This is a genomic window from Flavobacterium pectinovorum (genome assembly GCF_022802975.1).
Taxonomy (GTDB): domain Bacteria; phylum Bacteroidota; class Bacteroidia; order Flavobacteriales; family Flavobacteriaceae; genus Flavobacterium; species Flavobacterium pectinovorum_B.
Window position 1 is genome coordinate 1 of record NZ_JAFEVZ010000014.1, and the last position, 57,671, is coordinate 57,671.

At 33.2% G+C, this 57,671-nt stretch carries 60 protein-coding genes and 1 rRNA gene (1 of these 61 running past the window's edge); 45 read left to right on the plus strand and 16 right to left on the minus strand.

From position 1 onward, the window contains the following. The first annotated feature begins 11 nt into the window (after positions 1 to 11). Both rrf and FLV_RS16985 read left to right on the plus strand, forming a co-directional pair. Positions 12 to 121 (plus strand): 5S ribosomal RNA (gene rrf / locus FLV_RS16980). A 127-nt stretch (positions 122 to 248) separates the two neighbouring features. After that, positions 249 to 1,901, plus strand: coding sequence for a M1 family metallopeptidase (locus FLV_RS16985; protein WP_243235576.1), 1,653 nt, complete (start codon positions 249 to 251; stop codon positions 1,899 to 1,901). Between the two features lie 73 nt (positions 1,902 to 1,974). Here FLV_RS16985 and tpiA read toward each other — a convergent pair whose 3' ends face one another. Next, positions 1,975 to 2,727, minus strand: a complete 753-nt coding sequence (tpiA, locus tag FLV_RS16990; RefSeq protein WP_243235577.1) for a triose-phosphate isomerase — start codon at positions 2,725 to 2,727, stop codon at positions 1,975 to 1,977. 53 nt (positions 2,728 to 2,780) lie between these two features. Further along, entirely contained in the window at positions 2,781 to 3,275 is a 495-nt protein-coding gene (locus tag FLV_RS16995; protein WP_243235578.1) for a TlpA family protein disulfide reductase, read from the minus strand. Positions 3,276 to 3,659: 384 nt separating this feature from the next. Between FLV_RS16995 and FLV_RS17000 the strand changes: the two genes are divergently transcribed. From FLV_RS17000 to FLV_RS17030, 7 genes are all read left to right on the plus strand, one after another. Further along, positions 3,660 to 5,078 carry an adenosine deaminase gene (locus FLV_RS17000; protein WP_243235580.1) on the plus strand — a complete coding sequence of 473 codons (1,419 nt, stop codon included), beginning with the start codon at positions 3,660 to 3,662 and terminating at the stop codon, positions 5,076 to 5,078. 6 nt (positions 5,079 to 5,084) lie between these two features. Beyond that, entirely contained in the window at positions 5,085 to 5,954 is an 870-nt protein-coding gene (locus FLV_RS17005) for a chromate resistance protein ChrB domain-containing protein (protein WP_243235588.1), read from the plus strand. A gap of 60 nt (positions 5,955 to 6,014) precedes the next feature. After that, positions 6,015 to 6,512: a hypothetical protein gene (locus FLV_RS17010; RefSeq protein ID WP_243235594.1), complete on the plus strand. Its 498-nt coding sequence runs from the start codon at positions 6,015 to 6,017 to the stop codon at positions 6,510 to 6,512. An 11-nt stretch (positions 6,513 to 6,523) separates the two neighbouring features. Then, entirely contained in the window at positions 6,524 to 7,690 is a 1,167-nt protein-coding gene (locus FLV_RS17015) for a chromate transporter (protein WP_243235596.1), read from the plus strand. A 44-nt stretch (positions 7,691 to 7,734) separates the two neighbouring features. Continuing rightward, positions 7,735 to 8,208 carry a 23S rRNA (pseudouridine(1915)-N(3))-methyltransferase RlmH gene (rlmH, locus tag FLV_RS17020; RefSeq protein WP_243235598.1) on the plus strand — a complete coding sequence of 158 codons (474 nt, stop codon included), beginning with the start codon at positions 7,735 to 7,737 and terminating at the stop codon, positions 8,206 to 8,208. 97 nt (positions 8,209 to 8,305) lie between these two features. After that, the gene (locus FLV_RS17025) at positions 8,306 to 9,619 is read left to right on the plus strand and encodes an MFS transporter (RefSeq protein WP_243235600.1); all 1,314 of its coding nucleotides are present in this window, start codon (positions 8,306 to 8,308) and stop codon (positions 9,617 to 9,619) included. A gap of 85 nt (positions 9,620 to 9,704) precedes the next feature. Beyond that, a complete protein-coding gene (locus FLV_RS17030; RefSeq protein WP_243235602.1) occupies positions 9,705 to 10,277 on the plus strand; it encodes a pentapeptide repeat-containing protein in 573 nt (190 codons plus the stop codon). Here FLV_RS17030 and FLV_RS17035 read toward each other — a convergent pair whose 3' ends face one another. Both FLV_RS17035 and FLV_RS17040 read right to left on the minus strand, forming a co-directional pair. Next, a complete protein-coding gene (locus FLV_RS17035; protein WP_243235604.1) occupies positions 10,278 to 10,775 on the minus strand; it encodes a GNAT family N-acetyltransferase in 498 nt (165 codons plus the stop codon). Positions 10,776 to 10,809: 34 nt separating this feature from the next. Next, the gene (locus FLV_RS17040) at positions 10,810 to 11,850 is read right to left on the minus strand and encodes a GMP reductase (RefSeq protein ID WP_243235606.1); all 1,041 of its coding nucleotides are present in this window, start codon (positions 11,848 to 11,850) and stop codon (positions 10,810 to 10,812) included. A 287-nt stretch (positions 11,851 to 12,137) separates the two neighbouring features. Between FLV_RS17040 and FLV_RS17045 the strand changes: the two genes are divergently transcribed. The 15 genes from FLV_RS17045 (at position 12,138) to FLV_RS17115 (ending at position 27,033) form a co-directional block, all read left to right on the plus strand. Then, a complete protein-coding gene (locus FLV_RS17045) occupies positions 12,138 to 13,367 on the plus strand; it encodes an HD domain-containing protein (protein WP_243235608.1) in 1,230 nt (409 codons plus the stop codon). A gap of 39 nt (positions 13,368 to 13,406) precedes the next feature. Beyond that, positions 13,407 to 14,450 carry a UDP-3-O-(3-hydroxymyristoyl)glucosamine N-acyltransferase gene (lpxD, locus tag FLV_RS17050; RefSeq protein ID WP_243235624.1) on the plus strand — a complete coding sequence of 348 codons (1,044 nt, stop codon included), beginning with the start codon at positions 13,407 to 13,409 and terminating at the stop codon, positions 14,448 to 14,450. After that, entirely contained in the window at positions 14,443 to 15,831 is a 1,389-nt protein-coding gene (locus tag FLV_RS17055; protein WP_243235626.1) for a bifunctional UDP-3-O-[3-hydroxymyristoyl] N-acetylglucosamine deacetylase/3-hydroxyacyl-ACP dehydratase, read from the plus strand. Before lpxD ends, FLV_RS17055 begins: the two co-directional genes overlap by 8 nt. 70 nt (positions 15,832 to 15,901) lie before the next feature. Next, positions 15,902 to 16,687, plus strand: a complete 786-nt coding sequence (gene lpxA, locus FLV_RS17060; protein WP_110308051.1) for an acyl-ACP--UDP-N-acetylglucosamine O-acyltransferase — start codon at positions 15,902 to 15,904, stop codon at positions 16,685 to 16,687. A 94-nt stretch (positions 16,688 to 16,781) separates the two neighbouring features. Then, positions 16,782 to 17,348, plus strand: coding sequence for an elongation factor P (gene efp / locus FLV_RS17065; protein ID WP_243235628.1), 567 nt, complete (start codon positions 16,782 to 16,784; stop codon positions 17,346 to 17,348). A 116-nt stretch (positions 17,349 to 17,464) separates the two neighbouring features. Continuing rightward, the gene (locus tag FLV_RS17070) at positions 17,465 to 18,394 is read left to right on the plus strand and encodes a UDP-3-O-(3-hydroxymyristoyl)glucosamine N-acyltransferase (protein WP_243235631.1); all 930 of its coding nucleotides are present in this window, start codon (positions 17,465 to 17,467) and stop codon (positions 18,392 to 18,394) included. 4 nt (positions 18,395 to 18,398) lie between these two features. Then, positions 18,399 to 18,761: a nuclear transport factor 2 family protein gene (locus FLV_RS17075; protein WP_243235634.1), complete on the plus strand. Its 363-nt coding sequence runs from the start codon at positions 18,399 to 18,401 to the stop codon at positions 18,759 to 18,761. 86 nt (positions 18,762 to 18,847) lie between these two features. Then, positions 18,848 to 19,720: a succinate--CoA ligase subunit alpha gene (gene sucD, locus FLV_RS17080; RefSeq protein ID WP_031455321.1), complete on the plus strand. Its 873-nt coding sequence runs from the start codon at positions 18,848 to 18,850 to the stop codon at positions 19,718 to 19,720. A 142-nt stretch (positions 19,721 to 19,862) separates the two neighbouring features. Then, a complete protein-coding gene (locus tag FLV_RS17085) occupies positions 19,863 to 20,291 on the plus strand; it encodes a hypothetical protein (RefSeq protein WP_243235636.1) in 429 nt (142 codons plus the stop codon). A 124-nt stretch (positions 20,292 to 20,415) separates the two neighbouring features. Further along, positions 20,416 to 21,162: a 3-oxoacyl-[acyl-carrier-protein] reductase gene (fabG, locus tag FLV_RS17090; protein WP_243235638.1), complete on the plus strand. Its 747-nt coding sequence runs from the start codon at positions 20,416 to 20,418 to the stop codon at positions 21,160 to 21,162. Positions 21,163 to 21,240: 78 nt separating this feature from the next. Next, positions 21,241 to 23,268, plus strand: a complete 2,028-nt coding sequence (locus FLV_RS17095) for a hypothetical protein (protein WP_243235647.1) — start codon at positions 21,241 to 21,243, stop codon at positions 23,266 to 23,268. Positions 23,269 to 23,296: 28 nt separating this feature from the next. Continuing rightward, positions 23,297 to 23,854 (plus strand): TPM domain-containing protein, encoded by a 558-nt coding sequence (locus FLV_RS17100; RefSeq protein ID WP_243235649.1) that lies wholly within the window; start codon positions 23,297 to 23,299, stop codon positions 23,852 to 23,854. A 62-nt stretch (positions 23,855 to 23,916) separates the two neighbouring features. Then, positions 23,917 to 24,813, plus strand: coding sequence for a LysR family transcriptional regulator (locus FLV_RS17105; RefSeq protein WP_243235652.1), 897 nt, complete (start codon positions 23,917 to 23,919; stop codon positions 24,811 to 24,813). A 75-nt stretch (positions 24,814 to 24,888) separates the two neighbouring features. Continuing rightward, on the plus strand, positions 24,889 to 25,854 hold the full coding sequence (locus tag FLV_RS17110; protein ID WP_243235654.1) for a YeiH family protein: 966 nt from the start codon (positions 24,889 to 24,891) through the stop codon (positions 25,852 to 25,854). A 177-nt stretch (positions 25,855 to 26,031) separates the two neighbouring features. Then, entirely contained in the window at positions 26,032 to 27,033 is a 1,002-nt protein-coding gene (locus tag FLV_RS17115) for a zinc dependent phospholipase C family protein (RefSeq protein ID WP_243235655.1), read from the plus strand. A 62-nt stretch (positions 27,034 to 27,095) separates the two neighbouring features. Here the strand turns inward: FLV_RS17115 and FLV_RS17120 are convergent, their stop codons facing one another. Then, the gene (locus FLV_RS17120; RefSeq protein WP_243235656.1) at positions 27,096 to 27,728 is read right to left on the minus strand and encodes an MCP four helix bundle domain-containing protein; all 633 of its coding nucleotides are present in this window, start codon (positions 27,726 to 27,728) and stop codon (positions 27,096 to 27,098) included. Positions 27,729 to 27,993: 265 nt separating this feature from the next. On the opposite strand from FLV_RS17120, the gene FLV_RS17125 reads away from it, so the two are divergent. The 12 genes from FLV_RS17125 to FLV_RS17180 all read left to right on the plus strand — a co-directional run bounded on the left by FLV_RS17125 (position 27,994) and on the right by FLV_RS17180 (position 39,502). Further along, positions 27,994 to 28,656 carry a response regulator transcription factor gene (locus FLV_RS17125; protein WP_243235657.1) on the plus strand — a complete coding sequence of 221 codons (663 nt, stop codon included), beginning with the start codon at positions 27,994 to 27,996 and terminating at the stop codon, positions 28,654 to 28,656. A gap of 3 nt (positions 28,657 to 28,659) precedes the next feature. Then, a complete protein-coding gene (locus FLV_RS17130) occupies positions 28,660 to 30,063 on the plus strand; it encodes a sensor histidine kinase (protein ID WP_243235666.1) in 1,404 nt (467 codons plus the stop codon). Between the two features lie 384 nt (positions 30,064 to 30,447). Further along, entirely contained in the window at positions 30,448 to 31,305 is an 858-nt protein-coding gene (hisG, locus tag FLV_RS17135; protein ID WP_031455339.1) for an ATP phosphoribosyltransferase, read from the plus strand. Between the two features lie 90 nt (positions 31,306 to 31,395). Continuing rightward, positions 31,396 to 32,682 (plus strand): histidinol dehydrogenase, encoded by a 1,287-nt coding sequence (gene hisD, locus FLV_RS17140; protein ID WP_243235668.1) that lies wholly within the window; start codon positions 31,396 to 31,398, stop codon positions 32,680 to 32,682. Between the two features lie 92 nt (positions 32,683 to 32,774). Continuing rightward, on the plus strand, positions 32,775 to 33,821 hold the full coding sequence (gene hisC, locus FLV_RS17145; protein WP_243235670.1) for a histidinol-phosphate transaminase: 1,047 nt from the start codon (positions 32,775 to 32,777) through the stop codon (positions 33,819 to 33,821). A gap of 303 nt (positions 33,822 to 34,124) precedes the next feature. After that, positions 34,125 to 35,261, plus strand: coding sequence for a bifunctional histidinol-phosphatase/imidazoleglycerol-phosphate dehydratase HisB (hisB, locus tag FLV_RS17150; protein WP_243235672.1), 1,137 nt, complete (start codon positions 34,125 to 34,127; stop codon positions 35,259 to 35,261). Positions 35,262 to 35,343: 82 nt separating this feature from the next. Continuing rightward, entirely contained in the window at positions 35,344 to 35,694 is a 351-nt protein-coding gene (locus tag FLV_RS17155; protein ID WP_243235674.1) for a nuclear transport factor 2 family protein, read from the plus strand. Between the two features lie 87 nt (positions 35,695 to 35,781). After that, entirely contained in the window at positions 35,782 to 36,363 is a 582-nt protein-coding gene (gene hisH, locus FLV_RS17160) for an imidazole glycerol phosphate synthase subunit HisH (protein ID WP_243235679.1), read from the plus strand. Between the two features lie 101 nt (positions 36,364 to 36,464). Next, a complete protein-coding gene (gene hisA, locus FLV_RS17165) occupies positions 36,465 to 37,229 on the plus strand; it encodes a 1-(5-phosphoribosyl)-5-[(5-phosphoribosylamino)methylideneamino]imidazole-4-carboxamide isomerase (protein WP_243235681.1) in 765 nt (254 codons plus the stop codon). A gap of 116 nt (positions 37,230 to 37,345) precedes the next feature. Beyond that, positions 37,346 to 38,101 (plus strand): imidazole glycerol phosphate synthase subunit HisF, encoded by a 756-nt coding sequence (hisF, locus tag FLV_RS17170; protein WP_243235703.1) that lies wholly within the window; start codon positions 37,346 to 37,348, stop codon positions 38,099 to 38,101. A 108-nt stretch (positions 38,102 to 38,209) separates the two neighbouring features. Then, complete coding sequence (gene hisIE, locus FLV_RS17175) at positions 38,210 to 38,806, plus strand: bifunctional phosphoribosyl-AMP cyclohydrolase/phosphoribosyl-ATP diphosphatase HisIE (RefSeq protein ID WP_243235718.1); 597 nt, start codon at positions 38,210 to 38,212, stop codon at positions 38,804 to 38,806. 105 nt (positions 38,807 to 38,911) lie between these two features. After that, entirely contained in the window at positions 38,912 to 39,502 is a 591-nt protein-coding gene (locus FLV_RS17180; RefSeq protein ID WP_243235720.1) for a hypothetical protein, read from the plus strand. A gap of 18 nt (positions 39,503 to 39,520) precedes the next feature. On the opposite strand, the gene FLV_RS17185 is transcribed toward FLV_RS17180, so the two are convergent. The 7 genes from FLV_RS17185 to FLV_RS17215 form a co-directional block, all read right to left on the minus strand. Then, positions 39,521 to 40,453 (minus strand): transglutaminase, encoded by a 933-nt coding sequence (locus FLV_RS17185; protein ID WP_243235722.1) that lies wholly within the window; start codon positions 40,451 to 40,453, stop codon positions 39,521 to 39,523. A gap of 21 nt (positions 40,454 to 40,474) precedes the next feature. After that, entirely contained in the window at positions 40,475 to 41,326 is an 852-nt protein-coding gene (locus FLV_RS17190; RefSeq protein ID WP_243235723.1) for a substrate-binding domain-containing protein, read from the minus strand. Between the two features lie 91 nt (positions 41,327 to 41,417). Next, positions 41,418 to 41,891 (minus strand): DUF4265 domain-containing protein, encoded by a 474-nt coding sequence (locus FLV_RS17195; RefSeq protein WP_243235724.1) that lies wholly within the window; start codon positions 41,889 to 41,891, stop codon positions 41,418 to 41,420. Between the two features lie 8 nt (positions 41,892 to 41,899). Then, the gene (locus FLV_RS17200; protein WP_243235727.1) at positions 41,900 to 42,280 is read right to left on the minus strand and encodes a VOC family protein; all 381 of its coding nucleotides are present in this window, start codon (positions 42,278 to 42,280) and stop codon (positions 41,900 to 41,902) included. A 45-nt stretch (positions 42,281 to 42,325) separates the two neighbouring features. Continuing rightward, positions 42,326 to 43,195 (minus strand): nucleoside phosphorylase, encoded by an 870-nt coding sequence (locus FLV_RS17205; protein ID WP_243235730.1) that lies wholly within the window; start codon positions 43,193 to 43,195, stop codon positions 42,326 to 42,328. Positions 43,196 to 43,302: 107 nt separating this feature from the next. After that, on the minus strand, positions 43,303 to 43,635 hold the full coding sequence (locus FLV_RS17210; RefSeq protein ID WP_243235732.1) for a translation initiation factor: 333 nt from the start codon (positions 43,633 to 43,635) through the stop codon (positions 43,303 to 43,305). Positions 43,636 to 43,737: 102 nt separating this feature from the next. After that, complete coding sequence (locus FLV_RS17215; protein WP_243235734.1) at positions 43,738 to 44,688, minus strand: isopenicillin N synthase family dioxygenase; 951 nt, start codon at positions 44,686 to 44,688, stop codon at positions 43,738 to 43,740. 249 nt (positions 44,689 to 44,937) lie between these two features. Here FLV_RS17215 and FLV_RS17220 point away from each other — a divergent pair, with 249 nt between their 5' ends. The 3 genes from FLV_RS17220 to FLV_RS17230 all read left to right on the plus strand — a co-directional run bounded on the left by FLV_RS17220 (position 44,938) and on the right by FLV_RS17230 (position 49,747). Continuing rightward, complete coding sequence (locus FLV_RS17220) at positions 44,938 to 45,687, plus strand: 4-hydroxy-tetrahydrodipicolinate reductase (RefSeq protein ID WP_243235735.1); 750 nt, start codon at positions 44,938 to 44,940, stop codon at positions 45,685 to 45,687. Between the two features lie 157 nt (positions 45,688 to 45,844). Beyond that, entirely contained in the window at positions 45,845 to 47,821 is a 1,977-nt protein-coding gene (locus FLV_RS17225; protein ID WP_243235737.1) for a thiamine pyrophosphate-dependent enzyme, read from the plus strand. 183 nt (positions 47,822 to 48,004) lie between these two features. After that, on the plus strand, positions 48,005 to 49,747 hold the full coding sequence (locus tag FLV_RS17230; protein WP_243235738.1) for a DUF885 domain-containing protein: 1,743 nt from the start codon (positions 48,005 to 48,007) through the stop codon (positions 49,745 to 49,747). 103 nt (positions 49,748 to 49,850) lie between these two features. Here the strand turns inward: FLV_RS17230 and FLV_RS17235 are convergent, their stop codons facing one another. Both FLV_RS17235 and FLV_RS17240 read right to left on the minus strand, forming a co-directional pair. Then, positions 49,851 to 50,366 (minus strand): hypothetical protein, encoded by a 516-nt coding sequence (locus FLV_RS17235; RefSeq protein WP_243235740.1) that lies wholly within the window; start codon positions 50,364 to 50,366, stop codon positions 49,851 to 49,853. Between the two features lie 6 nt (positions 50,367 to 50,372). Beyond that, positions 50,373 to 50,774, minus strand: a complete 402-nt coding sequence (locus FLV_RS17240) for a glyoxalase (RefSeq protein WP_243235742.1) — start codon at positions 50,772 to 50,774, stop codon at positions 50,373 to 50,375. 71 nt (positions 50,775 to 50,845) lie between these two features. Between FLV_RS17240 and FLV_RS17245 the strand changes: the two genes are divergently transcribed. Both FLV_RS17245 and FLV_RS17250 read left to right on the plus strand, forming a co-directional pair. Beyond that, entirely contained in the window at positions 50,846 to 51,229 is a 384-nt protein-coding gene (locus tag FLV_RS17245) for an acyl-CoA thioesterase (RefSeq protein WP_110308000.1), read from the plus strand. A gap of 91 nt (positions 51,230 to 51,320) precedes the next feature. Beyond that, positions 51,321 to 51,746, plus strand: coding sequence for a hypothetical protein (locus tag FLV_RS17250; protein ID WP_243235750.1), 426 nt, complete (start codon positions 51,321 to 51,323; stop codon positions 51,744 to 51,746). Between the two features lie 74 nt (positions 51,747 to 51,820). Here FLV_RS17250 and FLV_RS17255 read toward each other — a convergent pair whose 3' ends face one another. Together FLV_RS17255 and FLV_RS17260 are read right to left on the minus strand one after the other, a co-directional pair. Continuing rightward, the gene (locus tag FLV_RS17255; RefSeq protein ID WP_243235751.1) at positions 51,821 to 53,080 is read right to left on the minus strand and encodes a mechanosensitive ion channel family protein; all 1,260 of its coding nucleotides are present in this window, start codon (positions 53,078 to 53,080) and stop codon (positions 51,821 to 51,823) included. Next, a complete protein-coding gene (locus FLV_RS17260; RefSeq protein ID WP_243235758.1) occupies positions 53,073 to 53,360 on the minus strand; it encodes a DUF3817 domain-containing protein in 288 nt (95 codons plus the stop codon). Before FLV_RS17260 ends, FLV_RS17255 begins: the two co-directional genes overlap by 8 nt. Before the next feature lie 104 nt (positions 53,361 to 53,464). On the opposite strand from FLV_RS17260, the gene FLV_RS17265 reads away from it, so the two are divergent. The 4 genes from FLV_RS17265 to FLV_RS17280 form a co-directional block, all read left to right on the plus strand. Continuing rightward, positions 53,465 to 53,998, plus strand: coding sequence for a DUF6155 family protein (locus FLV_RS17265; protein ID WP_243235766.1), 534 nt, complete (start codon positions 53,465 to 53,467; stop codon positions 53,996 to 53,998). Between the two features lie 109 nt (positions 53,999 to 54,107). Further along, positions 54,108 to 55,646: a DEAD/DEAH box helicase gene (locus FLV_RS17270; protein WP_243235769.1), complete on the plus strand. Its 1,539-nt coding sequence runs from the start codon at positions 54,108 to 54,110 to the stop codon at positions 55,644 to 55,646. 144 nt (positions 55,647 to 55,790) lie between these two features. Further along, positions 55,791 to 56,993, plus strand: coding sequence for a tetratricopeptide repeat protein (locus FLV_RS17275; RefSeq protein ID WP_243235771.1), 1,203 nt, complete (start codon positions 55,791 to 55,793; stop codon positions 56,991 to 56,993). Positions 56,994 to 57,197: 204 nt separating this feature from the next. Then, positions 57,198 to 57,671: the beginning of an o-succinylbenzoate synthase gene (locus FLV_RS17280; RefSeq protein ID WP_243235772.1), read on the plus strand. The gene runs 573 nt beyond the window's last position; 474 of the gene's 1,047 nt are visible here — the first part of the coding sequence; it begins with the start codon at positions 57,198 to 57,200; its stop codon lies off the right edge, out of view.

Genomic DNA, 57,671 nt, shown 5'->3' on the forward strand with positions numbered 1-57,671 from the left:
ACTTAAAACCTTAAGGTGGTTATTGCGGCGGGGCTCACCTCTTCCCATTCCGAACAGAGTAGTTAAGCCCGCCTGCGCAGATGGTACTGCATTATTGTGGGAGAGTATGTCGTCGCCTTTCTTTTAAAACCCTGTTTCAATAGAAACAGGGTTTTTTGTTTTACAAAATGTTGTGATTTTAGATTCTAAAATGTAATTAAAACAAAATTGAATGTTTACTTTTGTTATAAATTTCAAACTTTATATTAATGAAAAGTTATATAATCATTTTTTTATCCTTTTTTATAGTTTTTACTGCAAACTCACAAGGACTTCTTAGTAAGTCACAGAAAGTGTTTACGTATCAGGATTCTTTAAGAGGAAGTGTAACAAAAGAAAGAGGGTGGTGGGATTTAAAGTATTATCATTTAGATGTAAAAGTAAACCCGTCAGATAAGACTATTTCAGGTTCAAACACAATTCGGTATACAGTTTTAAGCGAGTATAATAAAATGCAGATTGATTTGCAGGAACCGATGCAAATTTACAAAGTAGTCCAAGATGGAAAAGAATTGAAATTTGAAAGAGATGGAAATGCTTTTTTTATTCAGTTGATTGAAAAACAGAAAGTAGGTGAAGTTAAAGAAATTATTGTTTTATTTGGTGGAAAGCCAAAAGAAGCTGTAAATCCTCCTTGGGATGGTGGAATTACATGGAAGAAAGATAAAAACGGGAAAGATTTTATAGCTTCCTCATGTCAGGGATTGGGAGCGAGTGTTTGGTGGCCATGTAAAGATCATATGTATGATGAAGTCGATAATATGTTAATTAGTGTAAATGTTCCTGGGAATTTGACTGATGTTTCAAATGGAAGATTACAAAGTGTTAAAAAAGAAAAAGATGGGACAAAGACATTTAATTGGTATGTTTCAAATCCTATTAATAATTATGGTGTAAATATAAATATCGGTGATTATGTGAATTTTTCTGAAAAGTATAAAGGAGAAAAAGGGAATTTAGATTGTAATTATTATGTTTTAAGAGACAATTTAGCATTAGCTAAGGAACAATTTAAAGATGCGCCAAAAATGTTGAAAGCTTTCGAAAACTGGTTTGGACCTTATCCTTTTTATGAAGATAGTTATAAATTGGTTGAAGCTCCTTATTTAGGGATGGAACATCAAAGTAGCGTCACTTATGGGAATCAGTACAAAAACGGATATTTAGGACATGATTTGAGTGGAACTGGTTGGGGATTAAAATTCGATTTTATTATAATACACGAATCCGGACATGAATGGTTTGCAAATAATATCACCTATAAAGATATTGCAGATATGTGGATTCACGAGAGTTTCACTAATTACTCTGAAAGTCTTTTTCTTGAATATTATTATGGAAAAGATGCAGCTGCAGAATATATAATTGGTTGCAGAAAAAATATTGAAAACGATATTCCAATTATAGGGCATTATGATGTGAATGATGAAGGATCTGGAGATATGTATTCAAAAGGAGGAAGTATGTTGCACATGATTCGCCAAATAATTAATGATGATGGAAAATGGAGGTCTATTTTAAGAGGTCTGAACAGTACTTTTTATCATCAGACAGTTACATCTAAACAGATAGAAGATTATATTAATACTCAGTCTGGTATTAATTTCAACAGGGTATTTGCACAATATCTGACAACAACAAAAATTCCGGTTTTAGAGTATATTTTTAAAGAAGGATCTTTTGGGTATCATTGGTCTAATTGTGTGGCTAAGTTTGATATGCCTGTAAAAGTAAATTTAAACGGAATTGAAACGTGGCTAAAACCAACTACAGAATGGAAATCTGAAAAAACTGTTGGAGACCAAAGAACAATTGAAGTGAGTAAAGATTTTTATGTAAACAGTTCTAATATTACAGAATAGTTTTTCAATAGTAAAAAATGAGCCCGATAAAAGTTAAATTTTATCGGGCTTTTTTTTAATGATTTAGTTATAATTAGATAGCTGTTACAATAGCTAAAAAGTCATCTGCTTTTAATGCTGCACCTCCAATTAATCCTCCATCTACATCTGGTTTAGAAAAAATTTCTTTAGCATTTTCAGGTTTTACTGAACCACCGTATAAGATTGAAACTTCATCTGCAATATCATTTCCAAAAGCTTTACGGATAGTTTCTCTAATAAATTCGTGCATTTCCTGAGCTTGTTCCGGAGAGGCTGTTTCTCCAGTTCCAATTGCCCAAACCGGTTCATAAGCTAAAACTACATTTGACCATGATTCTTTTGAGATATGGAATAATCCATCACGTAATTGATTTTCAACAATATTAAAATGATTACCAGATTGACGGTCTTTTAGTTCTTCTCCAAAACAAAAAATAACTGTCATTTCATGTTTTAAAGCTGTGTCGACCTTATTTGCAATTAAGGCATCTGTTTCGTTAAAAATTGCTCTGCGCTCTGAATGTCCTAAGATTACAGTATTTACTCCAACACTTTTTAACATATCAGCAGAAATTTCTCCGGTAAAAGCTCCGCCTTCTGCCTGGTGAACATTTTGAGCTGATACTCCAATAGTTGTATTTTTTAATTTGGAAACAGCAGCTGCCAAATTTACAAATGTAGGTGCAACAATTACCTGAGCATTAGTTCTTGCAGGTATTTTTGTAATTAATTCATTTAATAATTCTTCGGTTTGTTCAGCATTTTTATGCATTTTCCAGTTTCCTGCAACAATTTGTTTTCTCATTTTGGATAGTGTATTAATTTTTTTAGATTTTTAGAAGGATTGTAATTTAGATTTTATTTAAGACTTTTTAATGTCTCACTTATTTTATCAAAATCAGTTTCAATAGCACGGTATAAAACTATTTTACCGGTTTTGTTTATGATTATGTATCTTGGAATCCAATCTAAATCAATTGCTTTTCCAAAAACACCTTTCATTCCATCATTCATCATGTAATGATCGCCTTTTAATTCGTGTTTTTCAATTCCGATTTTCCATTTATCAGCAGTTTTATCAGCCGAAAGAAATAAATAAGAAACATCAGGATTGTTCGCTTGTAGCTCTTTTACTTTTGGCATTGCTTTTACACAGTCACCACACCAGGAAGCCCAAACTTCAATTACTAAAGTTTTCCCTTTATATTTATTTAATATTTCTTTAAATGTTACTTGTTTTTCATCTGTGGATAATAATTTTTCAGATAAAGCTTCTTTTGAAAAACTGCTCTTTTGAGCGTTTGTACATGAGAATGTAGCAAAAGCAATAAGTAATATAACTAATTGTTTCATTTTTATATGTTTTGAACAAAGTTAAACAAACAAATTGAAACAGAAATACAGAATATAAAAATTCAGGAAACAGTCAATTTTACATTCAAAAAGAGAAAAATTATTTATAAAAGAAAAATTGAAATCGTAATAGTTCTGTCCTTAATTTTATTTTTTTGATGATTCTTTAAAATTGAGATTACAAAAACACATTTATTTGTTTTTTATTTTAATAATTTAACAAACAAAACGTCATAAGGATATTAAAAAAGGTTTATGGTATTTTAAAATGTTAATTTTTAAAGTATTTGCGTATATCGAAGACACTATAAAAGTTACAACTTTTACGAATAGAGTAAATGTCTTCAAAAATGACTATATTTGCATGTAATTTAAACTTAGAGTATGACGAGGATAATTACACTTTTCTGTTTCTTGCTAACACAATTAAATTTTTCGCAATCGGCTGAAAATTATTTAGAGAAAAACAGAAATAATGAAGCTGTCTTAACAGCTTTTTTTCAACAAATGCCAAAAGGAGGCGATTTACACCATCATTTTTCGGGATCCATTTATGCAGAACCTCTTTTGGAAAGAGTTATTTCAGAAGATTTTTATCTGAATTTAGAAACGATGGAAGTTTCCAAAATAAAACCTGCAAAAGGAGATTGGGAGACTTTTTCGTCGTTGAAAAATACAGGAAAACTGGCTTTTTATAAGCAGCAGATAATGCAAACCTGGTCAGCTAAAGACTTTAATGGTGTGACTGTTCCTTCTGATGATTTGTTTTTTGATTCTTTTCAAAAGTTTTCTCCTGCAATCGAAGGTCATTTTGCAGAAGGCTTGACAGAACTTAAGAACCGTGCACTTTCTGAAAATGTCAGTTATATTGAAACACAATTGTCTACGATTCCATGTGATATGAAGGTAGATGATTTGTCAGATTTTAATTCAAAACTTCGTCAGGCAGCCAATCAAAAAGATGCAAAGGTTGTTTTAAAACTTTTGGATGATTTGTATAAATCGATTCAACAAAAAGATGCTCAAAAGTATGCAACTGATTTTAATGCAAACTTTATAGCTAAACTTCATCATGACTTAAAAATGGATGATGAACGCTTTACCATGCGTTATCAGAATTTTGTATTGCGTTTTATGGAGCCTGTTGATTTGTTTAAAAATCTGGTTATTGCATTTATTTCTGCAAACGAAAGCAAACTTGTTGCCGGCGTAAACATTGTTTCTCCTGAAGATGGTGAAACTTCAATGAAAGATTATTGGCTGCACATGGTGATGTTTAAATACTGCCATTCGAAATTTGCTGATGTAAAATATACGCTTCATGCAGGTGAATTGACTTTAGGACTGGTACAACCGGAAGATTTAACGTGGCATATCAATTCGGCTATTTATACTGCTGGAGCCAATAGAATTGGTCATGGCGTTGATATTGCTTACGAAGCTAATTCGTATGATTTATTACGTTATATGTCAAAAAATAATATTCCGATTGAGATTAATTTAGTGAGTAACGAATTTATTTTGAAAGTAAAAGAAGGCAGACATCCTTTTACACTATATAAAGAGTTTAATGTACCAATTGTAATCAGTACGGATGATGCAGGAATATTAAGGACTAATATGACAGAACAATATGTTTTATTGGCAAAAAGATACCCTGATGTTTCGTATGCAACAATAAAACAATACGTTTACAACAGTATCAATTACAGTTTTATTCAGGATGCATCAGTAAAAAAGCAATTGTTGAAAGATTTGGATGCCAGATTTAAAACCTTTGAAAACCAATTTTCTAAAAAGTAACAACAAATGAAATGGATTACTCGGGAACGACCTAAAATTGACCGTTTAGCCTGTCCCTGGCTAATTCAAAAGTTTGTAGATGCTGATGCGGAATTTATTTATGTTCCTTTTGACAGCGTTATTGAAGAGTCAAAAAAACTAAATGCTATTCCGTTTGATATTCCCGGAGTCGAATACACGCATTATGAAGATCAGTGTACTTTTGATTATATAGTTAAAAAACACAAAATAGATGATCCTGCTATTATTGTAATTTCCAAAATAGTTCGTGGAGCCGACACAGACAGACATGATATTGCTAACGAATCGGCAGGGCTTTGGGCGATTTCGGCAGGATTGGCACATAATATTACGGATGATGCTAAACTTTTAGAAATAGGAATGGTTGTTTATGATGCTTTATATAGCTGGGCTTCTCATTTATATCATCAAAAGCACCTTCAAAATAGTCCTTTTGAAAGTTTGTTGCATGAAGTGTATGTCAAATTTTTAAAAACGAATAAAACAGGGGAAAAGAAAGTTCCGGGCTGGGTAAATGAATTAAAAGAAATGATTCAGGACCAGATTGATACCCAGTTTACATTTGACCTAAAAAAAATATCAACCGATTTAGAGCTCAACCCTTCTTATTTATCAAGAGAGTTTTCTAAATATTTTGAAGATCTGAATTTTGGTGATTACATTAGGAAAATCCGAATTGAAAAAGCCATCAATCTCATTCAGAATTCAAATTATACATTAACCGAAATCTCTTATTTGACAGGGTTTTCAGATCAAAGTCATTTTACCAGAATTTTCAAACTTCATACAGGTGAAAATCCTTCATCATTCAGAAAAAAAATAACAAAAAGTAATTCAGATACAAAAGGTAAATAGTATCCTATTTGTTGCTTTTTAAGCTCCGTAGCTTTGTTTAAATTAATTAAACAAACAAAAATGACACGGATTACAAAAATTATTTTTCTTTTTTTATTATTTTTTAAAACAGCTTATTCTCAAACTACTTATCCAAAAATTAATGGCTATGTGGGCATTATGCATCCAATTGTTACTTTCAGTGAAGATGAAACAACAACGAACTTTGATGGTCATTATGTTGTAGCTTTTCCAGTGGGAATCAATTTATGGAAAACTTCTAAAGTAGGATTTTCTTTCGAAATTGTGCCAACAATCAAAGACGAAGACGGAGTAAGTAAATCAAGTAATTTAACTTTTCATCCTGGAGTTTTGGTTCCATTAGGAAATGGATTTTCTTTTGCCGGAAGAGCTGCTTTTGAAACTTCAGGCAGGTATGGTTTTACTCCGGTTTTCAATAAAACACTCATTAAAAGTGAAAATTGCAGTTACTATGCTGCTTTGCCTTTGCCTGCCCGATTTGGTAATGATAAACCGGCCACGTTTACTGTAGGATTTCAATTAGGTGTTTTATTTTAAAGAAAATTGACATGACAGAAAAACCAACTTATACTTTACGACAGCTTGTTTACTATTTCTTGAAACTGGGAACAACCGGATTTGGAGGCCCTGTTGCTTTAGTAGGCTACATGCATGAAGATTTAGTAGAAAAACGTAAATGGATTTCTGAAGAAAATTATAAAGAAGGTCTGGTACTCGCACAACTGGCTCCCGGACCTCTAGCAGCACAACTTGGTATTTATTTAGGGTTTATACATTATCGAATTTTAGGTGCTACACTGGCTGGATTAGCATTTATAATTCCGTCCTTTATTATTGTTGTCCTGCTTAGTATTACCTATACAATTTACGGCGGACTGTCATGGCTACAAGCTATATTTTATGGGGTTGGTGCTGCAGTAATTGGGATTATTGTAATGAGTTCTTATAAACTTACACAAAAGTCTATTGGAAAATTTACATTAGAATCGCTAAAAAATAATTGGCTTTTATGGGTAATATTCGGGAGTTCTTTGACTATAACATTGATAACAAAACGAGAGCATATTTTATTATTTATTTGTGCAGGCTTAATATATATGTTTTATAAATCTCCTCAAAAATTTTGGAGAACGAAAAAAACATACTCTTTGTTTATGCTGCAAATTTTATTTTTTAATGATGAGCAGACAATTTTACAAAAAATAGCAATTTTCTTTATCAAAGCAGGAGCATTTGTTTTTGGAAGCGGTTTAGCAATAATCCCTTTTTTATATGCAGGTGTTGTTACAGAAAATCACTGGTTAACTGAACAGCAATTTCTTGATGCCGTTGCCATAGCGATGATAACTCCTGGTCCGGTGGTAATTACAGTTGCTTTTATAGGATATATTGTTGCCGGATTTTCAGGTGCCTGCGTGTCTTCATTAGCGACATTTCTGCCGTGTTATTTATTCACGGTTATTCCGGCTCCTTACTTTCATAAAATCGCAAAAAATGAATCTATAAAAACTTTTGTTACAGGTATTACAGCAGCGGTTATTGGTGCATTAGTTGGAGCTGTGATTATAATTGCTTCAAAAAGCATTATTGACTTATGGACAGCATTAATTGTAATTCTTACTATTTTTGGCTTACTATTTATAAAAAAAATATCTGAGCCGATTATTATTTTAATCGCAGCATTTTTAGGCATACTAATAAAATTAATGCTATAGACTCCGAATCATTTTTATCTTTGCTGTTCAGAAATTAATTTAATATGAATATCAAACTTATCGCAATTGGCAAAACGGATAATAAATCATTACAAACTTTAATCGATGATTATACCAAACGTTTGTCGTTTTATATCAAATTTGATTTAGAAATTATTCCGGATATTAAAAACGTAAAGAATTTATCTGAAAGCCAGCAAAAAGAGAAGGAAGGGGAGTTGATCTTATCTAAATTAACGCCAACTGATCAGTTGATTTTATTGGATGAAAACGGAAAAAACTTCTCAAGTGTTGGTTTTTCTGAAGAATTACAAAAAAAGATGAATTCAGGAATTAAAACTTTAGTTTTTGTAATTGGCGGACCTTATGGTTTTTCAGAAACGGTTTATAGTAAAGGACAAGGAAAAATTTCGCTTTCATTGATGACTTTTTCACATCAGATGGTACGTTTATTTTTTATAGAACAATTGTATCGTGGTTTTACAATTTTAAGAAATGAGCCTTATCATCATCAATAAAAGAATTTAAATCAAATAAATTATTGATTATTTATTAATGAAGATTCAGTGATGTTTATAAGAAAAAATAAATAAATTAGCCCTCAAAACCATAATCATGACAAACCTGCCAAAAGGAAGTAAAAAATTATTAAATGCCTGGGCTTTTTACGATTGGGCAAATTCAGTTTACACCCTTACAATCGCATCAGCTGTATTTCCTATTTTTTATGAAGCCTTATTTTCTGAGCGAGGACATTATATAGAAGTTTTTGGATTGGAATTGAAAAATTCAGCCCTGATTAGTTTTGTAACCGCATTTGCTTTTGTATTTGTAGCCTTTTTTTCGCCCTTATTATCCGGTATTGCGGATTATGTTGGGAATAAAAAAGCGTTCATGAAATTCTTTTGCTATGTTGGAGCTTTATCCTGCATGGGACTGTATTGGTTTAACCTTGAAAATATTTATATCGGATTATTGTTTTACTTTCTGGGGCTTATTGGTTATTGGGGGAGTTTGGTTTTCTATAATTCCTATTTGCCGGATATTGCGTTTCCTGAACAGCAGGATAAAATTAGTGCCAAAGGATATTCCTTAGGATATATCGGAAGTGTAATTTTGTTGATTATCAATCTGGCAATGATTATGAAACCAAAAGTTTTTGGAATCACAGGAACAGATGGTGAAGCAGCCATGAAAGCGATGCGATATTCCTTCGTAATGGTAGGGGTTTGGTGGATTTTGTTTAGCCAGTACAGCTATTATTTTTTACCGAAAGGAAGTAAAGAAACCAATCAAAAGTTATCGAAAGATGTTGTATTTAATGGTTTTAAAGAACTAAAGAAAGTTTGGGCAATATTACAGAATAATATTCCTTTGAAGAGATACTTAGGTGGCTTTTTCGTTTCAAGTATGGCAGTTCAGACCGTGATGCTTGTCGCTACTTATTTTGGAGCTCAGGAAATTGAGTGGGCATCTAAAGAAGAAAGCACAACTGGTTTGATTATTTGTATTTTGATTATACAGTTAGTAGCTGTAATTGGAGCTGTTTTAACTTCAAGAGCTTCGGAGAAATTTGGTAACATTCCAACTTTAATCGTCATCAATACCATTTGGGCAGTCTTTTGTGCTCTTGCCTTTTTCATTACTTTACCAATACATTTTTATGTTATGGCTACAGTAGCCGGATTTGTAATGGGTGGAATTCAGGCCTTATCACGCTCAACGTATTCAAAATTATTACCCGAAACAGAAGATACAGCATCATTTTTTAGCTTTTATGATGTTGCCGAAAAAATAGGAATCGTAATAGGAATGTGTCTTTACGGAATTATCGATCAGATTACAGGAAGTCCCCGTTTGGCAATTGTATTCTTAGGATTGTTTTTTGTGACTGCAATTTTTCTTTTAAAAAGAGTACATAAAAAATAATTAGTAAAATAATATTTCAGTCTAAACGCAATTGTCATACATTTGATTCTTGCGTTTTTATTTTAAATTAAACAATAAATCTTTAATGACGAGCGAGTATTTCCTTGATAAAGAATATAATAATGTCATTTACGATACCGATGGGGCTAATTTTAAGGAATTTGAATCTTGTGTTTTTAATAATTGTAATTTTTCTGCCTGCACTTTTTTAGCCGTTACATTTATTGACTGCGTTTTTAATGACTGCACTTTTTCTGAAGCAAAAATCAATTATGTGGCTTTTAGAACAGCAACTTTTAATCGCTGTGAAATCAAAGATGTAAATTTTGCCATGTGTGACAAACTCATTTTCGAAATTCATTTTAATGATTGTATTCTGGATTTCTCAAAATTTTATACTTTAAAAATAAAAGGAACAACGTTTACAAATTGCAGTTTAGTTGCTGTTGATTTTATGGCTACAGATCTTACAAGTGTGGTTTTTGATAATTGTGATTTGTATCGGTCTGAATTCAATAAAGCAATTGCCAACAAAACCGATTTTAAAACCAGTTATAACTATACCATTGATCCGTCCAAAACGAAACTAAAAAAAGCTGTTTTTTCTTTGAATGAAGTAAAAGGTTTATTATTTAAACATGATGTAATTGTGAGTTGATTACAATTTTTTCTCCATCACATAATCTTCCATTAAGTTCCCATTTCCAATATCAATATTGACTTCATCAATGATTTCAAAACCTATTTTTTTATAAAAACTTAAGGCTGAATTGAATCGGTTTACATTTAATAATAAGCTGGTAGAATGATTTTCTAAAGCCAGTTTTTGAATCTCTTCAATTGCTTTTTTGCCAATACCTTTTCCTTGTGTTTCCGGCAAAAGATAAATTTTGTGAATTTTGGTTACCGCTTGATTTTTGTAATGATGTTCAATTCCGATAAATCCGATTATGGATTCCTCATCCAAAATTAAATAAAATAATTGCTCTTTTTTCTCCATTTGACTGCTTAGGGCTTCATCTGAATAAATTAAATCCAGCATATACTCTAATTGTTCTTTGGACAGAATGTTGCCATACGTAATTGGCCAGGTTATGTAGGTTATTTTCTGAATGGTTTTGATGTCTTCTGCTGTTGCTTCTGAAATTGTAATCATGTTTAATTTGAAAAATTGTATTTTGAAATATTAATTATTTTGTAAAAATTTGATTTTCCTGCTCACTGACTCTTATAAATGTTGTTCGCTTAGTCAATTCTTTCAGTCTGGAGGCTCCCACATACGTACAAGTACTTCGTAATCCTCCTAAAATGTCCAAAATTGTATTGATAACATTGCCTTTAAACGGAACCTGAACTGTTTTTCCTTCACTGGCTCTATACTCAGCGACTCCGCCAGCGTGTTTGTCCATTGCGGTAGCAGAACTCATTCCGTAAAATTGTTTGAATTTCTCGCCATTAATTTCAATCAATTCGCCACCGCTTTCAGTGTGTCCTGCCAGCATTCCGCCAAGCATTACAAAATCTGAACCTGCACCAAAAGCTTTGGCAACATCACCCGGAGTTGTACAGCCTCCATCGCTAATAATATGTCCGCCTAAGCCATGTGCGGCATCAGCACATTCAATGATAGCCGAAAGCTGCGGATATCCCACACCGGTTTTTACTCGGGTAGTACAAACGGAACCTGGGCCAATTCCAACTTTTACAATATCAGCTCCGGCTAATAATAATTCTTCTGTCATTTCACCGGTTACTACATTTCCGGCAATAATAACTTTATCAGGATATTGTTTTCGCATCTGTTTTAAAAACTGTACAAAATGTTCTGAATATCCATTAGCAACATCAATACAAATAAACATCAATAACGGATTTGCTTTGATAACTTCAGCAATTTTTAAAGCATCTTCTTTTCCTGTTCCGGTGCTGATGGCAATGTAATTATAAAAATCAGAGGAAACAGTTTTTAAAAAATCATTCCATTCCTGAAGTGAATAATGTTTGTGGATAGCAGTAAACAGCTTTTCTTTGGCTAAAACTGTTGCCATTTCAAATGTGCCCACCGTATCCATATTAGCAGCCATAATCGGAATTCCTGTCCATAAAGTTGTACTGTGTAAAAATTTAAAATTTCTTTCTAAAGAGACTTCAGATCTGCTTTTTAAAGTAGATCTTTTAGGTCTGATCATCACATCTTTAAAGCCTAATTTAAGTTCGGTTTCTATTCTCATGATTTTCTAAATTTTTGTTACTCTCAAATATATTAATTTTGAAAATGACTGAGTTTATAAGACTAATAAAACTAATCCTTTAGTTATTAACATTAAAAAAAAAATATATCTTATTAAGAATCTGGTATAGTATTTTATTTTTTGTTTTAAATTGTTTATAATTAGTGTGTTATTTTTTTATTTGGATGTTTTTAAGAAATGAATTTCTTTTTGTTTTTTAAACCAAAAACACAAAACAGTTTATAGTTAATTACTTATATTTGTTGACTTAAAAAATTACCAGAATAGTGAATCATATCAATAAGTTAAAAATATTCAATGACCCCATTTATGGCTTTATTTCTATTCCGAATGAGCTTATTTATGATTTAATTCAGCATCCGTATTTTCAGCGTTTGCGACGTATTTCACAAATGGGATTGTCGTATTTGGTTTATCCGGGGGCTAACCATACACGTTTTCATCATGCTTTAGGCTGTATGCATTTAATGCAAAAAGCAATAGAAACACTTCGTTTTAAAGGGGTTGCTATTTCAAATGATGAAGAATGTGCTTTATTAATAGCTATTTTACTGCACGATATTGGGCATGGGCCTTTTTCGCATGCTATGGAAAAAAGTATTGTAGAAGATGTAAATCATGAAGCTATTTCATTGTTGTTCATGAATCAGTTAAATGAAGAATTTGACGGAAAATTAAGTTTAGCAATTCAGGTTTTTAAAGGAGAATATCACAGAAAATTTATGCTGCAATTGATTTCGAGTCAATTAGATATGGATCGAATGGATTATTTGAAGCGTGATAGTTTTTACACAGGAGTTGCAGAAGGGAATGTAAATTCTGAACGATTGATTCAGATGATGAATGTTGAAAACGATGTTTTAGTTATAGAAGAAAAAGGAATTTACTCGGTAGAAAAATTTCTCTTGTCAAGAAGATTAATGTATTGGCAGGCCTATTTGCATAAGACAAGTCTTGTGGCAGAATTGATTTTGATGAAAGTGCTTAAAAGAGCAAAAGAATTAACATTGAAAGGAATTAAATTACCTTGTAGTGAACCTCTTTCTTATTTTATGCAAAATAAAATTTCACTCGAAAATTTCGATGCCGAAAAATTAGATTTGTTTTCTCAGTTAGACGATTTTGATATCATAAGTGCCCTGAAAGCATGGCAAAAAAACAGTGATTTTATATTGTCGACTTTGAGCAAGATGATCATCAACAGAGATTTACTGAAAATAAAAATGAGTGCCGAAAAAATCCCGATGGAAGAATCTCAGGCAATGAAAGAAGAATTTGCTCAAGAACATAATATTTCTCAGTTGGAAGCAGGATATTTTATTTTTAGAGGAAAAATCAAAAATCAGGCTTACAGTAAAGAAGCAGAACCAATAAGGATTTTGAAAAAAGATAAAACAATTGAAGATGTTGTTGAAGCATCTGACCAATTGAATTTGAAATCGTTATCTAAATTGGTGACAAAATATTACATCTGTTTTCCAAAACAACTTATCTAAAATTAACATTTAAAACCTATTTTTTATATTTTTGTCGGGATGAAATTTACAGCAGAACAAATAGCAGGAATTTTAGAGGGAGTAGTTGTTGGGAATCCCAATGCCGAGGTTTTTCGACTGTCTAAAATTGAAGAAGGAGAGGAGGGATCACTTACTTTTCTGGCAAATCCAAAATATATCAATCATATTTATACCACAAAAGCTTCAGTAACAATTGTTAATGATTCTTTTGTGCCGGAATCTGAAATCGAAACTACTTTGATAAAGGTTGAAGATGCCTATGTATCTTTTTCAAAACTTTTAGAATTTTACAACCAGGTAAAACTAAATAAAAACGGAATCGAACCACAAACTTTTATATCTGAAGGAACTAAATATGGTGAGAACTTATATTTGGGAAGTTTTAGTTACATTGGTCAAAATGTGGTTTTGGGAGATAATGTAAAAATATATCCAAACAGTTTTATTGGCGATAATGTTGTTATTGGTGATAATGTACATGTTTTTGCAGGCGCTAAAATTTATTCTGAAACTATAATTGGTAATAATTGTACCATTCATTCAGGGACTATTATTGGTGCTGATGGTTTTGGCTTTGCTCCAAACGAAGATGGAGAGTATAATAAAGTGCCACAAATTGGAAATGTTATTATAGAAGATAATGTAGATATTGGTGCCAATACTACAATAGACAGAGCTACACTTGGTTCTACAATTATTAGAAAAGGAGTAAAATTAGACAATCAAATTCAAATTGCTCATAACGTAGAAATTGGTAAAAATACCGTGATTGCTGCTCAAACAGGAGTTGCCGGTTCTACAAAAATTGGCGAAAATTGTATGATTGGCGGACAAGTTGGTATTGCAGGCCATTTAACAATTGGTAATAATGTTAGACTTCAGGCTCAATCGGGTGTTGCAAGAAATATTAAAAATGACGAAATTTTGCAGGGTACTCCATCTTTGGCATACACTGATTTTAATAAATCCTATGTTCATTTTAAGAATTTACCTAAAATTGTTGCCGAATTAGAAGAATTAAAAAAACAAATAATAAACCCAAAAAATGGAAATAATGGTTAAACAGAAAACCATCAAGAATGAAATTTCACTAACAGGAGTCGGATTGCATACTGGAAAAGAAGTTACAATGACTTTTAAACCAGCTCCTATTAATAATGGTTTCACTTTTGTTAGAATTGACTTGCAAGGCCAACCGGTAATTGAGGCTGATGCTAATTATGTAGTTAACACACAAAGAGGTACTAACTTAGAAAAATTAGGTGTAAAAATTCAAACTCCGGAACACGTTTTAGCAGCATTAGTTGGTTGCGATCTGGATAACGTTATTATAGAATTAAATGCTTCAGAACTTCCTATTATGGATGGTTCTTCAAAATATTTTGTAGAGGCTATTGAAAAAGCCGGAATCGAAGAGCAAGATGCAAAACGTAATGTTTATGTTGTAAAAGAGGTAATTTCATTTACAGATGAAACTACCGGAAGTGAGATTTTGGTTATGCCAAGTGATGATTATCAGGTTACCACAATGGTAGATTTTGGAACTAAAGTCTTAGGTACTCAAAATGCAACTTTAAAAAGCATTGCTGATTTTAAAGATGAAATTTCAAATTCAAGAACTTTCAGTTTTTTACATGAATTAGAGTCTTTATTAGAAAATGGATTGATAAAAGGTGGTGATTTAAATAATGCAATTGTTTATGTAGATAAAGAGATTTCTGAGTCTACAATGGAAAACCTTAAAAAGGCTTTCGGGAAGGATGAAATTTCGGTTAAGCCAAATGGAGTTCTTGATAATTTAACTTTGCATTATCCAAACGAAGCCGCAAGACATAAACTTCTTGATGTTATTGGCGATTTGTCTTTAATAGGTGTTAGAATACAAGGAAAGATTATTGCAAATAAACCTGGGCATTATGTGAATACACAATTTGCCAAAAAACTAGCAAAAATTATAAAAATAGAGCAAAGAAACCATATTCCTGTTTATGATTTAAACCAGGAACCATTGATGGACATTCATAAAATTATGGCTGTTTTACCTCACAGACCTCCATTTTTGCTCATTGACAGAATTATTGAAATGTCATCAAGCCATGTGGTTGGATTGAAAAATGTTACCATGAACGAAAATTTCTTCGTTGGACATTTTCCTGATGCTCCGGTAATGCCGGGTGTATTAATTGTTGAAGCAATGGCACAAACAGGCGGAATTTTGGTTCTAAGTACAGTTCCGGATCCTGAGAACTATTTGACTTATTTCATGAAAATAGATAATGTTAAATTTAAACATAAAGTATTGCCGGGGGATACTTTAATATTTAAGTGTGATTTAATTTCTCCTATCAGAAGAGGAATTTGTCACATGCAGGCAAATGCTTACGCTAACGGAAAATTAGTAGCCGAAGCAGAATTAATGGCGCAAATTGCAAGAAAACAGTAATTAATCAAAATTATTGTTTACGTTTGTTGCCCAAATTAGACTATTTTAAAATTAAAATATAAAAATACAGATGAATCAACCATTAGCTTATGTTCATCCTGGCGCTAAAATCGCTAAAAATGTTGTAATTGAGCCTTTTACGACAATTCACAATAATGTTGTTATTGGTGATGGTACCTGGATAGGTTCAAATGTAACTATCATGGAAGGAGCACGAATTGGTAAAAATTGTAATATTTTTCCGGGTGCTGTAATTTCAGCAGTTCCTCAGGATTTAAAATTTGGTGGAGAAGATTCTTTGGCTATCATTGGTGATAATTGTACTATAAGAGAATGTGTAACTATTAACAGAGGTACAATTGCTTCGGGACAGACAGTTATAGGTAATAATTGTTTAATAATGGCAACGGCACACATTGCTCATGATTGTCATGTAGGTAATAATGCTATCATTGTTAACGGAGTTCTTTTAGGAGGTCACGTTACGATTGGTAATTATGCTATTATTGGAGGATTATCTGCTGTTCATCAATTTATTAGTGTTGGAGATCATGCCATGATTTCAGGAGGATCATTATTAAGAAAAGATGTTCCACCATATACTAAAGCTGCAAAAGAACCATTATCTTATGTAGGTATAAATTCGGTAGGACTTAGAAGAAGAGGTTTTACGACTGAAAAAATCAGAGAAATTCAGGATATTTATAGAATTTTATACCAAAAAAATTATAATACAACACAAGCTTTGAGTATTATTGAAGGAGAAATGGAAGCTACACCGGAGAGAGATGAAATTTTAGATTTTATTCGAAATTCATCAAGAGGTGTAATGAAAGGGTATTCAGGAAACTATTAAAAAGGTTTAATGTTTATTTGTTTAATCGTTTATTCGAAGCGAAAACAAATCAACGGTTAAACGATTAAACAAATAATAAAACAAATAAATTACAATGGCATCTACATCAGATATTAGAAACGGATTGTGTATTAAATACAATCACGATATTTATAAAATTATTGAATTTCTTCACGTTAAGCCAGGAAAAGGACCGGCTTTCGTAAGAACAAAATTAAAAAGTTTAACTACAGGAAAAGTATTGGATAATACCTTTTCTGCAGGACACAAAATTGAAGATGTTCGTGTAGAAACACATACGTTTCAATTTTTATATGCTGAAGGAGATGAATTTCATTTCATGAATGCTGAAACTTTTGAGCAGATTTCTTTGAATAAAAATATTTTAGATGCTCCGGGACTATTGAAAGAAGGAACAAATGTAATGGTTCAGATTAATACTGAAACTGATTTGCCTTTATCTGTTGATATGCCAACATCTGTAGTTCTTGAAATTACTTATGCAGAGCCTGGGGTAAAAGGAAATACAGCTACAAATGCTACAAAATCTGCTACGGTAGAAACGGGAGCAACAGTAAACGTTCCTTTGTTCATTAACGAAGGAGATAAAATTAAAATTGATACAGCTTCAGGTTCTTACATGGAGCGTGTAAAAGAGTAATTTTTAATTAGATAATTTGTTAATGTGTCAATTAGATAATTGTAAAAAGATATTTTCCAATTGACACATTTCTAATTGACACATTTTCTGATTGACAAATTTTCTAATTAAATTATATGAAATTTCCAAAAGTTCACTCTTTAGAAGAAATTGCGAATTTGCTTAATTGCGAATTTATTGGTGACAAAGACTTTGATGTTTTAGGCATGAACGAAATTCATGTAGTTGAACCAGGTGATATTGTTTTTGTTGACCATCCCAAATATTATGACAAAGCTTTACAGTCAGCTGCTACTATTGTTTTAATTAATAAAAAAGTAGATTGTCCTGAAGGTAAAGCTCTTTTAATTTCTGATGATCCTTTCAGAGATTTCAATACTTTAACCAAACATTTTAGGCCTTTTCAATTTGCAAATGTTGCTATTGCTCCGTCTGCAAAAATAGGAGAAGGAACTGTTATTCAGCCAAATTCTTTTGTTGGAAATCACGTTACTATTGGTAAAAACTGCCTGATACATTCTAATGTTTCAATATACGATCATACAGTAATCGGAGATAATGTGATTATTCATGCCGGAACTATTTTAGGGGCAGACGCATTTTATTACAAAAAACGTCCGGATGGTTTTGATCAGTTAATTTCCGGTGGAAGAGTGGTTGTTGAAAACAATGTAGGTATTGGAGCACTTTGCACTATTGACAAAGGTGTAACAGGCGATACAACAATTGGAGAAGGAACAAAACTGGATAATCAGGTTCATGTTGGTCATGATACTGTTATCGGGAAAAAATGTTTAATTGCTTCACAGACCGGTATCGCTGGCTGTGTTATTATTGAAGATGAAGTAACGCTTTGGGGACAAGTTGGAACAACAAGTGGCATCACAATAGGAGCGAAAGCTGTTATTATGGGACAGACAGGTGTTACTAAATCGGTTGAAGGCGGAAAATCTTATTTTGGTACTCCAATCGAAGAATCAAGAGAAAAGTTGAAACAATTAGCTAATATCAAAAAGATTCCTGAAATTTTAAATAAATTGAAGTAATAATATGTCTATAAAAGAATTTGTCCAGAAATTTTATAAGTCGGATGCCTTAATTGACAGCGAAATCATGAAGACTTATTTGCATCCTGATGTAAAGTTAGATTGGCACAGTACTAAAGGATTAATCGAGATGGATTATAATTCGATGTTAGGTATGGCGAATGAGCTAAGCCGTGCGTATGTACGGTCAAAAGTCAGAATGAGTCACATTATTGCAGAAGATGATTTAGTTTCAGTACGTTATTCTCATTTCGTAAAAACGATTGAAAACCCAAGAGAAGAGATGTTGTTGGCACATTTTTCTACAATTTGGCAGATAAAAGATGATAAATTGTATAGAGGTTATCAAATGAGTCAATTTTCGTGATATTTTTTGCCAATAAAAAAGGTAAAAATAAGTTACAAAACCTTACTTTTGCATCACAATTTTAAAAACTACATAAAATATATATCATGAGTGTTTTAGTTAATAAAGATTCCAAAATAATTGTTCAAGGATTTACAGGAAGCGAAGGAACTTTCCATGCTTCTCAAATGATTGAGTACGGTACTAATGTTGTTGGTGGTGTTACTCCTGGAAAAGGGGGAACCAGCCATTTAGATCGTCCGGTTTTTAACACAGTAAAAGACGCTGTAGATCAGGCTGGAGCTGATACTTCTATCATTTTTGTTCCACCAGCTTTTGCTGCTGATGCAATTATGGAAGCTGCTGATGCCGGAATTAAAGTAATTATTGCAATTACAGAAGGAATCCCTGTAGCAGACATGATTAAGGCTAATAACTATGTTAAAGAAAGAAATTCAAGATTAATCGGACCAAACTGTCCTGGTATCATTACACCGGGTGAGGCTAAAGTTGGTATTATGCCAGGTTTTGTTTTCAAAAAAGGAACAGTTGGTATCGTTTCTAAATCTGGAACTTTAACTTATGAAGCTGCTGATCAGGTTGTAAAACAAGGTTTGGGAATTACTACTGCTATTGGTATTGGTGGAGATCCAATTATTGGAACTACAACTAAAGAAGCGGTAGAATTATTAATGAACGATCCTGAAACTGAAATTATCATCATGATTGGTGAAATTGGAGGTCAATTAGAAGCTGATGCTGCTAAATGGGTTAAAGCAGATGGTAACCGTAAACCAGTTGTTGGTTTTATCGCCGGAGAAACTGCTCCAGCTGGTAGAACAATGGGGCACGCAGGTGCTATTGTTGGTGGTTCTGATGATACAGCAGCTGCTAAAAAACAAATTATGAGAGACAACGGAATTCACGTTGTTGATTCACCAGCTGAAATTGGTAAAAAAGTAAAAGAAGTATTGGGATAATCTCCAATATTTAAAATAATAAATTCCAAAAAAGTCTCAATATTTTGTTGAGACTTTTTTACATTTAAAAGTACTGAGGTATAAAATAGAAAAAAACTTAGCAGCTTAGTACCTCAGTATCTTAGAAGCTAAAAGAAGAAATATGAGTAAAGAATTAAAAAAGTTTAAAGTAAGCAGCAGTTTTACTTTCACAATTGAAGATAGTTTAGAACAAGTTTGCAATGCTCCGGAAGGGAGTGCCGGAATTTTTATTGTGTATGCAGTTGAGGGTGATGCAAAAGAATTAATTATGGTAGCTTCTACCGGAACTGTTCAGAATGACGGAACTTTAAAGAGTAAAAATGGCGGTTTGTATGACAAAATCGTAAACGGACACCAATTTGCCAAAACAGGAAGAAAATATTCATGGCCTGCACAAATGAAACTGGAAAATATCTCTGAGCTTGAAGTGGTTTGGTATGAAACTTTTAATGCAGAAGCTAAAGCTATTCCAACTGCGGTTGAAGGACAGGTTTTGCAGAATTTTCTTGACGAAAATGGTAAATTGCCTAGATGGAATGTAGCATTTTAATTGAGATCTGAAATATTACTAAAAAAAGCTTTACTTCGGTAAGGCTTTTTTAGTATTACAAATTTTATAAAACGCCCAAATAATCTATATTTGTACTTCAAAAAATAAAAACGAATACCTCAATATGAAATTACTAGAAGGAAAAGTAGCCATCATTACGGGCGCAAGCCGTGGAATTGGTAAAGGAATTGCAGAAGTTTTTGCTAAACACGGTGCCAATGTGGCCTTTACATACAGTTCATCTGTTGAATCAGCTCAGGCTTTGGAAGCAGAATTAAACGGTTTAGGAGTAAAAGTAAAAGGATACCAGTCGAATGCAGCAGATTTTAATGAAGCGCAGACTTTTGTGGATGCTGTTTTAGCAGATTTTGGAACAGTTGATATTTTGATTAACAATGCCGGTATTACAAAAGATAACCTGTTGATGCGTATGTCTGAAGCTGATTTTGATCAGGTTATAGACGTGAATCTGAAATCGGTTTTTAATATGACAAAGGCGATTCAGAAGACTTTTTTAAAACAACGTTCAGGCTCTATTGTTAATATTAGTTCTGTAGTTGGGGTTTCCGGAAATGCTGGACAAACAAACTATGCAGCTTCAAAAGCGGGTGCAATTGGTTTTACAAAATCGGTAGCTTTAGAGTTAGGTTCTCGTAATATTCGCTGCAACGCAATCGCTCCGGGATTCATTGAAACAGAAATGACGGCAAAATTACCTGAAGATGTAGTAAAAGGATGGAGAGACGGAATTCCGTTAAAACGTGGCGGAACTACTGAAGATGTTGCCAATGCATGTCTTTACCTGGCTTCAGATTTGAGCGCTTATGTTACCGGACAGGTACTTAATGTTTGCGGAGGAATGCTTACTTAATAAGTTGATTGTTGATGGTTTGTTGTTATTGTTCAGAACCAAAAACTATAAACTAACAACTATAAACTAAATAAATATATGACTACAAACACAATTCTATTATTACTGCTTTCTTTAGTAATAGCTGGTGGATTGTCGTATTTTCAATATCTTTATAAAGCCAAAAACCATTCGAATGTGAATGTGTTTTTGGCTTTTTTGCGTTTTTTGGCCATCTTCGGATTATTGGTTTTACTGATTAATCCTGTTATGACTAAGAATTCGTTGGAAATTACTAAAACGCCTTTGGCAATTGCGGTTGATAATTCGAGTTCTATAACGGCTTTAAAATCTGATAAAAAAGCGATTGAATTATATAAAGCTTTGGTTTCGAATGCAGCTATCCAGGAGAAATTCGAAATCCAGTCCTATCAGTTTGATGCCGATTTTAAGCCTTCGGACAAATTTGATTTCAAAGGAAAACAGACCAATCTTGATGAAGTCGCAAAGAATTTAAAAAGTATCAACAAAAACCTGATCTTTCCAACGGTTATCATTACAGATGGAAATCAGACTACAGGAAACGATTATGTATATCGTTTTGATCCTGTTAATAAAGTTTATCCTTTGGTTGTGGGAGATACAACCACTTTTTTTGATTTAAAAATCAATCACTTAAACGTCAATAAATACGCTTTTCATAAAAATAAATTTCCGGTTGAAGTGTTTCTGCAATATGCCGGTACAAAAGCTGTAAATGCCAATTTTACAATCTCACAGGGAAATTCAGTAGTAGCCAGAGAGAAAGTTTCTTTTTCTCCTTCGAAAAAAACAGCTTCTCTAAACATATTGTTGCCAGCTGATAAAGTTGGACTGCAAATTTTCAGGGCTAATATTTCTTCTAATGTAAAAGAGAAAAACAGCTACAATAATATCAAGAACTTTGCAGTTCAAATAATCGATCAAAAATCAACGATTGCAATTGTTTCCACCATGAATCATCCGGATATCGGAGCTTTGAAACGTTCCATTGAAACGAACGCACAACGCAAAGTGATTCTGGCAAAACCAAATGAACTCGATAAATTAAACGATGTCTCGGTTTTGGTTTTGTATCAGCCAAATGGGGCTTTTAAACCTATTTTTGATAATAATAAATTAGCCGGAACGAATAGTTTTATCATTACAGGAAACAACACCGACTTTAATTTTCTCAACCAAAAACAAAATAATCTGGTTTTTAAAATGAGCGGTCAAAGAGAAGATTTTTTAACCGAATTTCAGTCTCAGTTTAATTTGTTTGCGATAGAAAATATTGGTTTTGAAAACTTTCCGCCATTGCAAAATCTATTTGGAAGTATAACGACCAGCGGAAATGTATCGGTTTTGCTTTCGTCTAAAATCAGAAACGTTTCTACCAATGCGCCTTTATTGGCTTTCGCTGAAAATCAAAACAAACGTACCGCTTTTCTGTTAGGAGAAAATAGCTGGAAATGGCGTCTGCAAAGTCATATCGACAATCAGTCGTTTGAAAAATATGATGTTTTTATAGATAAGATCATTCAGTATTTGGCAACATCAACTTCAAAAAAATCGTTGGTAGTAGAACACGAAAGTTTTTATAATTCGGGAGAAGCCATTGTAATCAATGCACAATACTTCAATAAAAATTATGAGTTTGACGAAAAAGCAAGATTAACTATCACGGTTACTAATACCGAAACGAAGCAAAGTAAAAACTATGATTTGCTAAAAGGAAACAATTCCTTCTCAGCTAATCTGGACGGATTAACAGCCGGAAAATACAATTTTACGGTAAAAGAATTAAATTCAAATACGTCTTATTCCAGCCATTTTGAGATTTTGGATTTTGATATTGAAAAGCAATTTGTAAACCCTGATGTTCAAAAACTCAAACAACTAGCGTTACAAACCAATGGAAAAGCCTTTTTCGAAAACCAGGCAGATGATTTGATTCAGACGCTTTTAGAAAACAAAGAGTACAAATCGATAGGGAAGAATATTTCAACTAAAACTCCTTTAATTGACTGGGTTTGGTTATTGGTTTTAATTGCTTTTTTATTGACTACGGAATGGTTTGTCAGGAAGTATAATGGGATGCTTTAAGTAGATTTAAATTAAAATTTTGTTCAAAATGAAAAGGGAATTAGTTTTAATTATTTTGTTTTTTGTAGTTAATGTTGCTTTTGGACAGACGATTGAGAGTAAACAAAATGATTCTTTAAAACAAAAAAATGTAAATTTATTTAGAGAAATATACTGGAATAATTTGCCTAAAGCAAAAGGTTGGATTAATGATTATGAAAGAGTTTTTTCTGAAGCTGAAGAAAGAAAATTGGATAGTGTTGTTAGCAGGTTTGAAAGAGAAACTTCTGTAGAAATTGTAATTGTAACAATTGATACTATTAAAATCGCAAAAGAAACATTCGATAATCTGTCTCTTCATATTGCAAAAAAATGGGCGATTGGAAAGAAAGGCAAAGACAATGGGATTTTAATTGCACTTTCAAAAGGATATAAAAGAATTAGAATTCAGAATGGTAATGGAATAACAAAAATAATTTCTGATGAGCAAACAAAGGAGATAATTGAACAGGATTTTATACCTGAATTCAAAAAAGGAAATTATTATAAAGGTGTTTTAGACGGAATTAATAAGCTTATTGAAGTTTTAAAGTTAAAGATTCAATGAATTCAATGAATTTAATTAGTGATAATTTGTGAAATTTGTGTTTCACTTTCAATAATAATATAATGGACTTCAGGCTAAAAGTTTTCTACACCGTTGCACTCCGTCTTAATTTTACTAAAGCGGCAACAGAATTGTATATTACCCAGCCGGCTGTTTCAAAACACATTCAAGAGCTCGAAGAAACGTATAAAACGAAACTTTTTGAACGTAACGGTTCTAAAATTGCTTTGACATCTGCCGGAAAAATCCTTTTAGAGCATACCAAAAGCATCTTCGAAATTTATCGTGAAATTGACTTTGAGATGAGTTCGTTTCGTAACGAACGCCAGGGATTGCTACGATTAGGTTCAAGTACTACTATTTCACAATATATTATTTCGCCCGTCCTGGCACGATTCCACCAAAAGCAGCAGGATATAAAAGTCAATTTACTCAACGGAAATACAGAACAGATCGAGAATGCCTTAATCAACAAGGAAATCGAAATCGGAATTGTAGAAGGTCAGTCTAAAAACCAGTCCATTAAATATATTCCGTTTATAAAAGACGAATTGGTTTTGGTCTGCAATACTCAAAATCCTTTGGTAAAACAAAATGAAATTTCGCTTGAAGATTTAAAAACCATGAAATTCATTACCCGTGAGCGTGGTTCAGGAACACTTGAGGTTATAGAATACGCTTTAAAACAAGTTGGGGTAAAATTATCCGATCTGCAAATCGAAATGCAGTTAGGGAATACAGAAAGCATCAAATCGTATCTGCTCAATTCAGATTGTTTTGCTTTTATGTCAATACACGCAGTAGGCAAGGAGCTTAAAAATAACGAACTGATAGTTTTGGATGTAGAAAATTTAACAATCGAAAGATACTTTTACATCATTACATTACTCGGGAAATCAGATGCTCTATCTGAACTGTTTATTCAAAATATCGCATCTTACTATAACCTGAAGTTATAGTCGATTGTATTTTACGATTGGCAGATTCTATATAAACAGCCGACCTTTGTAAGGTAAAATATCAATTACCTTATTTTGAAAACAAAACAGCATACCGTATCCCATTTAGTAGAAGTTAATCTTTTTCTTCAACAGCTTATTTTTGGAGCAGTAATCATTTTGTGTCTGTTTTCAATAATTTCTCCACCAATTGCTTTGCTGTTGGGTGTTCTGATTGTAAATGTTTTTGGGAATCCGTTTTTAGCATTCAATCACAAAGCCATCACGTTTTTATTACAGTTTTCTGTAGTAGGTTTGGGTTTCGGAATGAATGCTTCATCAGCGATTTCAGCAGGTAAAGAAGGTTTTTTGCTGACTGTCCTGTCAATTTTCAGTACGTTAATTTTTGGAACACTTTTAGGGAAATGGCTTAAAACGGAGAAAAAAACATCGCATTTAATTTCGTGTGGAACTGCAATCTGTGGCGGAAGTGCCATTGCCGCTATTTCACCGACAATTAAATCAAACGAAAATCAGACATCAATTGCTTTGGGGGTGATTTTTATTCTGAATTCAGTTGCCTTATTTGTGTTTCCTTTTATTGGGCATCAGCTTGATTTATCTCAAAAAGATTTTGGTTTATGGTGTGCCATTGCCATTCATGACACCAGTTCTGTAGTAGGTGCGGCAAATAAATATGGTGCCGAAGCCTTGCAGATTGCCACAACTGTAAAACTGGCCAGAGCCTTATGGATTATTCCGATTTCGATTCTAACAGCGATAATTTTTAAAAATAAAAACTCAAAAATTAAGGTTCCGTATTTTATAGGATTGTTTGTTTTGGCAATGCTATTAAATTCTTACGTGCCTCAAATAGCTGTTTTCACCCCAAATATTGTTGGAATTGCCAAAATCGGTTTAACAATAACGTTGTTTTTGATCGGAGCAACTCTAAATAGTAATGCTTTAAAATCGGTAGGAGTAAAACCTTTATTGCAGGGCGTGTTTCTTTGGGTGTTTATTGCAGGTTTAGGTTTATTGTCGATTCTTTATTTGAAATAATTAAATTAAGCGTTTACCAGTCATGTGGTAATTGGAATTTACAAAGAAACTTTTAATTGAACTTATATTACTTATATGGTTTAAAAATTCACAAAAGTTAAATTAACACAATATTAATTAGTATTCTTTTGAGTTATCCTTAAATGAAATAAATTTGCAGTTCAAATAAAACTTCAAATGAAAAACTTTAAAATGAAACCAAAACTAATCGCTTTTTTTGCAATCGGAATTGGATTTTTGACCTTATCATGGGGAATCGTGGGCCACGAACGCATCAATAAAGCTGCTGTAATGGCGCTGCCGCAACAACTTCAGGTATTTTTTTACAATCATATCGATTTTATTACACAGGAAGCTTCTGTTCCGGATATTCGCAAATATGCCTTAAAGTACAAAGATGAAAACCCAAGGCATTATATCGATTTAGAAAACTTTAAAACACCAATTGACAGTCTGCCTAAAACATTAGAAGAAGCAACTAAAAAATACGATGTAAAATTCTTAAATGATAACGGAATTTTACCTTGGTATATTGAAGACATGATGGCAAAATTAACCAAAGCTTTCAAAGAAAAAAACAGAGCTGAAATTTTGTTTCTGGCTGCAGATTTAGGTCATTATATCGGAGATGCACACATGCCTTTGCACACTTCAGCCAACCATGACGGACAATTGAGCGATCAAAAAGGAATTCACTCACTTTGGGAAAGCAGATTACCTGAGTTATTCGTTAAAAACTACAAACTAAATGTTCCCGAAGCGCAGTATTACGAAGATGTTCACAAAGCAACCTGGGACATGATCAAAGACACACACAGTCTGGTTCAGCCGTTATTAGCCGTCGACAAAAAACTAAGAACTTCAACTCCCGAAAATCAGGTTTTTGTTGTCGATGCTGAAGGGAAAATTGTAAAGAGCAAATACAATTCGGCTAAATTCTCAGACGAATATGCTGCCAAACTACACACCGAATTAAACGGAATGGTTGAAAGCCAGATGAAAAAAGCCATTACAGCTACAGCAAGTTTTTGGTACACTGCCTGGGTAAATGCAGGAAAACCGGATTTAAGCGATTTAGATTCAAAGGAACTTACAAAACGTAACAGCAAAGCCTTAAAACAAGATTTGAAATTATTCCAGAAAGGAAATCTTTTCGGAATGCAGAATCAAAACGATTAAGAATTTTATCATAATTCAATAAAAAAAGCCTGTGAAGTTCTATTTCACAGGCTTTTTCGCTTTTAATTAAGACTCGGAGATCCCGGAATCTTAATATTTCGTTTATGCTTCTTTACAATCAATAAATAAAAAGTAATACCGCCCAAAACAATCAGCAAAGCAATTTCCAGCTGTCCAAGCGTATTGTTTCCACTATGCATCGCATTGGCACTGGCGAGTTTAGCTTTACCTTCCTTTACCTGAATTTCAGAAAGCTGATTCAGTGTGCTTAAAGCCTTGTCGCACAGAGACACAATATGTTTCCAGTTTTTATTTTGCACGTCTTTATTAATTGCAGTACAGGAAGCCAGAAAACTGTCAAAATGAATTTTTTCCTTCGGAGTCAGCACCGTTTTAAAATACAAATCATCAATCGTATGGATTATTTTCAGCGCATTTTTAATTTCGTCATTTTTCGTGATATCATTTAAATGCTCTTTCTGCGCTTCGGCTTTTATATAATGAAGTTCATTGGCATACTGAAAAATATAGTAAGCCACAACCAGCCTGTCGTTATAAATAGCGTTGATGTTTTCGTTGACATTTTTAGAATTTTGCAGTGTATTAAAGTTACTGAGTACAATAATCAGCATCACAATCAGTAGAATAAAAGCGGCTTTAGCCTTATTGCTGTATTTTTTTAAAACGTCTTTCATTCGATAGATTTTATAAAGCTCCTTTCTCAAAGATACATAAATATAAGGTTTAGATTGTTGTAATTTAGAATGTTAAGCAGTAATTTTTCAAGGAGCTGTTTCCTGCTGTCCGCTATATCTTTACTGCCGAACCCCGGCAGTAAAGGATGTCGCTTCCATCAGGGCTAGGACTTTAGGTTTCATAAGATGATTAACGAAAAACATTTATCTTTGAAAAAAATAATCATAAAAGCCTAAAAATTAATCTTAATTACAAACAGTAGCAATGCATATTTTAATAGTAGAAGATGAGGCAGGAATTGTTCAGTTTTTACAACAAGGACTGCAGGAAGAAGGATATCAAATCACAACTGCCTGTGATGGTTTAAAAGGTTTTGAATTAACGCAAAACCATCATTTTGACCTGATTTTGCTAGATTGGATGCTGCCTAAAATAAACGGTATAGATCTTTGTAAAGCCATCAGAATTAAAAATAAAACTACTCCCATTATTTTTTTAACAGCAAAAGATACAGTTCAGGAAACGATAGAAGGTTTAAAAGCCGGAGCCAATGATTATATCAAAAAGCCATTTAGTTTTGAAGAACTGGCAGAGCGTATTAAAGTTCATTTCAGATACCAAAATGATACAGAAACACTGACATTAGGAACCATTAAAATTGATTTGTCAAAATATGTTGTTTTAAAAAACGATGAAGAAATTGCACTCACTCAAAGGGAATTGGAACTGTTGGCTTATTTGATAAAAAATAAAGGAAAAGTCTGTACCCGAAACCAGATTTTAAAAGATGTCTGGGATATCAATTTTGAATATGATACCGGCGTTATTGATGTTTTTATTAATGCGATCAGAAAAAAACTGAATCTGAAAATAGAAGAAGATTATATAAAAACAATCCGCGGTGTTGGGTACATTGCAAACGATTAAAAAATGACACAGCTTTCCTTCAGAAACAGAATTGCCTTAAATTATATCATTACAACCGGTTTGTTGATTCTGGTCGTTTTTTCGACTATTTATTCCACCGTAAAATTTACTGTTTATAAGCATCTTGATGAAAATTTAATGATCGAAATTGAGGATCATCTCAAAGAAATTAAAGTTGAGAATAATGTAGTAATTTTGATGGATGCCGAAGAATGGGAAGAACGCGAGCATAATTCTATAGATGTAAATCCAATTTTTGTTCAGTTTTTGGACGTAAATAAAAAATTAATCGAAAAATCACCTAATCTAAAGAATGAAGTTCTTGTATTTCATGAGAATGTTGTATATTTTAAGACGTTTGATACAAAATTATTGAACAGTACAGTTAGACAAATTCAGGTTCCGCTTCATATAAAATCAAAGAAAATAGGTTATTTGATAATTGCAATGCCGCTGACCGATTCGGCAAAAGTTTTACATAATCTTTTTGAAACTTTATTAATTGCATTTCCGGTAATTTTAGTAATATTGTTCTTTATTGCGCGTTTTTTTGCAGGCCGAAGCATTAAACCGATTAATGCAATTACTGATATTTCAGGAATGATTACAAGGGATAATCTAAAAATGAGGATCCCTTTGCCTAAACAAAGAGACGAATTACACACACTTTCAGAAACCATAAATAGTTTACTCAATCGAATCGAAGATGCGGTGGAGCGTGAAAAACAATTTACATCCGATGCTTCTCATGAATTAAGGACACCTCTGACAGTGATTAAAGGAACGTTGGAAGTACTCATTAGAAAACCTCGTGATAATAAAGAATACGAAGAAAAAATAAATTATTGTATCAATGAAGTAGATCATTTAAACAGGCTAGTCGATCAGCTTCTTTTGCTGGCTCGTTTCGAAAATCAAAAACAAAATATTTTATCGGAATCTGTTTATCTCAATGCTTTGATTTTGGATGTCATCACTTTAAATTCAGATAAAATAAAGAAGAAGTCAATCAATATGAAATTTGATGCCAAAGAAGATTATTACATCAATTCAGATAATTATCTGGTAGTAACCATTCTCAGGAACATCGTTTCAAATGCTATAAAATATACAAATGAAGATGGCGAAGTATCTGTTTCTTTGTCTAAAAACGGAGGTAAAATAATTTGTAAAATTTCAGATAACGGAATCGGAATAGCCAAAGAAGATTTAGAAACTATTTTCAATCCTTTTTTTAGGTCAAATTCAGCCGTACATCCAGAAATTAAAGGAACAGGACTAGGATTGTCTATCGTAAAACGCTTTACAGAATTGCTTGAAATTAAGTTTCAGATAGAAAGTAAAATTAATACAGGAACCACAGTGGTTTTAGAATTTAATGAACAAAGAAAAAAAAAGATTAAATAAATGTCAGGCTGAGTCCATTCGACTTCGCTCAGGATAAACTTAGTCGAAGCCCTTTTCTATTTTATACTGAGTCAGGCAGAATGAAATAATGTGTATTGAAAACCATAAAGAATCTTTTTTTTAACAATAAACTATTGTTAAGTTAAAATAAAAATTGCTTTTTTATGAAATATACCCGTATATTTGCAACCGAATCAAAGAATAAAAACAACCAACAATGTTTATAAACCAATTACATCATCATCATTTTCATAATTGCTCTCAGGCGATGTGTTAATGTATGGATGTAAATCATCATATTTTAAAACCCGTTTGAGTACATCAAACGGGTTTTTTATTACCTATTCTTTGTACTCAAACTATTAATTAAACAAAAAAAGAAAAATGAGTACTTTAAAAATTGCAATTCAAAAATCAGGTCGTTTAAACGAAGACAGCATTCAGATCTTAAAAGACTGTGGTATTTCAATCAACAACGGAATCGACCAGTTAAAAGCAGAAGCTTCCAACTTTCCTCTTGAAGTTTTATATTTAAGAAATTCTGATATTCCTCAATATTTAATTGATGGAGTGGTAGATCTAGCAATTGTTGGTGACAATCTTTTAGTAGAAAAAGGAAAAGGTATCGAAGTGGTTCAGAAATTAGGGTTTTCAAAATGTAAAGTTTCTGTGGCGGTTCCTAAAACTTTTGAATACAATTCGGTTCAGGATTTGGCAGGTTTGAGGGTTGCAACTTCGTATCCAAATACGGTTAACGAATATTTTGGTTCATTCGGATTAACAGTAGATATTCACCAGATTTCAGGATCGGTAGAGATTGCGCCTAATATTGGCCTTGCCGATGCGATTGTAGATATTGTTTCAAGCGGAAGTACTTTGTTTAAAAATAATTTGAAAGAAGTAGAAGTAATTCTGAAAAGTGAAGCGGTTTTAGCTGTTTCACCAAAAGTTTCTCCCGAAATTCAAAAGCACATTGATACTTTAAAATTTAGAATACAATCTGTTTTAAGAGCTAGAAATTCAAAATATATTTTGATGAACGTGCCAAACGAAAAGATTGATGAAATTGGTAAAATCTTACCGGTTTTACGAAGCCTTACCGTTTTACCATTGGCTCAGGAAGGATGGAGCAGCGTACATTCCGTAATCGATAAAGATACTTTTTGGGACGTAATCGATCAGTTAAAAGAAGCCGGAGCCGAAGGAATTTTGGTTTGCCCAATTGAAAAAATGGTACTCTAACAAAAGAAATTCCAAATTTTGCGAACCTTGCGGTTTTTAAGACAAAGAATATAAAAGAACCTTGCGCTCTTTGCGGTAAAAAACACAACGATGAATAAAATAAATAACCCAAAACCAAACACCTGGTCAGAAATATTAAAAAGACCAACCAAAACTATCGATGATATCGAAGTTACGGTGAAAGAAATTTTTAAGGAAGTACAGAAAAAAGGAGATGAAGCCGTTGCAAAATACACTTCTATTTTCGATGGAATTGCTTTAGATAATTATGAAGTTTCACAAGCAGAAATTGAAGAAGCGATTAATTTAGTTTCAGCCGAATTGAAAGAAGCAATCCAGCTGGCTAAAAACAATATTTATAAATTTCACACAGCACAAAAAACAGAAAGAATTTCAGTTGAAACGATTGAAGGCGTAAACTGCTGGCAGGAAAAAAGACCGATTCAAAAAATTGGTTTGTATATTCCCGGGGGAACAGCTCCATTGTTTTCAACAGTTCTAATGCTGGCTGTCCCTGCTGAAATCGCAGGAACTAAAGAAATTGTTTTGTGTTCACCTCCTGATAAAACCGGAAAAATCAATCCTGCAATTTTGTATGCTGCCAATTTATGCGGGGTAACTAAAATATTAAAAGTAGGCGGAATCCAGGCTATTGCAGGAATGACGTTTGGAACTGAATCAATTCCGAAAGTGTATAAAATTTTCGGTCCCGGAAACCAGTTTGTAACCGTGGCAAAACAGTTGGCAACACAATTTGGTGTAGCGATTGATATGCCTGCAGGACCATCAGAATTATTGGTAGTGGCAGATGATACCGCCGTTCCTGCCTTTGTAGCTTCAGATTTATTATCTCAGGCTGAGCATGGAACAGACAGTCAGGTAATTTTGGTTTCTACTTCTAAAAAACTGATTGATGCTGTTGAAAAAGAAATAGAAATTCAGCTTGAAGCACTTCCACGAAAAGAAATCGCCAAAAAAGCAATTGCCAATTCTAAATTAATTTTCGTTGAAAATGACAAAATTGCGTTAGAATTAATCAATGAATACGGCCCGGAACATTTTATTATCTGTTCAGAATATGATGATTTTTATTGTAACGGAATTGTAAACGCAGGTTCTGTTTTTATTGGCAATTACACTCCTGAAAGTGCAGGAGATTACGCTTCAGGAACCAATCATACGTTGCCGACAAACGGTTACTCCAAAAATTACAGTGGTGTAAATCTGGATAGTTTTATGAAATCAATGACTTTTCAGAAAATTTCTGAAAAAGGAATTCAGAATATCGGAAAAGCGATTGAAGTTATGGCTGAAGCCGAAGGATTACAGGCACATAAGAACGCTGTGACACTTCGATTAAATGCAATAGATAAATAAGAAGCAAGAGCAAAGAAGCAAGATTTGGTAATTAGCCGATTTAGGCAGTCTTTCCTCTTGATTCTTTCTTCTTCTAACCAAAAAAGAAAACAATGAGTACCTTCGATATAAATACAATAACACGTGAAAACGTAAAATCTTTAAAACCATATTCGTCTGCACGTGATGAATTTGAAGATTTTGATACAGCCGAAATGATTTTTCTGGATGCGAATGAAAATCCGTTTCAAAATGGTGTAAACCGTTACCCGGATCCACAGCAGAACTCGGTTAAAGCAATTTTAGCCAAGAATAATAAGGTAAAACAAAGCCAGATTTTATTAGGAAACGGAAGTGATGAAGTTCTGGATTTGCTTTTCAGGGCTTTTTGCGAACCGAAAGCAGACAATATTATTTCATTGCCGCCAACTTACGGAATGTACAGCGTTCTGGCGAATATTAATGCCGTTGAAAACAGAGAAGTTTTACTTTCGACAGATTTTCAGCCACAGGTAGAGAAAATTTTGGAAGCAGTTGATGATAATACAAAAATTATCTTTTTATGCTCGCCAAACAATCCAACCGGAAATTCATTTTCGGATGAAAGTGTGGTGAAACTCCTTCAGAACTTTAATGGGTTGGTGGTAATTGATGAAGCCTACATTGATTTTTCTGATAAAGAAAGCTGGCTGATTGAAATTGATGAGTATCCAAATTTGGTAATCACTCAGACACTTTCAAAAGCGTATGGTCTTGCAGGAATTCGTTTGGGAGTTTGTTATGCTTCTGAAGCCGTGATTTCAATTTTAAACAAAATCAAACCTCCGTACAATGTAAACGAACTGACGCAGCAAAGAGCGATTGAACGTTTGAAAGATGGTGATAAAATAAAACAGGAAATAGCTGCTATCATCGAACAGAGAGAAGAACTGCTTAAAGTTTTGGCAGAGGTTGCTTTTGTTGAAAAAGTATATCCTACAGAAGCTAATTTTGTGTTGGTAAAAGTGGACGATGCTAATAAAAGATACGATCAGTTGATTGAAAAAGGAATTGTTATCAGAAACAGAACCACACAGCCTTTATGCGAAAACTGTCTTCGTTTTACGATTGGTATTCCTGAAGAAAATGCTGTTTTGATTAAGGAATTGAAATCGTTATAGAAAAATTAACCTCAAGGTTCACAGGGAATTACGAAAATAATAGGGGTTTTTAAAATGAATTTTCACGCAGATCTGGCAGATTAAAGCAGATTTAATTTTTAAATAATCTGCGTTTATCTGCTCAAATCTTTTTAAAATATGCGTGAAATATAATTATATAAATTTAAAATTAAATTAAAAAATATCTCTAAAAAACCGTTTTGCGTGAGGGATAGAGGCGGTATCCTTTTGTGAAGAGAAACGAAACAAAAGATATAGCCGAAAGCCCGACCCGGAGGGACACGCCCAAAATAGAATTAAAATATGAAAAAAGTACTTTTTATCGATCGTGACGGAACGATTGTTTTAGAACCGGAAGGATATCAATTAGACAGTTTAGATAAACTGGAGTTTTATCCGAAAGCTTTTCAGTATCTGGCTAAAATTGCCAATGAACTGGATTACGAACTGGCAATGGTAACCAATCAGGATGGATTGGGAACGGATAGTTTTCCGGAAGATACGTTTTGGCCAACACAGAATTTCATCCTGAGAGCTTTTGAAAACGAAGGTGTTTTGTTTGACGATATTTTTGTAGACAGATCGTTTCCGGAAGATAATGCACCAACACGCAAACCAAGAACCGGAATGCTGACGAAATATATTGATAATCCAAACTACGATCTGGCAAATTCTTTTGTATTAGGAGATCGTCTGACAGATGTTGAACTGGCTAAGAACTTAGGAGCAAAGGCGATTTTCATGAATTTGACAGACGGAGCAGGAAGTGCCGAAATTGCATCAAAACGTGAAGAATTAGATGAAACGATTATCCTTCAGACAACGGACTGGAAAAGAATTTATGAGTTTTTGAAATTAGAATCACGTTCTGCTTCGATTACCCGTAAAACGCATGAAACGGATATTTTTATCAATTTAAATTTAGACGGAACAGGAAAAAGTAAAATCGATACCGGAATTGCATTTTTCGATCACATGTTAGACCAGATTTCACGTCACGGTCAAATGGATTTGGAAATTCTTGTAAAAGGCGATTTAGAGGTTGATGAACACCATACGATTGAAGATACAGCTATTGCGCTTGGAGAAGTTTTTGCAAAAGCATTAGGAAATAAATTAGGTATTGAGCGTTACGGTTTCTGCTTGCCAATGGACGATTGTTTAGCTCAGGTTGCTATTGATTTTGGAGGAAGAAACTGGCTGATTTGGGAAACCGAATTCAAACGCGAAATGGTAGGTAAAATGCCAACAGAAATGTTTTTTCACTTCTTTAAATCATTCTCAGACGGAGCAAAAGCGAACATCAACATAAAAGCCGAAGGTGATAATGAACACCATAAAATTGAAGCGATTTTTAAAGCTTTTGCTAAAGCGATAAAAGTGGCCGTAAAAAGAGATACCGAGAAAATGATTTTGCCTTCGACGAAGGGAATGTTGTAAGAAATTTTGTTTCAGGTTTAAAGTTTCAAGTTGTGTGTAGCAACCTGAAACTTTAAACCTGAAACCTGAAACAAAAAATGAAATGGACGCTAAAAAATTTGCCAAAGAATGGATTGATTCCTGGAATTCTCATGACTTAGACGATATTATGCAGCATTATTCGGAAGAAATTGAAATTACAACACCAATGTTAAAATTGGCTGTAGGAATAGAAAGTGGCTCAATTCAGGGAAAAGAAGAGGTAAGGGCATACTGGGAAAAAGCGTTAACCAAAATTCCTGATTTGCATTTTGAATTGATAGAAGTTACATCAGGTATTGATTCGGTTGCACTTTATTATAAATCGGTTATGAATAAAATGGCAGTTGAAGTTATGTTTTTTAATGAAAACGGATTGGTAAATAAAATGATTGCTCATTATACAGATCTTTAGAAAAATTGTTTCAGGTTTAAAGTTTCAGGTTTCACGTTTTGTTGAGCAACCTGAAACTTTAAACTTGAAACCTGAAACAAAAATTAAATGAAAATAGTAATTATAAATTACGGAGCAGGAAATATTCAAAGCATTATGTTTGCTATTGAAAGACTGGGTTTTAAAGCTGTTTTGAGTAATAATAAGGAAGAAATTCAGGCAGCAGATAAAGTGATTTTCCCGGGTGTGGGGGAAGCAAGTTATGCTATGGGAAAACTGAAGGAAAGCGGTTTGGATACTTTGATTCCAACCCTGAAACAGCCTGTTTTTGGAATCTGTCTTGGAATGCAGTTAATGTGTAATAAAACAGAGGAAGGAAACACCAAAGGTTTAGGAATTTTTGATGTCGATGTCATCAAATTCTCAAACAAGGTAAAAGTACCACAAATGGGCTGGAATCAGATTTATGATTTAAAAACCGATTTGTTTAGCGGAATTTCAGAAAATGAATTTATGTATCTGGTGCATAGTTTTTATGCTCCAAATTGTGCTGAAGCCATCGCTACAACGAATTATGATGTAGAATATGCATCGGCTTTACACAAAGATAATTTTTACGGAACTCAGTTTCACCCGGAGAAAAGCGGGGATGTGGGAGAGAAAATTTTGGCGAACTTTTTGAAAATTTAATCAATATCAATTTCAAAAATCAATATCAATCAAAATAACAATTTTTGAAAATCAAAAAAGACTTTATGACTTTTGACTTTCAAACTTTAAGACTTAAATAAATGAGAATAATACCAGCCATAGATATCATTGACAGAAAATGCGTTCGTTTGTCCAAAGGTGATTATGATACTAAAATAATTTACAATGAGAATCCGCTTGAAGTGGCGAAATCATTTGAAGCACACGGAATCGAATATCTGCATTTAGTAGATCTTGACGGAGCAAAATCGAGCAAAATTGTGAATTATAAAATATTGGAACAAATTGCAACACAAACCGGTTTAAAAATTGATTTTGGAGGAGGATTAAAATCAGATGATGATTTGAGAATTGCGTTTGAAAGCGGTGCAAACCAAATTACCGGAGGAAGTATTGCCGTAAAAAACAGAGCCATTTTCGAAAAATGGATTTCAGAATATGGTTCGGATAAAATCATTTTGGGAGCCGATGCCAAAGACGAGAAAATTGCAGTTTCAGGCTGGCTTGAAGATTCGGATGAAGAATTGATTCCGTTTATTCAGGAGTATCAAACCAAAGGAATTCAGTATGTGATTTGTACCGATATTGCCAAAGACGGAATGCTGGAAGGACCAAGTTTTGATTTGTATAAAAAAATCATTAATCAATGTACTGTCACTTCGAGCGGAGTCGAGAAGTTAGCTGAAGCTAAAGGCGTAAAACTTATTGCTTCCGGAGGAATTTCAACTTTCGACGAGTTACCAAAATTGGCTGAATTAGGCTGTGAAGGAACGATTATCGGAAAAGCAATTTACGAGGGCAGAATCACTTTGAAACAACTAGAGAATTTCATAATTAGAAAATAAAGCAATTGAGATAATGTGTCAATTAGAAAATTAGTCAATTATTTAGCGTATAGTTAAAATTGTCTAATTATCTCATTTTCAAATTATCTCATTGTGTAAATTGACACATTAAAGAGATGTTAGCAAAAAGAATCATACCCTGCTTAGATATAAAAAACGGAAGAACCGTAAAAGGCGTTAACTTTGTTGACTTGCGTGATGCGGGTGATCCTGTGGAACTGGCTGAAATATATTCGGCTGAAGGTGCGGATGAATTGGTTTTTCTGGATATTTCGGCTACGGAAGAAAGACGTAAAACTTTGGTCAACATGGTACGAAGTGTTGCGGAGAAAATCAATATTCCGTTTACCGTTGGTGGCGGAATTTCATCTGTAGAAGATGTTGAAATCCTTTTGAATAATGGAGCTGATAAAGTTTCGATTAATTCATCAGCAGTAAAAAATCCACAGCTGATTAATGATCTGGCTCAGAAATTTGGAAGCCAGTGCGTGGTGGTAGCCATTGATGCCAAACAAATAGACGGACAATGGATCGTACATTTGGTAGGCGGAAAAGTACCAACGGAATTGAATTTATTTGATTGGGCTGTTGAAGTGGCTGAACGCGGAGCGGGAGAAATTTTATTCACTTCGATGGATAATGACGGAACCAAAAATGGTTTTGCAAATGAAGCTTTGGCAAAATTATCAGCGTTGATTAACATTCCGATAATTGCTTCGGGAGGAGCAGGAAATATTCAGCATTTCGTTGATTCTTTTAAAGTAGGAAAAGCAGATGCAGCTTTGGCAGCCAGTGTTTTTCACTTTAAAGAAATCGAAATTAAAGCGTTGAAACAGGAACTTAGGAAAAATGATATTGAAGTTAGACTTTAGAATAGAGTCAAGGAGAAAGAAGCAAGATTTAATCAATAAAAATAACAATATAGAAGTCCGAATTTAGTTTTAACTTTAAGACTTTCGACTTTACAACTTTAGACTAATATGGAAATAGATATCAAAAGCGCCCACGGATTAATTCCGGCCATTATTCAGGATGCAGAAACTAAAAACGTTCTGATGCTGGGGTATATGAATGAAGAATCGCTTCAAAAAACAATAGAAACGCAAAAAGTGACTTTTTTCAGCCGATCCAAACAAAGGCTTTGGACAAAAGGGGAGGAGAGCGGTAACTTCTTGAATCTCGTAAGTATCAAAAATGACTGCGATGGTGACACACTTTTGATTCAGGCAAAACCTGTTGGGCCAACGTGTCACACAGGTGCGGATACCTGCTGGCAGGAACCAAATGATGCTAATTATGGTTTTATTTCCCAGTTAGAAAATACAATCAAAACCCGTAGAGAGAATGCTGATTCTGAGAAAAGTTATGTGGCATCCTTATTCGAAAAAGGAATCAATAAAATTGCTCAAAAAGTAGGGGAAGAAGCTGTAGAAGTAGTTATTGAAGCAAAAGACGATAATGACGATTTATTCCTGAGCGAAAGTGCCGATTTGCTTTTTCATTATCTGATTTTATTGCAGGCAAAAGGATATCAGTTAAATGATGTAATTGATGTTTTGAAGAAGCGTCAGAAGTAGTTTTTGATAGTAACTTACAAATAAAATCGCATTGTACATTTGAGGTATAATGCGATTTTTTGTATTATATTTGAAAATACCTTCTATTGTTTAAATAATCTCTATATGAAACTTTTTGTCTGTTTATTGTTATTTATAGCTCCAACATTTAATTTGAATTATAAAAAAATGACGATACCATATAGTATTGTCATTTCAAAAGCGGATTTAATTGTAGACGGTACTGTTTCCAAAGTTTTTAAAAATAGCTACGAATTCACAATAAGCCAAATTGTGAAAGGGAAATCAGGTTCAAAAATTAATGTTTCCATTTGGAAAGAATGGATGTGTGATCCAAGAATTGGTGAATTAAAAACAGGACAGAGATTAATTTTATTTTTAGAAAAGACTCCTTCTGGCAATTATAACCCAATTAATGAAAGTACTGGAGAATTATATGTTGATAAGGATAACTTTACTAATATATTTATAGCTAAAGATTTCTCTAATGCCACAGTTTTAAAGAAGGGAGTTACAATGTATCTGGAAACATATACTTATCAACAGAATTTAAATGGGAGTTTTTTTTATTCTCAAAAATCTATATTTGAAATATGTAAGATGAAAGAAAATAATAAGTTTTTTAAGTTTTTAGTTGATTATGAATTAGCATATTCTAAAGTTAATTATAATCCAGTTTATCAATTTAACGATTAAAAACTATTCCGCTGGGGATTAATTTAAAGTTAAAGCCCCTAAAATTTCTTCATACATAAAAGGACCTCCGGGATATTTGGCGGTGTAATCCAGATTCATCCAGACCTGTCCGCGTTCATCGATATGGTAATGAATTATTTTTCCCTTACTTTCTTTGACAAAAAGGACATTTTTAATCAGGTAATTGACTTTTTCCAGATCGATTAAAGAGCCAATTAATATTTCCGGGTAAATATGTCCTTTGGTGTGAATTAATCTTGGTGTTCCGCCAATAGAACGAACTGCTGCAGCCATTAGAATCGAATGGTCATCACAATCTCCCGAAAAATATTCTAATGATTCGCTGGCTGTAGCAATATAATCGCCTTCTTTTGGATCATTGACGTAGTTCCATCGCTCATTTATTTCTTTAAAAACAGCAAAACACTGAATAATTGTTCTGTAATTTGAATATCCTTTTATATTTTTAAAATGTTTTGTGGTAGACATGATCGCAAAATTCCGAACCTTTGGATCCTGATATTCTATGGCATTGATGATTTTTGTTTTATTGGGAAAAGGAAGCAATTTTGCTACAATAATATCCTGTGGAAACGGATTATCAGACATCGTATAAATCATCGAATTATAATCTTCGGATATTTCGTTGAAACCATAATTTCCAATCACGCTTCCGTAGAATAAAACCAATAAATAAAGCGCGATACAAATTATGATGATGGTTCGCAACAACATCAGCAGAAAATAAATTGCCGCAAACACAAACAAAAAGATAAAAATACGGTCTAAATTAAAAGACCATTTTAAGTCGATGAGATTTTGGTGCAATATGATAAAAACCGGAATAGTAATCAAAAGACTTAATACCATAATAATAATCCTATCCCAGGGAGATTTCACCTGTAATTTGGATTTTAATTGCGGAAAGTCAATTTTTGGAAATTTTATCATAGCATTAAAAAGCAGTGTTTTTTACATCGCTTTTACGGTTTCAACAAAAGTACTTTTTTTATCAATAATTCCCAGATCAAATAATTGATTTTGAATCTTAATAAAGGCTTTTTCGGTTAAATTTTTCTGAGACCATTGTGTCAGTTTGAGCCATTCCTGAATATCTTCCAGTTTTTGATTGAAAATATCAGCTAATGTCTTGTCAATATCCGGAATCTGAGTAAAATCGTGTGTTGTACTGTTAATGATTTCAAGGATTTTCTCAACGATTTTAGGATTTTTTTTCAAAAATTCGTCACGGACAGCAATCACAAACGACGGCCATGGAGTAGGACAGTCGCCCACACGTCTGAAAATTCCCTGATCAACAAGAGGTTTGGTCATAAAACGTTCCCACATAAAATAATCTGCAGTTTCGTTTGTGAGAGCCTCAACAGCGCCGTCTATGGTATTGATGATTTCAAATTGTAAATTATCAGTTTTCCAGCCTTGTTCATGTGCATTTACATACGCCATTAATTGAGATCCTGAACCTAATCGTGAAATAGCCACTTTTTTATTTTCGAGGTCTTTTATAGTATGAAAATCAGATTTAGCTGCCACATGAATTCCCCAGATTAAAGGAGACTGAACATAAATCTGAACAATTTTACTGGGATTTCCTGCAACAATATCTTTAATGATGCCCTCAGTCAAAATAACTGCTATGTCAGTTTCTCCATCACGGAGCATCTGACACATTTTACCCGTGCCTTCGGGAATATTTTTCCATTGTAAATTGATGTTTTCTGCTTCAAATTCGCCATTTTCAATGCATAGCTGCCATGGCAAATTGAAGTGTTCAGGAACACCTGCAATTTTTACTGTTTTCATTTGGTTTTAAGTTTTAGTTAAGTTGTTTGGGTATGTTTTTTTGACTGTTTAGATTTTAAAAAATTATCTCATTATCAAATTGACACCTTCTCTAATTCTTCAATAAATCGGTTCTGTGTTTATCTGAAAGGCATGGTTCAGCAAATTCTATAATATCCTGCGACTCATATTTGCTTAGAAGGGTTTTTACAACAGAATAATCTACTTTTTTTGTAACCTCAAGAGCAAATAAGGTATCATTTAAACCTTCTGATGAACAATTAAGTGATTTTAATTCTTCCCGGATTATTTCCTTATCAAAACCTTTTTCTAAAATCACAACCTGAAGTATAGAATTTCCAAAACTTTCAATCGTTTTTCTATAAACCAGACGTTCTTCATCTTCATCAAATTCGGCGTAGAAAATATCATCAGTAGCAATTAATGGACCAAAAAACGGAATATTATCTAATTTGAAAAGGCCTTTTTCTAAATCAATAATTTCAGCCCACATCGTTTCTGAAACGGTTTCTTCTAATAAATCACTATAATACTTAAATAATATTTTTATGTGTGTTTCTGACATTTTCTAATTTAGTTTTGTGCTTTTAAAGGTGATATTACGATACGATATCCATCTGGATCCTGAAACATTTGTCCATTTTCATCCCAGTACGGATTTATAGCCGGGATGATTGCGATATTGTTGTCTTTAACCTTTTTTATTATAGAATCATATTCTAAAATTGTTTTTGGATAAAGAACAATAATATCATCTTCATCAAACACATGATTGGCTTTTTTTAGGGATTGTGTGAATTCAAAATGCCAGTCTAATTCCGGTTTTCCAATAAAAACACCATCGTAATTATTATGATTTTGAAAACCGCCGAGGCGTTCAAAACCTAAAATATTGATGTAAAAATTTTCAATTATTTGTAAATTGTTTGTGTGTCGCGCGACTCTTAATATCATAGTTCAAAACAATTATCTAATTTTCAAATTGGCTAATTCTCTAAATTAATTGCCAGCCAGTTTATTCAACGTATAAGAAATCAATTCATCAACGGCTTTATAAGGATCTTCACTAAAAGTTCCTGAAGCACGATTGGCAATAATGGCGTTTAAAGATAGCGCATTATGTCCTAAAAGTGCCGAAAGTCCGTAAATAGCAGCTGTTTCCATTTCCAGGTTGGTAATTCGGTTATCATTGAAATTAAAGTTATCCATTTTGTTGTTTAATTCCTCATCCTGAATATTCAAACGCAATACACGTCCTTGCGGTCCGTAGAAACCTCCGGCTGTAGCAGTAATTCCTTTAAATATTTTATCAGATTCAATTAGCTTTTCTAATGTTTCTGAACAGGCAATGGCGTAAGGTCTTCCTTTTCGAATGTCCCAGTTGGTATGCATTATAAAAGCATCTTCGATAGCATCTTCGGAAACTTCATCAATCAAATAAGAGCGAAGCATGTTATCTAAACCTAATCCAAATTTAGACATCACAAAACTGTCTACCGGAATATCTTTTTGCAAAGAACCCGAAGTTCCGATTCTGATGATGTTTAAAGAAGTTAATTCCTTTTTTGGCAGACGGGTTTCTAAATCGATATTAACCAAAGCATCCAGTTCATTTAAAACAATATCAATATTATCAGGACCAATTCCGGTTGACATAACCGTAATTCGTTTGCCTTTGTAGATTCCGGTTTGGGTTTTAAACTCTCTTTTTTGAGTTGAATATTCAATTGAATCAAAAAACTGAGTAATTTTCTCTACTCTGTTTTGATCTCCCACAAAAATTATATCGTGCGCTATATGTTCAGGACGAAGGTTTAAGTGATAAACACTTCCGTCCGGGTTGAGTATTAATTCTGATGCCTGTATCATTTTTTTAAGTTGCTAAGGTTCTGAGTTGCTAAGGTTTTTTGTTTCAAGTTCCAAGTTTCAGGTTTCAGGTTAAGTTGAGGACTTGAAACTTTAAACATGAAACTATTTTACCCCCCAACTCTTTTTGTTTTAAAGCCTTTTTCTTTTAGAATTGCCATAATTTTATCACGATAATCACCTTGAATAATAATTGAATCATCTTTAAAAGTACCGCCGACACTCAATTTTGTCTTAATCTCTTTGGCCAGGATTTTAAAATCTTCATCAGATCCTTCGTAGCCTTCAATTATCGTAGTTGCTTTTCCTTTTCGTTTTTCGAATTTGCAGATCATTGGTTCTTTTTGAACGTAAAGAACGTGTTCCTGCTCCTGAATTTCTTCCGGTTCGTTTGATTCAATGTGATCCGGAAATAAATTTTTTAATTGATCTTTAAAATCCATAATGTATTAAAATCCAAATTTATAGTTTGTAAAAATTAAATTCCAAATTCCAAAACTATTAAAATTGGAATTTGGAATTTAAAAATTGAGATTTATAAAGTTTTATTTTTTGATTAAACCTAATTCTACTAAACGTTCGTGCAAAAACTCGCCTGCAGAAATATCTTCATATTTTTTTGGGTTTTCTGCATCAATACAGTTTTCTAAACAATCCAGACGCATATCGCTTACAGGATGCATGAAAAACGGAACAGAATAACGCGAAGTTCCCCATAGTTCTCTTGGCGGATTTACAACCTGATGTATAGTAGATTTTAATTTGTTATTGGTATGTCTGGATAACATATCTCCAACGTTAATTACTAATTCATCATCTGCCGCGATAGCATCAATCCATTCGCCGTCATGATTTTGAACCTGTAGCCCTTTTCCCTGAGCACCCATTAATAAGGTAATGAGATTGATATCGCCGTGTGCAGCTGCACGAATGGCATTTTCAGGTTCAGAAGTAATTGGTGGGTAATGAATTGGTCTTAAAATGGAGTTTCCTTCTTTTCCGTATTCATCAAAATAAAACTCATCAAGTCCAAGGTGTAAAGCCAAAGCTCTTAAAACGTAAATTCCGGTTTTTTCCAGCATTTGGTAAGCATCTTTACCCACTTCATTAAAGCGGGGTAATTCTTTAACCTCTACATTGTCAGGGTATTCAGATGCCCATTTGGAATCTTTGTCAACGTACTGGCCAAAATGCCAGAATTCTTTCAAATCTCCCTCTTTGCGTCCTTTAGCATGTTCTTTTCCAAAAGAAACATACCCTCTTTGTCCGCCAATTCCGGGAATTTCATAATTGTGTTTGGTTTCTACTGGCAAGGCGAAAAATTTTCGAATTTCGCCATAAAGTTCGTCTACCAGTTTGTCATCCAAAAAATGACCTTTTAGGGCTACGAAGCCAATGTTTTCAAATGCACTGCCGATTTCATTTACAAATTTTTGTTTACGTTTCGGGTCGTCCGAAAGGAAATCACGTAAGTCTACACTAGGAATGTTTTGCATACTTTACATTTTTATTTAAGAAAAAAAGGTTTTAAGCCTTTTCATAACAAAGGTAGAGAATATTTTAGTTTTGAATTTTAAAAAAATGTATAAAATTGGATTTTTCCTGCAATAATTTAACATCAGAGAGTAAAGATTAATTTTGATAAAACTTTAATTTTTGACCTTTTTTACTTTAAAAACATGTTAATAATTTTAAAAAAGACAGGTTTTTGAATTGAAAACGCTATTTTTATAAAAAAGAACATTATGAAAATAGGACTAATCGGATTTGGAAAAACAGGAAAAGCAGTAGCTACAGTTTTATTGCAAAACAAAAATTTCTCTCTTAAATGGGTCGTGAAAAGAAGCCGTACTTTAGAGAATCGCATTACTGCAGAATACCTGGGAATTGATTCTGAGGAAACCGGAAAAATATATTCCAGTGAAACCACTCCCATTGCAGCACTTTTAGACAATCAGCCAGTTGATATGATAATTGACTTTTCATCCGGTTCCGGTATTTACACTTATGGAGAAGCAGCAAGTAAGAGAAAAATCAAAATAATTTCTGCAATCTCACATTATACAAAAAAAGAAAAAGATTTTCTGGAATCACTTTCTAAATTGACAACGGTATTTTGGAGTCCAAATATAACTTTAGGTGTGAATTATTTACTTTTCGCTTCCAAATTTCTAAAGAAAATAGCACCATGGGTGGATATTGAAATTATTGAAGAACACTTTAAAGGGAAAGACGGAGTTTCAGGTACTGCCCTAAAAATAGCGGAAGCACTTGATGTGGAAAAAGAAGATATAAATTCTGTCAGGGCTGGCGGAATTGTAGGTAAGCACGAAGTTGTTTTTGGATTTCCTTTTCAGACGGTAAGGCTTGTACATGAAAGTATTTCCAGAGAAGCTTTTGGCAGCGGAGTTGTATTTGTAGCCGAAAATTTGAAAGATAAGGAAGCCGGATTGTATAATTTTGAAGATATACTGTCTCCATATTTTGTAGGTTAAATGATTTTTTATTCTAAACAGACTCTGAAAAAAACACTTTTCATATTTTATGTTCTCTATTTTACCTGAACTAATCTTTGTTTGTGAAAGTAATTTAACTCTTGGTATTTGAATTGTTATATTTTAATATATTTGAAATACCAAAACACAACCTAATATGATCTTTTACAGACAAGACCTCACGAATAACCAATTATTAGATTTATATAAAAAAATACTGAAACCTCGTTTGATTGAAGAAAAGATGCTCATCCTGATTCGGCAGGGAAAAGTATCCAAATGGTTTTCAGGAATAGGTCAGGAGGCTATTGCGGTTGGCGTTACAGCTGTTTTGGATGATTCGGAATATGTGTTGCCAATGCATAGAAATCTGGGTGTTTTTACTTCAAGGAACATTCCGCTGCATCGATTGTTTTCGCAATGGCAGGGAAAAGCAAATGGTTTTACAAAAGGCAGGGACCGAAGTTTTCATTTTGGAACCCAGGAATATAAAATTATCGGAATGATTTCGCATCTCGGTCCGCAGTTAGGAATTGCTGATGGAATCGCCTTAGCCAATAAACTTCAAAACAATAAAAAAGTAACAGCCGTTTTTACCGGTGAAGGAGCAACAAGTGAAGGTGATTTTCATGAAGCTTTAAATATTGCAGCCGTTTGGAAACTGCCTGTAATGTTCATTATTGAAAATAACGGCTACGGACTCTCAACTCCTACAAATGAGCAGTATCTGTGTGAAAATCTAGCCGATAAAGGTATTGGTTATGGAATTGAAAGTCATATTATTGACGGAAATAATATTCTGGAAGTGTATAATAAACTGTCGAAGCTGAAAGAACAGATACAGGAAAATCCGCATCCTGTTTTATTAGAATTTAAAACTTTCAGGATGAGAGGCCATGAAGAGGCGAGCGGTACAAAATATGTTCCGCAGGAGTTAATGAATGAATGGGCAGCAAAAGATCCTGTTGAGAATTATAGAAAATTTTTGACTGAAACAGGCGTTTTGACAGCCGAATTTGATGAACAGCTTCATAAAGAAATCAAACAGGAAATTGATGAGAATTTAGCAATAGCAAATGCAGAACCTGAAATTGTTCCAACTTTTGAAGGAGAATTAAACGATGTTTATAAACCTTATGAATATGAAGAAATTAGTCATTCATCAGAATTTAAAAATATTCGTTTTATAGATGCCATCAGAAATAGTCTGGAACTCTCCATGAAACGACATGAAAATCTGGTTATTATGGGGCAGGATATAGCAGAGTATGGCGGAGCTTTTAAAATCACAGATGGTTTTGTCGAGTTTTTTGGAAAAGCCAGAGTTCGAAATACGCCTATTTGCGAAAGTGCTGTTGTTTCAACCGCAATGGGATTGTCAATTAACGGATATAAGGCGATTGTAGAAATGCAATTTGCCGATTTTGTTTCAACCGGTTTTAATCCAATTGTAAATTTATTAGCAAAATCACATTATCGCTGGGGCGAAAAAGCCGATGTTGTTGTTAGAATGCCTTGTGGAGGCGGAACTCAGGCAGGACCGTTTCATTCGCAAACAAATGAAGCCTGGTTTACCAAAACTCCAGGGTTAAAAGTGGTTTATCCGGCTTTTCCGTATGATGCCAAAGGTTTATTAAATGCTTCAATAAACGACCCTAATCCGGTGTTGTTTTTTGAGCATAAGTTGTTGTACAGAAGTATTTATCAGGATGTTCCAGATGATTATTATACGATTCCGTTAGGAAAAGCAGCGGTATTAAAAGAGGGAAAAAAGATCACTATTATTGCTTTTGGTGCTACGGTGCATTGGGCATTGGAGACATTAGAGAAAAATCCGGATATTGAGGCTGATTTAATCGATTTAAGAACATTACAGCCATTAGATACAGAAACTATTTTTGCTTCAGTAAAGAAAACCGGAAAAGTGATTGTTTATCAGGAAGATACTTTGTTTGGAGGTATTGCCAGCGATATTTCGGCTTTGATTATGGAACAATGTTTCGAATATCTGGATGGTCCTGTAAAAAGAGTAGCCAGTTTAGAGTCACCGATTCCGTTTACAAAAGCTTTGGAAGATCAGTTTTTACCAAAAAACCGATTCGAAAAAGAACTGATTGATTTGCTTGCTTATTAAAAAAACAAAAATAAATGATTAAAATTTAATGAATGTCACCCTGAGTCCATTCCGCTTCGCTCAGGATAAACTTAGTCAAAGGCTTTTTGTCCGGAAAGGGCTTCGACTCCGCCCAGCCTGACACTTTTTTAGTTTAATCAAATAGACTTAAAACCAAATATTATTTAAAATAAAAATTAAAATATGAAAAAACTGTTTGTTACAATTTTAACACTTGCCGTGCTTTTTTCCTGTAATAAAAGTACAAAGTCTGGTGATGACAATACTTTAGATGAAAAATTTGATAAATATAAAGAAGGTTTTGTTACAGCTTTATGGCAAATTAATCCGGGATGGGCTTCAGCTGTTGGTTATCATAAACTGGATAGTGTTTTGGTAGTTCCGGATGCTGCAACTGATAAAGCACAGCTTGATTTTGCAAAAGTGCAATTAGATTCTTTAAAACAATATGATATTGAAAATTTATCGAATAATAACAAGACAGATTATTATATGATAAAAAATCAGTTAGAATCTGCCATTTTTAGTATCAAAGAATTGAAATCGTCGCAATGGGATCCGTCTGGATATAATGTGTGTGGTTCTTTTGCTGAAATTTTAAATGGAAAATACGATTCATTAGAAGTTCGTCTGCGCTCTTTTAATGTGAAAATGAATAGTATTCCGGCTTATTATGAAGCTGCTAAAAAGAATATTAAGAACCCAACCATTGAACATACACAACTAGCGATTGATCAAAATTTAGGAGGTTCATCAGTTTTTGAAACCGATTTAAATGATGCTCTTGCTAAAAGTAAGCTGACTTCGACAGAGAAAAAAGAAATTCAGAATAAGGCAAAAGTTTCAGTAAAAGCAATTAAAGATTATGCAGAATGGCTAAAAAATCTACCAAATAAAACACCTCGTTCTTTTAGATTAGGAGCTGATTTATATGCTAAAAAATTCAATTTTGATATTCAGTCCCGTTACTCTACAGATGAGATTTACAAAATCGCCGTTGATCATAAAAAAGACCTGCATGATAAAATGTTTGTTCTTGCTGATAAACTTTGGACAAAATATAGAGGAAACGAGGCAAAGCCAACAAATAAACTGGATTTAATCAAACAGGTTATCGATCAGATTTCATTAAAACATACCACTCCGGAGAAATTTCAGTCTGAAATAGAAAAGCAGATTCCTGAACTTATAGCCTATGTAAAAGCGAAAGACTTATTATACATTGATCCGTCAAAACCATTGATTGTGCGTAAAGAGCCTGCTTATATGGCAGGAGTTGCGGGAGCTTCAATTTCGGCTCCCGGTCCTTATGACAAAAACGGAAATACATATTATAATGTAGGAAGCTTATCAGGCTGGACGGCTGAAAACTCAGAAAGTTATTTGAGAGAATACAATGATTATATTTTACAGATCTTAAATATCCACGAAGCAATTCCCGGGCATTACACGCAACTTGTTTATAGTAATCAGTCTCCAAGTATTATCAAATCTATCCTTGGAAATGGTGCAATGATTGAAGGCTGGGCCGTTTATACAGAAAAAATGATGCTGGAGAGCGGTTATAAAAATTCTGACGAAATGTGGCTGATGTATTATAAATGGAATTTGAGAACAACTTGTAATACTATTTTGGATATCAGTGTTCATACTAAAAATATGTCTAGAGAAGTGGCTTTGGATTTACTTATCAAAGAAGCTTTTCAACAGCAGGCGGAGGCAGAAGGGAAATGGAAGCGTGTAACTCTTTCACAGGTACAATTATGTTCTTATTTTACAGGTTATACCGAAATTTACAATTTAAGGGAAGAGCTTAAAAAGAAAGAAGGAGAGAATTTTAACCTGAAAAAATTTCATGAGAAATTTCTAAGTTTTGGTAGTGCTCCTGTAAAGTACATCAGGGAATTGATGCTGTCTGGAAAATAAATTTTAAGCTTACGGATTATAATAAATGGGTTTGATAATTTTATCAGACCCTTTTTGATTTTCAGCTTTTGTTGTTTACTATTTTTTTTGCTAACGAAATGGTTCAATTATTAGATTTTTTACTTTCAATAAAATCAGCAATTCGAAAACTATTTGTCATCAATAAATAACCCATTATGATTTTAAGGAAATTGAATATCATCCATCCGGATTCAGGATAATCTTTGAAAAGAAATTCTTGTTGAAAAAAGACGAAAATTTGTCTAAAAAAAGAAGGAATACTTTCAACGAATATAATACCTCCCACTAATATAACAGCAATAGAAATAATTTTATTTCCATTGGAATTTAATTCTATAGTTTCATTTTCAAGACCTTTATCAAGTTTTAATTTTTCAATAATCCAAAATGTTTTATAAATGCAAAATTTGAATGCAAAAAAGTAAATAAACAGGACTATTAAAAGAATGAAAATTAAAGTAAAAAAGCTTTCATTATTTCCACTTTCATATTCTGAATAGATTGAATATAACCATTGGGGTATTGTCGTTAAAGCTCCCAATATTAATAATAGTCCTAAAATTTTAATTAGGATTGCCCAAAAAGTTTTTATTGACATTTTTAATTATTTAGTTTCAATTTCAAACAACTGAACCTGACTTTTCAATCTGTCAATTAATAAATTCATCATTCGTTTATTTAAGTCGGAAGAATTTTGAATATAAGTTTCGTATTCTTCAACGGTAAAAAGCGCCATGACAATTCCTTTTAAAGAATTTCTGAACTTGATATCTTTTTGAATCGAATTTTCGATGGTCTGAAGTTTCTTTTCAACAGTATAAGAATAAAAATCAGCTTTGTTTTTATTTACATAGTTGATAAAAACAGCAACGAATAAATCGTTCTGAAGTTTTAAAATTGGTCTAATCGTTTGATTTTGAAATATTTCATCAGATGATGATTGAGCGCTTACGGTTCCTAAAGTTTCGCCTCTGAATTCTTTTAAAAAAGTGTCTCTGTCGCTCATGGTTTTTCTTTTAAAATTAAGGAAAAAATCCCATAGTAAAACCCTATTTTTGTTTTTATAAAATAAAAAATATGAGATTCCATACCAGAAAATGGGTTAAACCCGAAGATTTAAATCCGAACGGAACTTTATTCGGCGGTCAGTTATTAGCCTGGATTGACGAAGAGCTGGCTTTATATTCGATTGTGCAATTAGAAAATTCGAGAGTTGTAACGAAACACATGTCGGAAATTAATTTTAAAAGTTCTGCCAGACAAGGTGATATTGTAGAAATTGGAATCGATGTTGTGAAATTTGGAACAACTTCTTTGGTTCTTAAATGTGCCGTAAGAAATATGATGACCCGTGAAATCATCATTACAATTGATCATACTACAATGGTAAATTTGGGCGAAGACGGAAAACCAAAACCACACGGAAAAACTCAAATTGAATTTGTAAAAGATCGTTTGTAAAAATTTCACCATATAAGTGATATAAGTTCATGTAACTTTGCACAAAGCTTTTATTTGCTTAAATCATTACATGGTAAAAAAACTTTAGAAAATGCTCAAAAAAATTATAACGTTTTCTGTATTATTTACTTTTTTAATGTCTTGTAATTCTAAAGAAAAAAAGGATAAATACAATCAGGTTGTTTATCAGGCTATAAATGATAAAGATACAGCCGTTTTAGCCATTAAAATAAGCGATAAACGTTTTTATGGGCGTTATGAAAGATCGTATTACAGAAATGGTAAAGATTCAGGTGATGTAAGGGGAGATATAAAAGGAGATACCCTTAGAGGTGATTTTCATTATATAACAAGTGGTGGAGGCTGGAAAAGGATTCCAATTGCTTTATTAAAGAAAGAAAATAAACTGTTTTTAGGAAATGGCGTAATAGGAACTTATATGAACCTCCCTTGTTTTTTGCCGGGAACGCTTAATTATAAGGATTCTGAATTTATTTTTAAAGAAGTAAAAAAATAGTTTCAGGTTTCGTTTCTTAACCTGAAACCTGAAACTTGAAACCTGAAACTTTGAAACCTGAAACAACCAAATAATTACTCACTAAAACGCCCGATAGCTGATGGTAATTCGAATATTTCCAAATCAAAATAGCCTACCGAAGCCATAACGTGGTCAAAAATATCGGCCATAATATATTCGTAATTCGCCCAGCGCTTATCGCTCGAAAAAACATAAATTTCCAGCGGAACCCCATGTTCTGTTGACTGTAATTGACGGCACATAATGTGCATTTCTTTGTTTAATCCCGGGTAGTTTATTAAATATTGAATGATGTATTTTCTAAACAAACCTAAATTAGTCATGTTTCGGCCGTTTAATGCAAGTGTTTTATCAATTCCGCGTAAATCATTGTATTTTTCGATTTCTGCTTGTCTGGTCTCGATGTAAGAGCTAATCAATTGTACTTTTTTCATCTGATGTAAATCTTCATCATTCAAAAAGCGGATACTGCTGCTTTTAATTAAAACGTGTCTTTTGATTCGTCTTCCAGAAGACTTTTGCATGCCTCGCCAGTTCTGAAACGAGTCTGAACTTAAGGCATAGGTTGGAATTGTGGTAATCGTATTATCAAAGTTTCGAACTTTTACCGTGGTCAGATTAATTTCGATAACATCACCGTCGGCTCCAAATTTATCCATCGTAATCCAGTCGCCAATACGTACCATATCGTTAATTGCAACCTGAACGCTCGAAACAAATCCTAAAATAGTATCACGAAAAATCAGGATAATAATCGCCGAAAGTGTTCCTAAAATGGTTAAGAGTTCCCCTTTTTTGATTCCAAATAATGTCGAAATAATAAGGGCAACGCCAAAAATCCAGAGCACAATCATGATTACCTGAACAAAACTGTCGATTGGCTTGTCGCTATATTCAGGTTTTTGTTTTAAATAATCCCGTAAAGCATTAAAAATAGTTCTGATAATCCATAAACTAATCAAAACAATATAAACGCCTACAATTTTTCCAAAAACAGCTTCCCAATACTCATATTTATCCAAAATGATAGGGACTGCTTTGTAAATAAAGAAAAACGGAATTAAATATGCTGTGTATTTTGTGGTTTTATTGTGAATTAAATAATCGTCAAATTTGGTCTTGGTACGCTGGGCAAAAATGGCGGTCAGCGTTACCAGAACAAACTTGGCTGCGTAATAAATTGCATAAGCAAAAGCCACCATGATGGCAATGTTGAAGATCAGGCTGATGTACGAGGCAAAGTTGCGGCTCATTCCCCAATCCCTGAAAAGTGGATATAAAAAGTTAAATATTTTATCCAAAAGCTTATGCATTATTTTCTAAATATTTTTTCTCAATGTAGAAAGTTCCAAACGGAATAAGAGAAGCGATCAAAATGATTCCGAAGGTTTTTAAATCCCAATTTTGAGATTTTTTCAGTAAAAAAGCCAATATAATGTAACCAATAAATAATATTCCGTGGCTCATTCCCAATGGCTTCAATAAGGTATGGTAAAGTTCGGGATTATTAGTTTTGATAAAAAGCATATTGGCAAATAATACTAAATAAGAAATCCCTTCTAAAATGGCAGTAACCTTAAAAATCTTGAGCATGTATCTGTTTTTTTGAATTAATACCGGCAAAATTAAGTATTATCCCTGATTATTGGAGTATGTATAATAAAAGTAATTTACTTTTGTAATCTTAAACTTTGAGTATGAGCAAGCGTGATTTAAAAAAATATTTATCCGAATTAAATAAAGAACAGCTCGAAGAACAAATTATTGAGCTATACGAGAAATTTAGTCCTGTAAAAGTCTTTTACGACTTTGTTTTTAACCCGAAAGAAGATAAACTTTTGCAGGAAAGCAAGATTAAAATCTCACAGGAATATTTCCCCATTAAAAAGCCCGGTGCAAAATGGCATCCGAAAGCAAAAATGCGCCGTTCTGTAGCTCAAAAAATCATCAAACATTTTATTGTTTTGGGAGTTGATTCTTTTATAATTGCAGATTTAATGTTTTATAATATCGAAATTGCACAAGCTTATTCATCAGGAAATTTTATAAAGCAGGAATTGTTTTATAAAAGCATGCTTAATTCTTTTGAACAGTCAGTAAATTTTGTGATTTCTAATGGGATTTTAAGTGAATTTAAGGCGAGAATTATCACAATAGAAAAAGAAACTATTCAACAAAAATGGAAAAATAAATATGATTTTGAAGCAATTGTAGACAAAATCGACTTTTAAATGCTTTTATTATAAAAAAATCTTGTTTAAAAAAAACATTTATTTTAGGTTAAATTAGGATGAATAACTGTTTTTTAGGTGTACTTTTGCAAAAATTCAAAAAATCACAATGTCTCAAAACACTTTAGAAATAGAAAGAGAAGAGAAAAAAGAACTTTATGCGTATCAAAAAGGCGATATTGACGCTATTTTTGATCGTTTAGACAATGCTCCTTCAAAACATCATTTATTATATCAATTGCCTACAGGTGGTGGAAAAACAGTGATATTTTCTGAAATTGTTCGTCGTTATTTAGCCAATAATGATAAAAAAGTAGTAGTTCTGACACATCGTATCGAGCTTTGTAAGCAAACTTCTAAAATGCTGAAAGGCTTTGGTGTTTCCAATAAAATCATCAACAGTAAAGTAAAAGAACTGCCGGATCAAAATGAGTATTCATGCTTTGTAGCGATGGTTGAGACTTTAAAAAACCGTATCAATGATGAGAAATTACATCTTGATAACATAGGTTTGGTGATTATTGATGAAGCGCATTACAATTCATTTAGAAAATTATTAAACTCATTCAAAAATGCTTTTATTCTTGGAGTAACGGCAACACCTTTGAGTTCAAATATAAAATTACCAATGCACCAGAGCTATAATGAACTTATTGTAGGTGACACCATTGGTTCCTTAATCGATAAAGGATTTCTTGCAAAGGCTACAACTTACAGTTATGATGTAGGTTTGACTTCTTTAAAAGTAGGTATCAACGGAGATTATACCGTAAAGTCTTCTGACGATTTGTACACGAATACAATCATGCAGGAAAAATTACTACATGCATACACTGAGCGTTCTTTGGGTAAAAAAACCCTGATTTTTAATAATGGTATCCATACTTCGTTATACGTATATGAAACCTTTAGAGAGGCCGGTTATGATATCAGACACCTTGATAATACAAGCAGTTCAGAAGAACGTAAAGATATTTTGGCATGGTTCAAAAAAACACCGGATGCTATTTTAACATCTGTCGGAATTTTGACGACTGGTTTTGATGAGCCTACGGTTGAAACGATTATCCTGAACAGAGCCACAAAATCATTGACATTGTATTACCAGATGATTGGTCGTGGATCCCGAAAGTTACCTGGTAAAGATGAATTTACAGTGATCGATTTAGGTAACAATGCAGCACGTTTTGGTTTATGGAGCGAGCCGGTAAACTGGCAGCATATCTTTAAATCGCCTGAATTTTATTTGGAGAATTTACGTGATGATACCGAAATCGAAATGTTTTTCAAATACAGTATGCCACCTGAATTGCGTGCAAAATTTAGTAAAACTGCCGAGGTTACGTTTGATGTTGATGAAGAACACAAATTAGCGATTAAGCAAAATTTACGTTCAAAAATTGTATTGGATAAATCATTAGAACAACATGCAGCAATGTGTGTTGATAATACAGAAACGCTGCAGGAAGCAAAAGCTTTAGGTAAAGAACTGGATGATGATATCGAATGCCGAATCAAGCGTTATGCAAAATGCCTGAGCCAGTGCAGTAAAAACTACCGCGAATGGCTGGTTGATGATTACAAGAAAAATATGACGTTATTGATAGGTAAAAAGTATCGTGAAAAAATAATGAACGAGCCGGATTGATAAAAAAATGTTTCAGGTTTAATGTTTCAGGTTGGCAAAGTTAAGCTGAGAAAAGTGGAAACATATTAAACTTTGGCATTGAAATTGATTTTTGACATTGCATTGCTATTTTATTTTTGCTATTGAATTTTGATATTGAAAGAGATGAATTTGAAAAGAATATTTGTTTTGTTTTTAATTGGTTCTTTTTATAATGTTTTTGCGCAAAAAGACGGGTATTGGGACAAGGAGCGTGCTACTACAAAAGAAATTATAGTTTCTGCCGGTGACAGAATAACAGTTAAAACGGAGGATTTACCTGTTGGTACAACCGAAATTGTTTACAGGGTAACACTTTTAGACGAAAATCAGCAAATGACAAATAGCCTGGTTTCTGTGCTAAAAGCAATTCCGGATCCTTACGGGATAGGACAGGGTTCTGCTGGAGCAGTCTTTCTAATGTCAAAAATTTCAGGCGATGATAAATGTACCTATGCACTTTTTACTTCAGATGCAAATGCCAAAAAATACATTGATAACGGAAAAGTAAATGACGCCTGTTATGCCCAGACAGAACCTGTAAGCAAAGATGCTAAACGCTTATCGCTTGATAAATCTTCTTGCTTAAATGCAAACACCACTACAATTTGGTTTGGCTTCGAAAGTAAAAACTGGTTATTGAAACAAAAAATAGTGTTAGAAGTTGTACCCTGGGTTGACACGAAATTAAACCGTGGCTGGAATCAGGATAATAAAAACGAAATTGTCAGCTTGTGCAAAACCTCTACAATGGCACAAAAAATGGCAAATTCAGACGATTTTTGCGTTTGTATCCTGGATAAAATCATGAAGCAACACCGTTATGGTGAGTTTCAAAAATTGCTTGCGATAGAAAAAACTAAGGTTTACAAGGATTTTGGGAACGCCTGTTATAATGACGCTTCTATTTCTAAAAACGTTTACAATGATTTGCGCACGCAGGCAAATACTTTGATAAAACTGAAAAAATACAACGAAGCGATTCCTAAATTAAATACAATCATAACAGCAGGAAAAGCAACCGCTTTGGATTACAGTTCCATTGGTTACAGTTATATTTTGACCAAACAATATGAAAAAGCCATAAAGTTTTTAAAAGAAGGTGAAAAACTGGATGATACTGAATTATTAGTGAAATTGAATCTGGCGCATGCCTATTTAGTTAGTGATGATTATAGCCAGGCAAAACCGATTTATAAAAAATACCAGTCTCAAAACGTAACAGACAGTCTGAGCTGGATAGATAAAACCAAACAGGACTTTGCTATTTTTCAAAAAGCAGGATTGCCTTCATCAGACTTTCAGAGAGTTTTGAAACTGTACAATTAAAAAAACATTTTCACCATGTAAGTGATATAAGTTTATTTAACTGTAAGCTGAGTTCATAGTTGTCATTGAAATGTAATTAGAATTAATTGTCAGGCTGAGCGGAGTAGAAGCCCTCTCTGTATTATAATCCAAAAGTCAAACTTAATTTTCTTATATCACTTATATGGTTTAAAAATCATTATACGGTTTAAAAAATCACCACGTATGAAAGCTACTTACCAAAAATACATGCTCGAATTCAAACGTCCTTCGGGAACGTCTCGCGGCATTATGACCAAAAAAGAAACCTGGTTTATAATCCTTGAAGAAAACGGTAAAAAAGGAATAGGCGAGTGTGGAATTCTTAGAGGACTGAGTGCTGACGACAGAGATGATTATGAGGCCAAATTAAACTGGGTTTGCCAAAATATTCATTTAGGTGAAACTGTTCTTTGGGATAAATTACTTGAATTTCCTTCCATTCAATTCGGAATTGAAATGGCTTTTTTGTCTTTGAAAAGTGAAAATCCATATCTGTTATTTCCTTCAGATTTTACGAATAATTCAAAATCAATTATTATAAACGGTTTGGTCTGGATGGGAGAAGAAGCTTTCATGAAAGAGCAGATCGAAGAAAAGTTACAACAGGGATTTACTTGTATAAAACTCAAGATCGGAGCCATAGATTTTGAAAAAGAA

Excerpts from the sequence above, each read along its gene's own strand:
- FLV_RS17120 (WP_243235656.1), bottom strand. The coding sequence starts at position 27,728 with ATGAAAGACGTTTTAAAAAAATACAGCAATAAGGCTAAAGCCGCTTTT.
- fabG (WP_243235638.1), top strand. The coding sequence starts at position 20,416 with ATGAAATTACTAGAAGGAAAAGTAGCCATCATTACGGGCGCAAGCCGT.
- efp (WP_243235628.1), top strand. The coding sequence starts at position 16,782 with ATGGCATCTACATCAGATATTAGAAACGGATTGTGTATTAAATACAAT.
- FLV_RS17180 (WP_243235720.1), top strand. The coding sequence starts at position 38,912 with ATGAAACTTTTTGTCTGTTTATTGTTATTTATAGCTCCAACATTTAAT.
- FLV_RS16985 (WP_243235576.1), top strand. The coding sequence starts at position 249 with ATGAAAAGTTATATAATCATTTTTTTATCCTTTTTTATAGTTTTTACT.
- FLV_RS17105 (WP_243235652.1), top strand. The coding sequence starts at position 23,917 with ATGGACTTCAGGCTAAAAGTTTTCTACACCGTTGCACTCCGTCTTAAT.
- hisG (WP_031455339.1), top strand. The coding sequence starts at position 30,448 with ATGAGTACTTTAAAAATTGCAATTCAAAAATCAGGTCGTTTAAACGAA.
- hisH (WP_243235679.1), top strand. The coding sequence starts at position 35,782 with ATGAAAATAGTAATTATAAATTACGGAGCAGGAAATATTCAAAGCATT.
- FLV_RS17185 (WP_243235722.1), bottom strand. The coding sequence starts at position 40,453 with ATGATAAAATTTCCAAAAATTGACTTTCCGCAATTAAAATCCAAATTA.
- FLV_RS16995 (WP_243235578.1), bottom strand. The coding sequence starts at position 3,275 with ATGAAACAATTAGTTATATTACTTATTGCTTTTGCTACATTCTCATGT.
- hisIE (WP_243235718.1), top strand. The coding sequence starts at position 38,210 with ATGGAAATAGATATCAAAAGCGCCCACGGATTAATTCCGGCCATTATT.
- hisA (WP_243235681.1), top strand. The coding sequence starts at position 36,465 with ATGAGAATAATACCAGCCATAGATATCATTGACAGAAAATGCGTTCGT.
- sucD (WP_031455321.1), top strand. The coding sequence starts at position 18,848 with ATGAGTGTTTTAGTTAATAAAGATTCCAAAATAATTGTTCAAGGATTT.
- FLV_RS17200 (WP_243235727.1), bottom strand. The coding sequence starts at position 42,280 with ATGATATTAAGAGTCGCGCGACACACAAACAATTTACAAATAATTGAA.
- FLV_RS17015 (WP_243235596.1), top strand. The coding sequence starts at position 6,524 with ATGACAGAAAAACCAACTTATACTTTACGACAGCTTGTTTACTATTTC.
- FLV_RS17210 (WP_243235732.1), bottom strand. The coding sequence starts at position 43,635 with ATGGATTTTAAAGATCAATTAAAAAATTTATTTCCGGATCACATTGAA.
- FLV_RS17000 (WP_243235580.1), top strand. The coding sequence starts at position 3,660 with ATGACGAGGATAATTACACTTTTCTGTTTCTTGCTAACACAATTAAAT.
- FLV_RS17115 (WP_243235655.1), top strand. The coding sequence starts at position 26,032 with ATGAAAAACTTTAAAATGAAACCAAAACTAATCGCTTTTTTTGCAATC.
- FLV_RS17205 (WP_243235730.1), bottom strand. The coding sequence starts at position 43,195 with ATGATACAGGCATCAGAATTAATACTCAACCCGGACGGAAGTGTTTAT.
- FLV_RS17265 (WP_243235766.1), top strand. The coding sequence starts at position 53,465 with ATGAGCAAGCGTGATTTAAAAAAATATTTATCCGAATTAAATAAAGAA.
- hisF (WP_243235703.1), top strand. The coding sequence starts at position 37,346 with ATGTTAGCAAAAAGAATCATACCCTGCTTAGATATAAAAAACGGAAGA.
- hisB (WP_243235672.1), top strand. The coding sequence starts at position 34,125 with ATGAAAAAAGTACTTTTTATCGATCGTGACGGAACGATTGTTTTAGAA.
- FLV_RS17010 (WP_243235594.1), top strand. The coding sequence starts at position 6,015 with ATGACACGGATTACAAAAATTATTTTTCTTTTTTTATTATTTTTTAAA.
- FLV_RS17230 (WP_243235738.1), top strand. The coding sequence starts at position 48,005 with ATGAAAAAACTGTTTGTTACAATTTTAACACTTGCCGTGCTTTTTTCC.
- FLV_RS17195 (WP_243235724.1), bottom strand. The coding sequence starts at position 41,891 with ATGTCAGAAACACACATAAAAATATTATTTAAGTATTATAGTGATTTA.
- rlmH (WP_243235598.1), top strand. The coding sequence starts at position 7,735 with ATGAATATCAAACTTATCGCAATTGGCAAAACGGATAATAAATCATTA.
- FLV_RS17035 (WP_243235604.1), bottom strand. The coding sequence starts at position 10,775 with ATGATTACAATTTCAGAAGCAACAGCAGAAGACATCAAAACCATTCAG.
- FLV_RS17025 (WP_243235600.1), top strand. The coding sequence starts at position 8,306 with ATGACAAACCTGCCAAAAGGAAGTAAAAAATTATTAAATGCCTGGGCT.
- FLV_RS17255 (WP_243235751.1), bottom strand. The coding sequence starts at position 53,080 with ATGCATAAGCTTTTGGATAAAATATTTAACTTTTTATATCCACTTTTC.
- FLV_RS17095 (WP_243235647.1), top strand. The coding sequence starts at position 21,241 with ATGACTACAAACACAATTCTATTATTACTGCTTTCTTTAGTAATAGCT.
- FLV_RS17215 (WP_243235734.1), bottom strand. The coding sequence starts at position 44,688 with ATGCAAAACATTCCTAGTGTAGACTTACGTGATTTCCTTTCGGACGAC.
- FLV_RS17225 (WP_243235737.1), top strand. The coding sequence starts at position 45,845 with ATGATCTTTTACAGACAAGACCTCACGAATAACCAATTATTAGATTTA.
- FLV_RS17250 (WP_243235750.1), top strand. The coding sequence starts at position 51,321 with ATGCTCAAAAAAATTATAACGTTTTCTGTATTATTTACTTTTTTAATG.
- FLV_RS17155 (WP_243235674.1), top strand. The coding sequence starts at position 35,344 with ATGGACGCTAAAAAATTTGCCAAAGAATGGATTGATTCCTGGAATTCT.
- FLV_RS17075 (WP_243235634.1), top strand. The coding sequence starts at position 18,399 with ATGTCTATAAAAGAATTTGTCCAGAAATTTTATAAGTCGGATGCCTTA.
- FLV_RS17235 (WP_243235740.1), bottom strand. The coding sequence starts at position 50,366 with ATGTCAATAAAAACTTTTTGGGCAATCCTAATTAAAATTTTAGGACTA.
- FLV_RS17055 (WP_243235626.1), top strand. The coding sequence starts at position 14,443 with ATGGTTAAACAGAAAACCATCAAGAATGAAATTTCACTAACAGGAGTC.
- FLV_RS17100 (WP_243235649.1), top strand. The coding sequence starts at position 23,297 with ATGAAAAGGGAATTAGTTTTAATTATTTTGTTTTTTGTAGTTAATGTT.
- lpxA (WP_110308051.1), top strand. The coding sequence starts at position 15,902 with ATGAATCAACCATTAGCTTATGTTCATCCTGGCGCTAAAATCGCTAAA.
- FLV_RS17245 (WP_110308000.1), top strand. The coding sequence starts at position 50,846 with ATGAGATTCCATACCAGAAAATGGGTTAAACCCGAAGATTTAAATCCG.
- FLV_RS17275 (WP_243235771.1), top strand. The coding sequence starts at position 55,791 with ATGAATTTGAAAAGAATATTTGTTTTGTTTTTAATTGGTTCTTTTTAT.
- FLV_RS17085 (WP_243235636.1), top strand. The coding sequence starts at position 19,863 with ATGAGTAAAGAATTAAAAAAGTTTAAAGTAAGCAGCAGTTTTACTTTC.
- tpiA (WP_243235577.1), bottom strand. The coding sequence starts at position 2,727 with ATGAGAAAACAAATTGTTGCAGGAAACTGGAAAATGCATAAAAATGCT.
- FLV_RS17130 (WP_243235666.1), top strand. The coding sequence starts at position 28,660 with ATGACACAGCTTTCCTTCAGAAACAGAATTGCCTTAAATTATATCATT.
- hisC (WP_243235670.1), top strand. The coding sequence starts at position 32,775 with ATGAGTACCTTCGATATAAATACAATAACACGTGAAAACGTAAAATCT.
- lpxD (WP_243235624.1), top strand. The coding sequence starts at position 13,407 with ATGAAATTTACAGCAGAACAAATAGCAGGAATTTTAGAGGGAGTAGTT.
- FLV_RS17190 (WP_243235723.1), bottom strand. The coding sequence starts at position 41,326 with ATGAAAACAGTAAAAATTGCAGGTGTTCCTGAACACTTCAATTTGCCA.
- FLV_RS17220 (WP_243235735.1), top strand. The coding sequence starts at position 44,938 with ATGAAAATAGGACTAATCGGATTTGGAAAAACAGGAAAAGCAGTAGCT.
- hisD (WP_243235668.1), top strand. The coding sequence starts at position 31,396 with ATGAATAAAATAAATAACCCAAAACCAAACACCTGGTCAGAAATATTA.
- FLV_RS17005 (WP_243235588.1), top strand. The coding sequence starts at position 5,085 with ATGAAATGGATTACTCGGGAACGACCTAAAATTGACCGTTTAGCCTGT.
- FLV_RS17030 (WP_243235602.1), top strand. The coding sequence starts at position 9,705 with ATGACGAGCGAGTATTTCCTTGATAAAGAATATAATAATGTCATTTAC.
- FLV_RS17040 (WP_243235606.1), bottom strand. The coding sequence starts at position 11,850 with ATGAGAATAGAAACCGAACTTAAATTAGGCTTTAAAGATGTGATGATC.
- FLV_RS17125 (WP_243235657.1), top strand. The coding sequence starts at position 27,994 with ATGCATATTTTAATAGTAGAAGATGAGGCAGGAATTGTTCAGTTTTTA.
- FLV_RS17240 (WP_243235742.1), bottom strand. The coding sequence starts at position 50,774 with ATGAGCGACAGAGACACTTTTTTAAAAGAATTCAGAGGCGAAACTTTA.
- FLV_RS17260 (WP_243235758.1), bottom strand. The coding sequence starts at position 53,360 with ATGCTCAAGATTTTTAAGGTTACTGCCATTTTAGAAGGGATTTCTTAT.
- FLV_RS17270 (WP_243235769.1), top strand. The coding sequence starts at position 54,108 with ATGTCTCAAAACACTTTAGAAATAGAAAGAGAAGAGAAAAAAGAACTT.
- FLV_RS17070 (WP_243235631.1), top strand. The coding sequence starts at position 17,465 with ATGAAATTTCCAAAAGTTCACTCTTTAGAAGAAATTGCGAATTTGCTT.